The following is a 41,808-nucleotide window of genomic DNA, read 5'->3' on the forward strand; positions in this document are numbered from 1 at the left end:
CACGACCGAGCACGTCGGCGGGGATGCCATCGAGCTTGGTGTCCAGCTGGATCGCGGTGACGAACTCCCGCGTGCCGGCGACCTTGAAGTCCATGTCGCCGAAGGCGTCCTCGGCTCCCAGGATGTCGGTCAGCGCGGCGTACTGGGTCTGTCCGTCGACCTCGGCGGAGACCAGGCCCATCGCGATGCCGGCGACCGGGGCGCGCAGCGGCACACCGGCGTTCAGCAGGGCGAGGGTGGACGCGCAGACCGACCCCATCGAGGTGGAGCCGTTGGAGCTCAGCGCCTCGGAGACCTGACGGATCGCGTACGGGAACTCCTCGCGGGTCGGCAGCACCGGCATCAGGGCGCGCTCGGCGAGCGCTCCGTGGCCGATCTCGCGGCGCTTCGGCGAACCGACGCGACCGGTCTCACCGGTGCTGTACGGCGGGAAGTTGTAGTTGTGCATGTAGCGCTTGCGCGACACCGGGCCGAGCGTGTCGAGCTGCTGCTCCATGCGCAGCATGTTGAGGGTGGTGACGCCCATGATCTGGGTCTCGCCACGCTCGAAGATCGCCGAGCCGTGCACCCGCGGGAGCACCTCGACCTCAGCGGACAGCGCACGGATGTCGGCCAGACCGCGGCCGTCGATGCGCACCTTGTCGCGCAGGATCCGCTGCCGGACCTGAGCCTTCTGCAAGGCGCGGTACGCGGCGGACACCTCCTTCTCGCGACCCTCGAAGCGCTTGCCCTCGCCGGCCAGTTCGGCCTTCAGGGCGCCCTTCAGCTCCTCGATCTTGTCCTCGCGGTCCTGCTTGTCCACGATCGTGAACGCGGCGGCGACCTGCTCGGAGGCGTCCTTCTCGACGGCCTCATAGACGTCGTCCTGGTAGTCCAGGAAGATCGGGAAGTCCTGCACGGGCTTCGCGGCCTGCGAGGCGAGCTCGGACTGCGCGTCGCACAGGACGCGGATGAACTTCTTGGCCGCTTCCAGACCCTCGGCGACGATCTCCTCGGTCGGAGCGGTCTTGCCCTGGTTCTTCACCAGGTCCCAGGTCGCTTCGGTGGACTCGGCCTCGACCATCATGATCGCGACGTCGTCACCGGCGACGCGGCCGGCGACGACCATGTCGAAGGTCGAGCGCTGCGCGTCGGAGAAGTTGGGGAAGGCGACCCACTGGCCGTCGATGAGGGAGACGCGGGTGGCGCCGACCGGGCCGGAGAACGGCAGGCCGGAGATCTGCGTGGAGGCGGACGCACCGTTGATGGCGAGCACGTCGTACTGGTGGTCGGGGTTGAGCGACAGCACCGTGATGACGACCTGAACCTCGTTGCGCAGACCCTTCTTGAAGGTCGGGCGCAGCGGGCGGTCGATGAGGCGACAGGTCAAAATGGCATCCGTCGAGGGCCGTCCCTCGCGGCGGAAGAAGCTGCCGGGGATCTTGCCCGCGGCGTACATCCGCTCCTCAACGTCGACCGTCAGGGGGAAGAAGTCGAACTGGTCCTTCGGTTGCTTGCCTGCGGCCGTGGTGGACAGCAGGGTGGTCTCGTCGTCGAGGTAGCACAGCACGGAGCCGCCTGCCTGCTTGGCGAGGCGTCCGGTCTCGAACCGGACGGTGCGGGTGCCGAAGCTGCCGTTGTCGATCATGGCTTCGGCAAAAGTGATCTCTGGACCCTCCATTGGGTCTCCTCTTCTGTTCTCTTCTGACCGGCCGGCGGATCGTCGTTGCCCGCGGCCGTTTTCTTCATCTCGGGGCGTAAGGCGATGTTGCCCGCGGGCGGCAGCGCAGCGGCTGCGGCCGGCGGGGTCGACATACCCCCGAACACGCCAGAAGGCGGCCACCGCGAAGGTGACCGCCTGCTGGCGTGAAGTGGGTGATCAGCGACGTAGACCCAGTCGCTTGATGAGCGAGCGGTAACGCTCGACGTCGATGTCCTCGAGGTAGCGCAGCAGACGCTTGCGCTGGCCGACCAGGAGAAGCAGCCCGCGACGGCTGTGGTGGTCGTGCGGGTGCTGACGCGAGTGCTCGGTGAGGTCCTTGATGCGCTGGGTCAGCATAGCGACCTGCACCTCGGGGGACCCGGTGTCACCCTCGGACGTTGCGTACTCGGACATGATCTGTGCCTTGACGGCGGTTTCCAGGGGCATCGTGAAGATGACTCCATTTCTGTGACTCGTTGCGCGGTGCTCCTGGGCATGTCCACCAGGGCGCTGTCGATCCGCGGCCGGTATACGGCGGTGCCCAGAATAGCAGCGCGACAGGAGGCGCCCTAATCGGCCGAGGCCGCCACGACGCCTCCGCCGGGCCGCGTGCGAGCCGCGTCTCTCAGGTGATCGCGGCGGTGATGACGGCGGCGATGGCCAGGTGGCTGGCCGCAGTGACCCACACCGCGGGGTGCCGCTCGGTGGCGACCATCATCGCGCCGAGCTTTCCGGGCGTCAGGATGTCGAGGATGACGAAGAACACCGCCATGATCAGCATCCCGAGGATGCTGAAGACCGCGGTGCGGATGAGGCCGTCCGTGAGGTCGCCGTGGGCGCTGCGGATCGCCGCCACGATGATCGCGGCGACCGAGACCACGTTGACCGACACCAGGATGCAGGCGTTGGTGTTGCGCTGCTCCCAGATGAGCTCGTGCAGCTTGCCCGGGGTGAGCATGTCGATCATGGCGTAGCCGACGAGCATCATCCCGACGCCCACCCCGGCGTACGCGGCGATCGCACCGACGTCGTTCCACAGATCCGAACTGGTCATCGCATCTCTCTCACTGGTCTGACGGCGGGCGACTCCTGCTGGGCGGCTCCTGCTGAGGGTAGACGTGTCGGGCGTTCCCCTGCCCCGCCCACCGCGCGGCCGCTCAGCCGAGTCCCAGGTCACAGGTGAGCTGCCGCCACGCCGCGACCATGAGCGGTCCGCCGTGGCCCTCGGTGCTCTCGATGACCAACCGCGACCTCGGGAGCACGCGGTGCAGCTCGTACGCCGTCACCGCCGGCCCGCTGATGTCCCTGCGTCCGTGGACCAGCCCGACCGGTATCTCGCGCAGGGCGCCGGGGTCGGTGAGCAGCGGCGGGTCGAGGAATCCGTCGTGACTCCAGTAGTGGGCGGTCAGCCGGGTGAACGCCACCTGGTAGTCGATCGGCCGCTCGCTGTGGCTGGTGGTCGGCTGCAGCAGCCCGACGTGCGCGTCCTCCCAGCGCATCCACACCTCAGCCGCCGGGCGGTGTACGAGCGGGTCGGGGTCGGCCAGCAGACCTGCGTACGCCGTGACGAGTCGTCCCTGCCCGCGGCGGTAGCCGACGCCCGCGCGCTCGGCGTACCCGGCGTATTCATCCCACGCCTCGGGGAAGATCCGCCCGACGTGCTCGGTGATCCAGTCCACCTCCGCTCGGCCGGTGGTGGTGACCGCCATGACGCTGACCGCGAGGGTGCGTTCGGGGTGGTCGCGGCCGTAGGCGAGCCCCAGGGTCGAGCCCGACGACACCCCGGTCACGACCCAGCGCTCGATGCCGAGGTGGGTGCGCAGCGCTTCCAGGTCGGCGATCAGGTGCGCCGTCGTGTTGGCGCCCAGGTCGTACGTCGGGTCGGACGCGTGCGGCGTCGACCGGCCGCAGCCGCGCTGGTCCAGGCCGATGACCCGGAAGCGGTCGTTGTCGAACCAGCCCCGGTAGCTGCCCTTGTTGAGACCGCCGCCCGGGCCGCCGTGCAGATAGACCAGAGGTACGCCGTCGGGGGCGCCGGAGTCCTCCCAGTAGACGCGGTGTCCGTCGCCGACCTCGAGCAGGCCGGTGGCTATGGGGTCCGTGTGCATGCGGTCATCGTGGCAGGCCGGCAGTGGCAGACTTGTCGCTCATGAGCCGATCCGTGCCGACTGATCGACCCAGTGAACGCGCCCGCTACGAGGCGGAGGTCGCGGCGTACGTCGCGGCCGGGGGGAACGAACAGGTCCAGCGGGTCATCACCGCGGTGCACGGGATGTCCCGTCGCCTCGCCCAGTGGTACACCCGCCAGCTGCAGGATGTCGGCCTCTCCTCCGGCGAGTGGTCGGTCATCTCCATCCTCGCCACGGCGCCCGACGGTCAGCTGACGACGCCGTCGTACCTGGCGCACGCGACCGCCATCGCGCCATCGTCGATGACCCATCGGCTGGACCGGATGAGCGAGCGGGGGTTGCTCGAGCGCACCCCCGACAAGGAGAACCGGACCAGGATCCTCGTCGCGCTGACCGAGACGGGCTGGGAGCTGTTCAAACAGGTCATCCAGGAGTCGGACGTGATGGAGTCGGACGTGCTGGACCGGCTCGACACCGCCGAGCGCGCCGGGTTGGCGACGCTGCTGGAGCAGGCGATCACCGGACTGGACGAGGCTCTCGGCGCCCGCTGACGGGGGCACGATCACCCTCACTCTGTTTCGGCCCGCTCGGCCCCTAACGCACGCCACCGACCCGCGCACACCCCGCGTTTCGGCCCGCTCGGCCCCTAACGCACGCCACCGACCCGCGCGCACCCCGCGTTTCGGCCCGCTCGGCCCCGAACGTCCGACGGAGAACTTCGTGGGGTGGTCTAGAACCAGATGGAGATCTCGCGGGCGGCGGACTCCGGTGAGTCCGAGCCGTGCACGATGTTGGCCTGCACCTTCTCGCCCCAGTCACGCCCGAGGTCGCCGCGGATGGTGCCGGGCAGCGCCTTGGTCGGGTCGGTGGCGCCGGCCAGGGCGCGGAAGCCCTCGATGCAGCTGTGGCCCTCAACGACGACGAACGTGGCCGGCCCTGAGGACATGAAGTCCACGAGCGGCTCGTAGAACGGCTTGCCCTGATGCTCCTCGTAGTGCCGGGCGAGGCGTTCGCGATCGGGGGTCGTGATGTGCAGGTCGGCCAGGACGTAGCCCTTGGACTCGATCCGGCGCAGCACCTCCCCTGTCAGGCCGCGACGGAAGCCGTCGGGTTTGACGATCACCAGGGTGCGTTCGATCTGCTCGGTCACGGGCGAAACCCTAACGGGTGGGCGTCAGGTGGCCTGCAGGGCGCCGACCGACAGCAGCACGATGACGCGACGTCCGGCTCGATGCGTCGGGTAGAACTCGAACGGTGTGGGAACGCACCCGAGCGTGCAGAAGACCGTTCATGGCTTCGTGAGCTTGCACCGGTAGACCCTCCGCCACTCCCCTGGGGCATATTCGTGGGGAGCTCCGTCCCATACGTCGACCTCGTGGTGGTAGACGAAATACATCCGAAAGAGATCACCACTGCGCGCACGAGGCAGCCGATCGCGACCGCGAAGAACATGAAACCTAGAGCGATAACAGGCGCCTTGAGCGGATGAATCGAGGACAGCACCACGATGATCAAGCCCGACCCGCCAAGAAGTGGTGCGAACTTCTGCAACTTCAGACGAGTGCGTTCGTGCCGGATCCCGAGTTGCGCAGGGACGAATCCTTCCGGGAACGGACGTCGAAGGTTCTTGAACACGCGGTTGCGGCGTCAGGTGGCCTGCAGCGCGCCGACCGACAGCAGCACGAAGAGCAGCACGGCCAGTCCGAGCCGGTAGAAGACGAACGGCCGCAGCGTGTGCGTGGTGAGGTAGCGCATCAGCCACGCGATGACGGCGTACCCGATGACGAACGCGAGCACCGTCGCGACGGCCACCTGGCCCCAGCCGTCCGGGTTGGGTTTGGACACCTCGCCGGCGAGCTCGAACAGGCCGGAGGACCACACCGCGGGGATCGCGAGCAGGAAGGAGTAGCGAGCGGCCGACTCCCGGCGGTAGCCCATCAGCATCCCGCCGCTCATCGTGCCGCCGGACCGGGAGACACCAGGGATCAGGGCCAGCGCCTGCCAGAGGCCGAAGACGATGCCGTCGCGGGTGGTGAGGTCCTGCACCTGCTTGGTCTGCCGCGCGGTGCTGTCGGCATAGGCGATGACCAGCGCGAAGAGCAGCAGCATGCTGGCGGTGATCCAGAGGTTGCGCGCCGGGCCTTCGATGGCGTTCTTGAAGATCAGCCCGAGGATGCCGATCGGCAGCGTGCCGATGATGACCAGCAGGAACTCCCGGGCGTCCGGGTCCGACCACGGCAGCCTGCGCCGCAGCGCAAGGACGCCGGCGCGGATGAGCCGCACGATGTCCCGCCAGAAGTAGACGAGCACCGCCGTCTCGGTGCCGAGCTGGTTGATGGCGGTGAACGCCGATCCGCCGCCGTCGTTGTCGAAGAAGAGCCGACCCACGATCAGCTGGTGCGCCGAGGACGAGACGGGGATGAACTCGGTCAGGCCCTGCACGATGCCGAGCAGGACCGCTTCGAGCCAACTCATGCGGTTACCGCGACCCGGACGGTCTGGACCATTGGGGTCGGGACGATCACGGTTGTCGCTCCACGTAGTCGGCGGTCAGCTGGTCCATCTTGCGGCCCTGCACCAGTGCCGTGATCCACAGCGCGAGGAAGATCACCCCTACCACGAACATCAGCGGCACCACGAAAACCGCGGCCAGCGTAGCGATCTGGACCACCCAACCCAGCGCGACACCCCAGGGGCGACGCATCGTTCCCGCCGTGACGATGCACAGCACCGCCAGCACGCCACCCACCCAGAGGTACGCCGGGTGGCCGACGCCGTCACGCGATCTGGCGATCGCGTACGCCACCAGCCCACCGAGCAGGACCACTACGACCTGGAAGGCGACCACGACGGCGGCCAGCCGACGGGTCATCCGGTCGCCCACGCCGTACAGCAGCACGCCGCCGGGTGCGACCCGGTGGCCGGACGTGTCCGTGCCGCTCACGTGTCGGTCGACCCGAGCAGCGCGCGGACCTCGGCCGCCGTGACCACGGATCCGGTCGCGAGCACCCCGCCCGCGACGCCGCCCTCGTCGGCGAGCTCGGCGGCCCGGTCCAGGGCCTCGGGAAGGCTCGGCACGACGAAGACCCGGTCCTCGCCGAAGATCTCGGTGGCCAGCTCCCCCAGCCGGTCGGGGTTCGTCGCCCGCTCGGACCGCGTACGGGTCACGACGATCTCGTCGAGCACCGGTTCGAGCGTCTGGAGGATGGCGTCGGCGTCCTTGTCCTGCAGGATCGCGATGACGCCGACGAGCTTGGCGAAGTTGAACGAGTCCTCCAGCGCGTCGCGCAGCGCCCGAGCGCCGGCGGGGTTGTGCGCGGCGTCGACGAGCACGGTCGGTGAGCGCCGCACGATCTCCAGGCGCCCCGGCGAGGTGACCCGCTCGAGCGCCTCGCGCAGCACGTCGATGTCGAGCGGCTGCTCCCCGCCGCCGACGAACGCCTCGACCGCCGCGATCGCGGTGACGACGTTGTGCGCCTGATGGTCGCCGAAGAGCGGCAGGAACAGGTCGTTGTAGTCGCCGGCGAGACCGCGGACCGACACCTGCTGACCGCCGACCGCCTGGTCCCTGGCCAGCACGGAGAACTGCTCGTCCTCGCTGACGACGGTGGCGCCGACCTCCTGGGCGCGCTCGGCGATCAGCCCGTGCACGTCGGGCTCCTGGCGACCGACGACGGCGATAGCGCCCGCCTTGACGATGTCGCGCTTCTCGAGGGTGATCTCCTCGATGGTGTTGCCGAGCAGCCGCTGGTGGTCGATGTCGATCGGGGTGATGACCGCGACCTGGCCGTCGGCGACGTTCGTGGCGTCCCACCGGCCGCCGAGCCCGACCTCGACGATGGCGACGTCGACGGGCGCGTCGGCGAACGCGGCGTACGCCATCACCACCAGCAGCTCGAAGTACGTCGTGCGCGGCTCGCCGGCCTCGGCCGCCCGCTGGTCGACGAGCTGCACGTACGGCAGCACGTCGTCGTACGTCGCGACGAAGCGTTCGGGGTCGATCGGTTTGCCGTTCAACGCGATCCGCTCGCGGATGTCATGCAGGTGCGGTGAGGTGAACCGCCCCGTCGACAGGCCCATCTCGCGCAGGATGCGCTCGATGAAGCGCGTCGTGCTCGTCTTGCCGTTGGTGCCGGTCAGGTGGATCACCGGGAAGGTGCGCTGCGGCTCGCCGAGCAGCTCCATGACCTGCACGACGCGTTGCAGCGACGGCTCCGGCGTGCTCTCAGGGGTGCGGGCCAGGATCTCCCTCTCGACCTCGTGCAGCCGCTTGCGCAACTCCAGCTGGGCCTCGGCCTCGCGCGCCGCTGCGTCGGGACGCCCGCTGCTCATGCGTCCTCCCTCAGCACGCGGCGCACCCAGATGCTGTCCGGCACACCGGATCCTGCGGTCTCCCGCTCGTAGAACTCGAAACCGAAGTGCGCGTAGAAGCCCGCGGCGTTCTCGTTGCCGTCCAGGTAGGACAGGACCATGCTCTTCCATCCGTCGTCGGTCGCACGGCTGATCGCCGTGCGCAGCAGCCGCGAACCCACGCCGCTGCCCTGGTGCTCGGGGAGCACGTAGAGCTTCCAGAGGGCGATCTCGTCGCCGAGGGGCCCGACCACGGACACCCCGATGATCTGATCCCCGACCGCGGCGACCGTCGCCCGACCGGACCGGATGGCCGGGATGGTGGCGTCCGCGGTCCACCACTTCGCCAGGCCCATCGCCACGTAGTCGTCGCCCGCGATGGGGCCGTACGTGCTGGGCCAGGTCTGCCGTCCCACCTCGATGACCCCGAGAAGGTCGTCGCCGACCGCCTCGCGGATCTGGACGCGCTGCGACACCTCCGCCGCGGTCATCGCGGACCTCCCGGTCGGCTCGGCACACTGACGGCGATGGTGACCTTCTTGCCGTCCCCGAGCTGTACGACGGTGCCGCCGGGCAGCTCGTGCCCCGCACCGGCGGCCCCGAACTGCACGGCCAGGGTCTCGCCCATGATCAGCGACTGGTGGGCGACCACGGCCTGCCACACGTCGTCGTCACCGGCGACCGACAGGCTGATCCGGTCGCTCACGTCCAGGCCCGCCTCACGGCGCTCCTGCTGCACCGCGCGGATGACGTCGCGGGCCAGCCCTTCCGCGCGCAGCTCGTCGGTCACCGCGGTGTCGAGCACGATGAAGCCACTACCTGGTAGCCCGGAGAGCATGGCCGGCACCTGGGTCGAAGCCGCGTCGCCGGACACGACCGTCTCCAGGGTGTACTCGCCCTCGAGCAGGGCGAGGCCGCCACTGGTCACGGAGCCGTCCTCGGCCACCGACCAGTCGTCGGACTTACTGCCCTTGATGGCCTGCTGCACGGCCCGGCCGAGACGCGGACCGGCGGCTCGGGCGTTCACCGAGAGTCGCTGCGTGACGCCGTACTCCTCCTGGGTGGCGTCCGCCAGGTCGGCGAGGCGCACCTCGCGCACGTTGACCTCGTCGGCGATGACGCCGGTGAAGTCGGCCAGCGCCTCCGGGTTGGGCACGACGACAGTGACGCTCGGCAGCGGCAGCCGTACGCGCAACTGGTGGGCCTTGCGCAGGCTGGAGGTGGTCGAGCAGATCGCTCGCGCCCGGTCCATCGCCTCGACGAGCGCTTCGTCGCGGGGCAGGTCGTCCGCAGTCGGCCAGTCGGTCAGGTGCACCGACCGGCCACCGGTGAGCCCGCGCCAGATCTGCTCGGCCTCGAAGGGCAGCAGTGGCGCCGCGACCCGGGTCAGCACCTCCAGCGCGGTGTAGAGCGTGTCGAACGCCGCGTGCGTGGCGTCCGAGCCGCGGGATTCGCTGTTTCGGGGTCCCTGCGAAGTATCGGAGGGAGCCTGCGACCGGTGAACTTCGTGGGGTGAGGTGGCCCAGAACCGCTCTCGGGACCGGCGGATGTACCAGTTGGTGAGGACGTCGAGGAATCCGCCGACGCTCTCGCAGGCTCCCGCGATGTCGTAGACGTCGAGCTGGGCCTGGGTCGTGTCGACCAGGTCGCGCAGCTTGGCCAGCAGGTAGCGGTCCAGCACGTCGGTGCTGGCGGTCGACCACTTCGCCTCGTAGCCGGCCGCGTTCGCATAGAGGCTGAAGAAGTACCAGCTGCTCCACAGCGGCATCATCACCTGGCGCACACCGTCGCGGATGCCCTGCTCGGTCACCACCAGGTTGCCGCCGCGCAGGATCGGGCTGGCCATGAGGAACCAGCGCATCGCGTCGGCGCCGTCGCGGTCGAAGACCTCGGACACGTCGGGGTAGTTGCCCAGCGACTTGGACATCTTGGCGCCGTCGGAGCCGAGGACGATGCCGTGGCAGATGACCGACTTGAACGCCGGCCGGTCGAAGAGCCCGGTCGCCAGCACGTGCAGCGTGTAGAACCAGCCGCGGGTCTGGCCGATGTACTCCACGATGAAGTCGCCGGGGAAGTGGTGCTCGAACCACTCGGCGTTCTCGAACGGGTAATGCACCTGGCCGTAGGGCATCGACCCGGAGTCGAACCACACGTCCAGCACGTCGCTCACCCGGCGCATCGTCGAATTCCCACTGGGGTCATCGGGATTGGGCCTGGTCAGCTCGTCGATGTAGGGGCGGTGCAGGTCCGGCACGCGCTCGCCGGTGGCCGGGTCGATCCGCCCCGGCAGCACGCCGAAGTCGCGCTCGAGCTCCTCGAACGATCCGTAGACGTCGATGCGCGGGTGCGCCGGGTCGTCGGACTTCCACACCGGCACCGGACTGCCCCAGAAGCGGTTGCGGGTGATCGACCAGTCGCGCGCGCCCTCCAGCCACTTGCCGAACTGGCCGTCCCGCACGCCGCCGGGCACCCAGGTGATCTCCTGGTTGTGCGCGAGCATCCGCTCCTTGATCGCGGTGACCTGCACGAACCAGGACGACACCGCCATGTAGATGAGCGGGTTGCGGCAGCGCCAGCAGTGCGGGTAGCTGTGGTCGTAGGTCTCACGGCGCAGCAGCACCGTGCCGGGGGTGACCCGGCCGTGCTCGTCCGCCCCACGGGTCGCGGCCTTGAGGTCGTCGATGATGTGGGAGTTGGCGTCGAAGACCTGCATGCCCTCGTATTCGTCGACCGGCGCGGTGAAGCGACCGTCGGGGCCGACCGGGATCACCGGCTGCATGCCCTCGCGGTCGGTGACGATCATGTCCTCCTCACCGAACGCGCCCGCGCTGTGCACGAGCCCGGTGCCGTCCTCGGTGGTGACGAAGTCGGCCTCGACGACCCGGAAGGCGTTCTCGTGGCCCAGGTAGTAGCCGAAGGGCGGGGTGTAGGTGCGCCCGAGCAGGTCGGCGCCGGTCAGACGCTGCACGACGTGGGACTCCCAGTCGGCGTCCGCGGCGCCGAACAGATCCTTGGCGTACGACGCCGCGCGCGCCGCCGCGAGGATGTAGCGCTCGGTGGTGCCGGTGACATCGGACTCCAGCACGACGTAGTCGATGTCGGGGCGCACCATGATCGCCAGGTTGGACGGCAGCGTCCACGGCGTCGTGGTCCAGATGAGGGCCAACTCCCCTGTCTCCAGACGCAACCCGACGGTGACGGCCGGGTCCTGGCGCATCTGGTAGACGTCGTCGTCCATCCGCAGCTCGTGGTTGGACAGCGGCGTCTCGTCGTTCCAGCAGTAGGGCAGCACGCGGAAGCCCTCGTAGATGAGGCCCTTGTCGTAGAGCGTCTTGAACGCCCAGGTGACCGACTCCATGTACTGCGGGTTGAGGGTCTTGTAATCGTTCTCGAAGTCCACCCACCGGCCCATCCGGTGCACGTAGGACTCCCACTCCCCCGTGTAGCGCAGCACCGAGGCGCGCGCCGCGTCGTTGAACTTCTCGACGCCCATGTCGAGGATCTCGTCCTTGGTCTTCAGGCCGAGCTGCTTCATCGCCTCCAGCTCCGCCGGAAGCCCGTGGGTGTCCCAGCCGAAGCGTCGTTCGACCCGCTTCCCGCGCATCGTCTGGTAGCGCGGGATGAGGTCCTTGACGTAGCCGGTCAGCAGGTGGCCGTAGTGCGGCAGACCGTTGGCGAAGGGCGGGCCGTCGTAGAAGACGAACTCGTTGCTGCCGTCCTGGCCGGCGTCGCGCTGCTGCACGGAGGCCTGGAAGGTGTCGTCCTTGGCCCAGTAGTCCAGCACCGCGCCCTCGATGGCCGGGAAGTCCGGGCTGGGTGCGACGCCTGAGCCGGTCGTCGCGGGGGAGCCGTCGGCGGTGAGATCGACCTTCGGGTAGGTCATGCGGGTGCGTCCTTCGGTCTGCGAATCGTCCTCTGCGCTGCCCGAGGACGACGTACGCCGGTCTGTCACCGGCGACACCGCGGTACCACCCCGCTTGCCGTACATCCCGCGTGGCGCGAGCGTACGACCGCTTGTTCCTGAGCTGTGACGGGCTCGTCCCGTCCGGGTCTACTGGGCGCCGTCGACGCTGTTCTTCCGGAAGCTCGCCGCTGATGACGGCTCGAACGCTGTGTGACCCAGTGTACGGCGTCCGCGCGGGGTCGCCCTCGCGCGGCGCACGGGCGATCCGAGGGACGGTTCTCGACGCGGTGGGGGTTCTGCGTTCTCGGCCAGTGCTGCAGTCCTGGCCGAGAACGCATACCGCACACTTCGTCGACAGCCCGGGACGGGTCTGCTCAGTCCGGCACGACCGCGACGGCGCACCGCGCGACCGCGTCCAGGCTGAAGCCGGCGGTCGGCGAGCCCAACTCGCGGAACAGCTGCGCGCGCACCGCGGCGCGGTCCTGTTCGGACAGGCCGAGGCAGTACGCGCCGGCAGGCCCGACACCCGCGAGGAAGCCCGACCACAGATCCTCGAAATCGGCGTACTCCGCGCTCACGGGGAGCGTGGTCTCGGGCTGCACCCGCCAGCCGGCCGCGGCGAAGAGATCGCTGATCTCGCCCGCCGTCCCGAAGCGCAGCCGGCGCGACTCGTCGGGGGCGGTGGGATCGACCGCGAGCGCGGCATCCCAGAACGACCGCAGCATCTGCATGCCGCCCGCGGAGTCCCAGACGCAGACCGCCGCGCGCCCTCCCGGCGCGAGCACCCGCCGGAACTGAGTCAGCGCGCGCTCCGGGTCACCCACGAAGTGCAGCACCAGCTGGGCGAGGACGACGTCGAAGGACCCGTCGTCGAAGGGGATCTCCTCAGCGGCACCCCGGCGTACGTCGACGCCGGGATGCCGCGCCGAGCACTCCTGCACGAACGGCTCCGAGGGGTCGCACGCCATCACCGAGCGGATCCCGAGACGGGTGACGAGCTCCCCTGTCAATGCGCCCGTTCCGCACCCGACGTCGAGCACCGTCACTCCCGCGCTCACGTCCGCGGCGTCGGCGAACCGTGTCGCGAGCGGCCGTGCGTAGCGACCCATGAAGGAGTCGTAGTCCTTGCCGGGGACCCCGAACCCCCAGCCGCCGTCGACGGGCCCTTCGGGCAAACCAGGGTTCTGCATGCCGCTGTCCTCACGGGGCGCTCGCAGCTGATGTCCGAGCGAGTCGACCCATGATGCACCCGGACGCCGTCGCCACGTGGTCATACTTCGTGCATGGGGCGCGGGACGTGTGCGGCGGCGATCGTCACCGTCGCACTCACCGGGTGCAGCGTGAGCTTCCACACCGGTCGTACGACATCGTCGTCGCGTCCGGACCCGGACCCGCCGACGATCGTGCACCACGGTCAGGTGTCGATGGACTTGCGGCAGACCCCCACCCGTGCCGCCTTCGGACTGCCCACCGGTCAGAACTGGCGCGGATACGAGGCCGGGTACCGGCACTACTACCGGCTCACGGTCACCCTGCCCGGCGGCGTGCTGGAACTGCCCGCCCACTCGATCGACGGTGACACCGACGACGCGGGCGGTGCCGTCGACACCGACCACAGCCACCGGCCGAAGTACTTCACGGTCGACGTGCTCTACCCCTCCGAGGACGCGGCGGACACGGCCCTGGCCCAGCAGTCGGCGCTCCTCGGCATCTCCCACCGCCCGTCCGCCTCGGACGCGCTGGTCGACGGATCGCCGTCGCGCGACCTCTTCGTCGAGGTGCAGCGCCAGTCGAACCTGTCCGCCACGCTGTCGGCTCCCGGAGAGCGCTACTACTACTTCAGCTTCGACCGGTACCACAACGCTGCCGTCGCCGCCGTCCTGCACGACGGTCGGATGGACCTCGACGCGCGCACGCGACCCAGCCGGGCGCAGCTGGGCTTCCTCGACGACTACGCCCGGGCGGACATCCAGACGACTCCCCCGTCCAAGGCCCCGGTGGCGCTGACCCTGCGTACGCCGCACGGCACGGTGACGCTCGCCGTCGATTCGCTGACCTCGACCTCGGGGCGCGACGCCGACCCGCAGCTCGTCCGCCAGCGCGCGGCCCCCTCCCGCACGAGCACCACGTGGGTTGGGACCGTGGCCGAAGCACGCGCCCAACTGGTGCGGGCCGCACCGGCGCTGGGCCTGGCACCGTCCGCGATCTCTGCTCTGTTCGCCGGTCCCGCCGACACCGCGCGCACGATCCGGACGACGACGTCGGCGTACGACCTGGAGGTCAGCGTGCAGGCCGATCCGTCCGAGCCCGGCCCGTACGCGGCGAGCATCGGCTACCGCTTCACCTGGCGGGATCCTGCAGGCTGAGCCCGCAGGTCAGCGGCGCTGTTGGCCGACCCGCTCGTGGATCAGGTCGAGGTGGCGTACGCCGTCGCCGCGGTCGAGGTTGTCCGGGTGCACCTTGCCGCCGAGCGCCAGGATCGGGGTGAAGAAGTAGATCTCCCCCTCACGCAGCTCGTCCTTGCGCTGCCGGGCGCCCTTGTGCGGCCCGGCGAGGTCGCGCGGGTGCGAGGTCGGGCCGGGCAGGTGCTCGCCCAGGAACGCGGCCATGTCGCCGTCGATGACCGTATTGGTCTGGAAGTGCGGGTCGAGGCAGGAGATCACGTCGCGCCCGTCGACCCGCTCGTAGTGGTAGACGTGCCCGAAGCTGGTGACGGCGAACGGGACGCTGGCGACCTGATCGCCGAGCCACACCTGCAGCGTCGACACCCAGTGGCCCGGATCGACGATCGCGAGCGCCTGGTCGCCGTAGAAACCCAGTCCATACGCGCGCCACAGCTCCACGAGCGCGTCCGGCAGGCGCCCATCGGCGTACTCCAGGAACTGCGGACTAGGGACCCGCACGTCCGCACCCGGAGGGAAGGCCTGCACGAAACGGCGTACGGCGGCGCCGATGTCGCTCGCGCGCTGGTCGGACGTCTGGGTCATGGCGCGGTGTCTCCTTCGGGGGTCGGGCGGGTACGTCGACCGACGGTAGTCGATCCGGGCGAGAGCGGGCGGCGCCACCGCGAGGCTCGGCCCGGCCGGTTGTCAGCCGATTCCCGGTGCCGGCGTCACTCCTGCGCTGACAACCACGCTCGGCGGCCCGCGGAAAACCCCGGTGAGGGCATCGGCGCACGTCTGGGATCATTACGGCCATGACCGAACGCCCCGCCGCAGCCCACTCCTCCGTCCCCGACCGGCCCACGGTCGACGGCCTCGAGGAGCGGTGGGGCGCGGTATGGGCGCGTGAGCAGACCTACGCGTTCGACCGCGAGCGCGCGCTGAGCCTGCCGCGCGAGCAGGTCTACTCCATCGACACCCCGCCGCCGACGGCCAGCGGCAGCCTGCACGTCGGGCACGTCTTCGGCTACACCCACACCGACTGCATGGCGCGCTACCAGCGGATGCGCGGCCGCGAGGTGTTCTACCCGATCGGGTGGGACGACAACGGCCTTCCGACCGAGCGCCGCGTGCAGAACTACTACGGCGTGCGCGGGGATCACGCCGCGGCATACGACGCCGACTTCGTGCCGCCGTTGCAGGGCGCCGAGGGCAGGTCCGTCAAGGCGGCCGACCAGGTGCCGATCAGCCGCGCGAACTTCATCCCGCTGTGCGAGGAGCTGACCGCGCGCGACGAGGAGTCGTTCGAGCAGCTCTTCCGCACGCTCGGAGTCTCCATCGACTGGCAGCACTCCTACCGCACCATCGACGACCGCTCCCGCGCCGTGGCCCAGCAGGCGTTCCTGCGCAACCTCGCCCGCGGCGAGGCCTACCAGGCCGAGGCGCCGGGACTGTGGGACGTCACCTTCCAGTCCGCAGTCGCGCAGGCCGAGGTCGAGGCGCGCGACTACCCCGGCGCGTACCACCGGATCGCCTTCCACCGCACCGACGCCGACCCGGTCCACGTCGAGACCACCCGCCCGGAGCTGCTGCCCGCCGTGGTCGCGCTCATCGCCCACCCGGACGACGAGCGGTACGCCGACCTGTTCGGTACGACGGTCACCTCGCCCCTCTTCGGGGTCGAGATCCCCGTGCTGGCCCACCCGGCCGCCGAGCCGGACAAGGGCGCCGGCATCGCGATGTGCTGCACCTTCGGCGATCTCACCGACGTGCAGTGGTGGCGCGAGCTGCAGCTGCCGATCCGCTCGGTCATCACCCGTAACGGCCGCATCCAGGGCGAGACGCCGGAGTGGATCGCGGGCGGCCCCGGGGAGGCCCTCTACGTCGACGAGCTGGCCACCAAGACGGTCTTCTCCGCCCGCAAGGCCGTGGTCGACGCGCTGATCGCGAGCGGCGACCTCGACGGCGAGCCGAAGAACACCCAGCGCAAGGCGAACTTCTTCGAGAAGGGCGACAAGCCGCTGGAGATCGTGACCAGCCGCCAGTGGTACATCCGCAACGGCGGCCGCAGCGAGGAGCTGCGCAAGGAGCTGGTGGCCCGCGGGGGCGAGATCGACTTCCACCCGGGCTTCATGCGCAGCCGCTACACCAACTGGGTGGAGGGGCTGAACGGCGACTGGCTGATCAGCCGGCAGCGGTTCTTCGGCGTTCCGTTCCCCATCTGGTACCCCATCGACGCCGATGGCGAGATCGACCACACGCGACCGATCGCGGCCGACGAGAGCCAGCTGCCGCTGGACCCGCAGGTCGACGTGCCGTCGGGCTACACCGCCGAACAGCGCGGCGTGCCCGGTGGTTTCGCCGCCGACCCCGACATCATGGACACCTGGGCGACGTCGTCGCTCACCCCGCAGATCGCTGCAGGGTGGCCTGTCACCAGCGACCCGGAGTCCCGTAACGACCCGGCGCTCTTCGACGCGATCTTCCCGATGGACCTGCGTCCGCAGGGTCACGACATCATCCGCACCTGGCTCTTCTCCTCGGTGGTGCGCAGCCACTACGAGCATGGTGAGGCGCCCTGGCGCGGCGCGGCGATCAACGGCTGGATCCTCGACCCGGACCGCAAGAAGATGTCCAAGTCCAAGGGCAACGCCGAGACCCCCCTCGACGTCGTGCTGCAGTTCGGCGCGGACGCGGTGCGCTACTGGGCGGCGTCCGCGCGGATGGGCGCCGACTCGGCGTACGACACCGGGCAGATGAAGGTCGGCCGGCGCCTGGCGATGAAACTGCTCAACGCCAGCAAGCTCGCGCTGACCATCGGCGAGTCCGACGGCGACCCGGCCGCGGTGACGCACCCCCTGGACCGCGCGATGCTCGCCGGGCTGCGCGACGTCGTCGAGGTCGCGACCCGTGGGTGGGAGAACTTCGACTACACCCGGTCGCTGGAGGTCACCGAGAGCTTCTTCTGGACCTTCTGCGACGACTACATCGAGCTGATCAAGGACCGCGCGTACGGCGCGCAGGGCGACGAGGGTGCCGCGAGCGCCCGGGCGGCCCTGCGGGTCGCGCTGTCGGTGCTGCTGCGGCTCTTCGCCCCGTTCCTGCCCTACGCCACAGAAGAGGTGTGGTCGTGGTGGCAGGAGGATTCGGTGCACCGCGCGTCCTGGCCGACGGTCGCCGAATGCGGTGCCGCCGAGGGAGATTCACGTGCACTGCGGGTGGTCGGAGACGCCCTGGCCGGGATCCGCAAGGCCAAGTCGGACGCGAAGCTCGGCATGCGCGCGCAGGTCACCTCGATGACGCTGACCGCGCCCGCGGATGTGCAGGAGCTCATCCGGGCGGGTGAGGACGACCTGCGCGCCGCCGGCAAGGTGACCGGCATGACGTACGCCGACGGGCCGGCCCTCGCCGTACAGGACGTCGAACTGGTGCCACCGCCCCCGCGAGGCGCCTGACCTCGCTCCGCCTGCCGGTTGTCAGCGGTTTGGTGACGTATTCGCCACAGATCCGCTGACAACCGCGGGGGCAGATTACAGTCACGGCATGGTCAGCGGGGGACGCGCGACGCACCTGCAGCGACGGGTCACCCTGATCGCTGTCGGCGTCGCCGTGCTGGTCCTGGCCCTGCTGGCCGCGACGACCCGTCGTCCCGCGATCGTGCACAGCTCCACGAGGACGACGTCCTCGACGCCCCTCCCCACACCCACCACAACACCGGCGTCATCGTCCCCGGCCGCGACGGGCCACCGGACCTCGGGGGGCTCCGGGCTGACCGTGCTCGCGGTGCTGGTCGTGCTGCTCGCCGTGCTGCTCCTGGTCCTGGTGATCGCGGTTCTGGCGCTGGGGGCCGGCCCGCTGTCGGAGGCGCTGCGCCGTCGCTGGGACCAGCGCCGATCCTCGTCGGCGAGGCGACAGCACGTCGGGTCCGCCCGGTCGGAGGTCCTGACGGAGTCCCTTCCGGATCTGCTGCGGGCTGTCGAGCAGGGGTCACCGCGGGCCGGAATCATCGCGGCCTGGGTGCGGCTGGAGGGCATCGCCGCCGACGCCGGGGTGCCGCCGCATCGCAGTGAGACGCCCGCGGAGCTGACGATCCGGGTCCTCGACGGCATGGACGTCCCCGGGCGGTGGATCCTGCGCCTCGCCGACCTCTACCGCGAAGCCCGCTTCAGCGACCATCCGATGAGCGAGGACGACCGCGCCGAGGCCGTGCACTGCCTCAACGCGCTGACCGCCGGCGAGACGGTCCGAAGCACGGACGGGAGCCCCAGTGGCCGTCAGTAGAGGTCGGTGGGCGACCCGCGTGCTGCTCGCCGTGGCTGCCGTGGCGGTCGTGGTCATCGGGGTCAGGTTGAGCAATGAAGACATCGCCGTTCTGCCGCTCGGCGCCGGGGTCTTCGCCGCATGCGCGGTGTGCTGGTTCGCGGTGGACGCGGGCGCAGCGGCATCCACCGTTCGGTGGACCGAGCCGGCGGAGTACCCCGCGCACTACACCCGGGGCGACCCCGCCGCGAGCTATCTGCGCCGGCTGTGTGAGGAGGCCACGTCGAACGGCCGCCGCACCTCGCCCACGGCCGCCGCGGCGTTGCAGGACGCCGTCCGCCAACTCGTGCAGGACCGCCTGGAGCAGCGCCCGCTGCGGGGCCTCCCGGCACTCGAGTCGTTGCCCCCGCCGCTGGAGCGCTATCTGCGGACCGATCCCGCGCCGCGACTCCGCCCCGAGGACCTGGACCACGTCGTCACATCGATCGAGGAGCTATGACCGCACCGATGACCCCCTCCGATGCCACCCGCAGGGCCGGGGAGGTGCTGGATCAGGTCGAACTCGCCGTGATCGGCAAGCGCAAGCAGCTGGAGGTCGTCCTGGCGACGATCCTGGCCGGCGGCCACGTGCTGATCGAGGACAACCCCGGTCTCGGCAAGACCCTCGCCGCACGGTCCTTCGCGCAGTCCCTGGGGCTGTCGTTCGCGCGCGCCCAGTTCACCCCCGACCTGCTCCCGTCGGACCTGACCGGGTCGTTCGTCTACGACCAGGGACGCGCGGAGTTCGTCTTCCGGGAGGGACCCGTCTTCACCGGGCTGCTCCTCGCCGACGAGATCAACCGGACGCCGCCGAAGACCCAGGCCGCGCTGCTGGAGTCGATGCAGGAGCGGCAGGTGACCATCGAGGGGCAGACCTTCGCGCTCCCCCGACCGTTCCACGTCGTCGCGACGGCCAACCCGGTCGAGTACGAAGGCACCTACCCGCTTCCTGAGGCCCAGCTCGACCGCTTCCTCAGCCGCATCGCGTTCGGCTACCCGGAAGAGGCCGAGGAGATCGACGTCCTCGAACGCCGGATGGCGCGCCGCGAGGAGGCCGTCACCCTCTCCCCGGTGATCGACGCGAGCGAGCTCATCGCGATGCAGGATGCCGTGGAACAGGTGCGGGTCGACCCGTCGGTGACCCAGTACTGCGTACGCCTCGCCGCAGCCACCCGGTCCCACGGCCAGCTGGCGATGGGCTCGTCGCCGCGAGGCTCGCTCGCCCTGGTCCTCCTGGCACGCTCGGTGGCCGTCGTCCGCGGTCGCGATTTCGTCACGCCGGAGGACGTCAAGAGCGTGGCGACCGCAGTGCTCGCCCACCGGGTGAGCGTCCTGCCGGAGCTGTGGATGACCTCGGTGTCCGGAGTCGACGTCGTCCGGGAACTGCTGCAGACGGTGGCCGCCCCCTCGTCCAGGGTGCGGTCGTGACGGTCCCGTGAACGGCTGGCGTCCCACCCCGGCTCTGCTCACCGCGGCCGGGGCCACAGCAGGTCTGCTCGTCATCGCCGTCCTGTCGCAGAACTCCGGTCTGGTCGTGGTGGCCGCTCCCCTGCTGATCATCTCCGTCTGGTCGCTCCTGGACCGCCCGGAAGGACGACCGCGGGTGATCGACGCGACGACGGTGCCGCGTACCCATGAGGGGGCGACCCAGACATGGTCCCTGCAGGTCACCGATCTGGCGGGCGCCGAGATCGTCGACGCCACCACCTCCTGCACCGCGCACGTCGATACCGACCCGGCGTCCGGCCTGCTGCGCGCCATACCGTCCGGTGAATCCGCCGAGTTGTCGATGCGGTGGGCCGCCCGGCGATGGGGACCCGCAGAGGTCGGCAGCGGCAGCTGCGTCGCGTTCAGCACCTGGTCCGGTTTCCGGGCCGGTCCGCTGCCGTTCCGTCCGAGCCGCGTCCAGGTCAGCCCCGCCATTCCCGCCTTCACCGCAACGGGCGGTGCGCCCCGGCCCGCCGGTCTGGTCGGCCAGAACCGCAGCCAGCGTCGCGGTGACGGTTCGGAGTTCGCGGACATCCGGGGCTTTCAGAGCGGCGATCGACTGCGCCGCATCCACTGGCCGATCTCCGCGCGGACCGGACAGTTGCACGTCCGCACGACCTACGCGGAGTTGGACAGCGAGATCCTGCTCGTGCTGGACGCCGAGGAGGAGTACGGCGATTCGAGTACGCACGCCGAGACCTCGCTCGACATCGGGGTCCGATCCTGCGCGGCCATGGCGGCGCATCTGCTGCAGCGTGGGGAACGCGTGGGGCTGCAGGTCCTCAGCAGCGTCCGCCCGGAACGCGTGCGCAGCAGGGGTGGGTCGGGACAGCTGCGACGGATCCTGCACGAGCTGTCGGGGGTGCGGCCCGGAGCGCTCGGCGCCGGCATGGGCGCCCGCAACCGGATCCGTGCATCGCGCGGCACGCTCGTCGTCGTGGTCACCCCGTTGGTCGGCACCGCCGCCACCACCCTCGCCGCCGAAGCGGCCCAGCGCGGCCTTCCGACCGTGCTGGTCGACTCGTTGCCGGCGGTCGCCGCATCCGGGGACCCCGCGCAGCGGCTGAGCATGCTGCAGCGACAGGTACGCATCCAACGGCTGCAGGCCCACGGTCTCGCCGTGGTGCCGTGGCGGGGGCCCGGCTCGCTGGATCCGGTGCTGCGCCGGATGGGCGCGGCCGGGGTGGGGGGACGTGTCCGATGACCGTCGCACGACGCGTTGACTCCGCGACCGTCCTCGACCTGCATCCGCATCGGCTGCTGCTGCTGCTCGCGGCGGTGCTGAGCGCGGTCCTGGTGCAGGTGATGATCCCGGTCGCGGCTCACGCAAACGCGTTGGAGATCGTGCTCTTCGCCCTGGCCATGGCCCTCGTCCTGCTCGACTCGACCGGGGTCGGAGCGAACCTGCTGACGGTGGTCACCGCCTTGGGGTGGGTCTGGGCGGGCTCCCGCGGCGTGGACGGCTACACGCTCATCGTCGCCGCAGCGTTGCTGGTGAACCACAGTTGTCTGACCCTGGTGGCGCACGGCCATCCGGGATCGCCGGTCGGGCGCGCAGTGACCGCCCTCTGGGGTACGCGGATCGCCGTCGTCGGCGTCCTGACGGCACTGACGTGGTGCGCCGCTCTGGCCTGGAGCACCCGACGCCTCCCGGCCACCGACGTCTTCACCGTGATGGCGCTGCTGCTGCTCGCCGGCGTGCTCCTGTGGGTGCGCCGAGAGCTCACTCGCACCGACGGCGACGGCGATGGGTGAGCCGGCCGCCGTACCGGCTCAGGCGGGTACGACGAGGGCCCCGCCGCACCATCGGTGCTGCGGGGCCCTCGCGACGTCGATCCGAGTCAGGCGGATTCCTTGCGCGGCGCACGCTTTCGCGCCGGCGGGGTGGCCTCGCGGCGCACGATCGTCGGGTTGACGTTGTCGAGAACGACCTCGCGGGTGATCACGACGCGAGCGATGTCGTCCTCGCTCGGCACGTCGAACATCACCGGCAGCAGCACCTCTTCGAGGATCGCACGCAGTCCGCGGGCACCGGTGCCGCGCAGCATCGCCTGCTCGGCGACGGCCTCGATGGCATCCTCGCTGAATTCCAGCTCCACGCCGTCGATCTCGAACATCTTCTCGTACTGGCGCACGAGCGCGTTGCGCGGCTCGGTGAGGATCGAGACCAGGCCCGCACGGTCCAGGGGCTCGACCGTGGTGATGACCGGGAGCCGGCCGATGAACTCCGGGATCAGCCCGAACTTCATCAGGTCCTCCGGCAGCACGTCGGAGAAGCTCTCCAGCGCACCGGTGTTCAGCTTCAGCTCGGAGCCGAAGCCCAGGCCCTGCTTGCCCGCACGGGACTCGATGATCTTCTCCAGTCCGGCGAACGCCCCGCCGACGATGAAGAGCACGTTGGTGGTGTCGATCTGGATGAACTCCTGGTGCGGGTGCTTGCGCCCGCCCTGCGGCGGCACGCTGGCCGTCGTACCCTCCAGGATCTTCAGCAGCGCCTGCTGCACACCCTCGCCGGAGACGTCACGGGTGATCGAGGGGTTCTCGCTCTTGCGGGCGACCTTGTCGATCTCGTCGATGTAGATGATGCCGGTCTCGGCCTTCTTCACGTCGAAGTCGGCGGCCTGGATCAGCTTCAGCAGGATGTTCTCGACGTCCTCGCCGACGTAGCCCGCCTCGGTGAGCGCGGTGGCGTCGGCGATCGCGAAGGGCACGTTGAGCATCCGCGCGAGCGTCTGCGCCAGATAGGTCTTGCCGCAGCCGGTCGGGCCGATCAGCAGGATGTTGGACTTGGCGATCTCGACGGCCGTCGCGTCCTTCTTGGTGATCTGCTCGGCGGCCTGGATGCGCTTGTAGTGGTTGTAGACGGCGACGGCCAGCGCACGCTTGGCGGCGTCCTGACCGACGACGTACTGCTGCAGGAACTCAAAGATCTCACGCGGTTTGGGCAGCTTGTCCAGGCCCACCTCGGAGGTCTCGGCGAGCTCCTCCTCGATGATCTCGTTGCACAGGTCGATGCACTCGTCGCAGATGTAGACCCCGGGCCCGGCGATCAGTTTCTTGACCTGCTTCTGGCTCTTCCCGCAGAAGGAGCACTTGAGCAGGTCACCGCCCTCTCCGATGCGTGCCACGTGGCGATCCTTTCCGGCGGTCCTACGAGAACTTTGTGCGACGGGTGTCGAGGTGCCGACGCTACCCGTCGGCGACTTGCGCCCACGTCATTGAAACCCGGTGTCGCGGCACAAGTCACGCCTGTCCGCTGTCGGCGCAACGCCCCTCGTACGCCCGGTTGACGGCCTCGCCGCGCGCGTGGAGCCACGGCGCGCCGTACAGGGCGCGCGGCGACCCTGCGCGGTGGCCGTCAGGCCTGTTCGACCTCGCTGCGCAGCTTCAGCACCTTCGTCCCGTCGTCCTGCTCGATCTCGTATGCCGGGTCGTCGTCACTGCCGTTGCGAGTGATCTCGCTCCCCTTGACGGTGCGGGTGACCTTGTCGTGGTGCACAGCGGTAACCGTCCCGTCAGCTGTGCCCCGACCCCACTTCCACGTGACCGTGCTGCCCTTGCGGATGCTCATCGCCCCACCGTACGCGCTGCGAAATCCGTTGGCAGTCAAACCTGGTCACCCGCCACACTCACAGCCGTGAACCAGATGCAGACCACGTTGCGCCACCACTTCAGGTGGCACTCCGACCCACCGCGGTGGCCCGCGCACCGCGTGAGTTACGCCGATGTGAGCGGGTGGTGGCGCGATCCCGATCTGCTCGCGCGGCTCGGTCCGATGCTGGGTGGCCTGTTCCCGAAGGGCGATCCGACGGTGGTCATGGGCGTCCAGTCCCGCGGCCTGCTGCTTGGTCCTCTGGTCGCATCCATCTCGGCGTGGGCTTCGTCGAGGTGCGCAAGGGGGCGGAACGGGCGCGCACACCGACCAGTGGTTCGTGCGCACCACGGCGCCGGACTACTGCGATGAGCAACAGGAGCTCGCGGTGCGGCGTGCAGTCCTCCGCAGCACCGATCGCGCGCTCTTCGTGGATGAGTGGATCGCCACCGGCGCCCAGGTGACCGCCTGCCGGCGCTACTTCGGGGCGGCCGCGGTCAGGTCCCGATTTCGCACGGTATGGCGCGGTCGACACCCTCCCGAATCCGGATGTCAGCGTGCACGACCGGACCCGGAACACACGGACGCCGCCCACCCTGGTCGGGTGAGCGGCGTACGCCGTGCTGCGCGGTCAGGCTTGTTCAGTCCTGACCGGAGGCCTTGCGGCTTGTCAGAACCTGGTCGATCAGGCCGTACTCCTTGGCCTGGGCCGACGTGAGGATCTTGTCGCGCTCGATGTCCTTGCGGATCTGCTCGGCGGTCGCGCCGGTGTGGAACGCCAGTGTGTCCTCGAGCCACTCGCGCATCCGGAAGATCTCGTTGGCGGTGACCTCGAGGTCGGACGCCGTGCCACCGGTGCCCTCCATCGCGGGCTGGTGGATCAGGATCCGCGCGTTCGGCAGGGCGTAGCGCTTGCCAGCGGCACCCGCACCGAGCAGGACGGCGGCGGCCGAGGCGGCCTGACCGACCACGAACGTCTGCACGTCGGGGCGGATGTACTGCATCGTGTCGTAGATCGCGGTCAGCGCGGTGAAGGAGCCGCCGGGAGAGTTGATGTACATCAGGATGTCCCGGTCGGGGTCCTGGCTCTCCAGCACGATCAGCTGGGCGATGATGTCGTCCGCCGACGCGTCGTCGACCTGCACGCCGAGGAAGATGATGCGGTCCTCGAAGAGCTTGTTGTAGGGGTCCGAGCGCTTCATCCCGTAGGAGGTGCGCTCCTCGAACTGCGGCAGGATGTAGCGGCTCGATGGCGCTGGCACAGAGAGACCAGCGTGACCGACGTACGGCGAATTCATCTGTGCTCCACTCGAATCGGTCCAGTTGCTCATGCCTTCACCTGCCCGGGGGCGTCCTCGGCACGCTCGAAGACGTGGTCGACGAAGCCGTACTCCTTGGCCTCCTGCGCGGAGAACCAACGGTCCCGGTCGGAGTCGGCGGTGATCTGCTCGACGGTCTGCCCCGTGTGCTGGGCGATCAGCTCGGCCATCTTGTTCTTGATGAAGATCATCTGCTCGGCCTGGATCTTGATGTCGGAGGCCGTGCCGCCGAGACCGCCCGACGGCTGGTGCATCATCACGCGGGCGTTGGGCGTCGCGTAGCGCTTGCCGGGGGTGCCGGCCGAGAGCAGGAACTGCCCCATGCTGGCCGCCATCCCCATCGCGACCGTGGCCACGTCGTTGGGGATCCAGTTCATCGTATCGAAGATGGCCATGCCCGCGGAGATCGAGCCGCCCGGGCTGTTGATGTAGAGCCAGATGTCGGCGTTCGGGTCCTCGGCCGTCAGAAGCAGCAGCTGCGCGGCGATCACGTTGGCGTTGTCGTCGCGGACGTCGGAGCCGAGGAAGATGATGCGTTCCTTCAGCAGCCGGTTATAGATCTGGTCGTCGAGTCCCCCGGTCGGTGCCTGGGTCGCCATCGAGACCTTCTGGATGTCACTCAAGGTCGTCTCTTCTCTCATCGCGTCGGACTGCTCCGGACGGCCCCGCCTGCGCGAGGTCACGGAGCGGTCGAATCAGCTTCTACTGGACCCTAACGCCCGGCCTGCGCCGTTCCGTCCCCGATGTCGGCCGTGTTCGCCGTGAGCGCAAGCGCCCGAGCTGCGCCCGGTATGCCAACGGGGTCCGCGCATCGAATCGATGCGCGGACCCCGTTGAGTCACAAACTGATTCAGGCCTTCGGCGCCTCTACAGAGGAGTCCTCGGAGTCGACGGCGTCCGTGCTGTCGGTGCCGTCGGTGGCCTCGTCGTCGCCCGTGACCTCGATGGCCTCGGTGCCGTCGGCCGCCTCGGCGTCGTCGTCCTCCCCGGCGTCGTTGAGCGCGTTCAGGTCGACGGTCTCACCGTTGGTGTCCACGACCGTGACGCGCTCCAGCACCGTGCTGAGCGCCTTGCGGCGGGCGACCTCACCCATCACCGCAGGCACCTGGCCCTGCTGGTCCAGCGCCTGCGCGAACTGGTTCGGGTCCATGCCGTACTGCTGCGCGGACATGATCAGGTACTCGATCAGCTCTTCCTGGGAGACCTGCACCTCGTTCTCCTCGACGATCTTGTCGAGCAGGAACTGGCTCTGCAGTGCCTTCGTGGTGCTCTCGGTGACCTCGGCGCGGTGCTCGTCGTCGTCGACGCGGTCCTCACCCTCGAGGTGCTGCTGCACCTCGGCCTCCACGATGCTCTGCGGCACCGCGAGGTCCAGGTCCTCCAGCAGCTGGTCCAGGACCTTGTCGCGCGCCTGGATGCCCTGCTGGAAACGCTTGCCCCGCTCGGCCTGCGCGGTCATGTCGGTGCGCAGCTCCTCGACCGTGTCGTGCTCGGAGGCCAACTGGGCGAAGTCGTCGTCGACGTCGGGCAGCTGACGCTCCTTGACCGACTGGACGGTGACGGAGCACTGGGCGGCCTGGCCCTCGTGCTCGCCGCCGGCCAGGGCGGCCTCGAAGGTGGCGGTGTCGCCGGCGGACAGACCGGTGACCGCGTCGTCCAGGCCCTCGAGCATGTTGCCGCTGCCGACGACGTACGAGACGCCGGAGACGTCATCGATCTTCTCGTCGCCGATGGTGGCGGACAGGTCGATGGTGAGCGAGTCGCCTTCAGCGGCGGCGCGTTCGACCGGGGCCAGCGTGCCGAACCGCTCGCGAAGGGTCTCGATCTCGGCGTCGACGTCCTCGTCGGTGACCTCGACAGGGTCGACGGTCACGCTGATCGCGGAGAAGTCGGGCAGATCGAACTGCGGGCGCACGTCGACCTCGACGGTGAACTTCAGGTCCTCACCCTCGCTCGCCGGCACGTCGGTGACCTCGACCTCGGGCTGGCCGAGTGGCTGCACGTCGTTGCTCTCCAGCGCCTGGCCGTAGAACTCCGGCAGGGCCTCGTTGACGGCCTCCTGCAGCACGGCGCCACGGCCGACCCGCTGGTCGATGATCCGTGCCGGCACCTTGCCCTGGCGGAAGCCCGGCACCTGGATCTGGTTGCCGATGGTCTTGTAGGCCGCGCTGACGCTCGGCTCCAGCTCGGCGTAGGGGACCTCGATGGTCATCTTGACCCGCGTCGGGCTCAGGGTGTCGACGGCGCTCTTCACTGCACAGACTCCATAGATCGAAAGGGGCTCTCTGCCGGCGTACGTCGCAAGGCGGGCGTCGGCGACCCGGACGACCGGGCGGCGAAAGCGGGAACCGTCTGCCATGTTCCCTGACGAAGCGGGGCGCGAGCAAACCGGTGGGGTACGAGGTGCCCCGGCCGGGCGTCTCCAGATGTCGGTTCGGGAGGGTTCGCACACCGCGCGACCGTCCCGGATCGACATCTCGATCGCAGAAACAAGCGTCGGGTGACAGGAACCACGGGCTCACTTCGTTCCGCCCGCTCCCGGCATCCCGTTGCCCCTCCTTCGTCGGGGTAACAGGATTTGAACCTGCGGCCTTCCGCTCCCAAAGCGGACGCGCTACCAAGCTGCGCCATACCCCGTGCTGCGCGGCTGGTGCGAACCACACCACGCGAGCCAGTACGCTATCGCCTCGGCGCAGCACACCGGACCACACACCATCGGGTGGGACGAGGTTGCGCCACGCGGGTGTAGCTCAATGGTAGAGCCCCAGTCTTCCAAACTGGCTACGCGAGTTCGATTCTCGTCACCCGCTCACAGTGCCGCACCGCAGGCTCCGACAGCGTTGGCCCGCAATGGTTCTGGTCGTCGTCAGGCAGCCAACGCACAGGGCAGCGATGCCCATGGGTGCCGGCACGGACGCGACGAGGCCATGCACGCCTCCACCGTCGCCAGCGCATGCTTCAGCGGTGAGAAGTGCCGCAGGGGTCGCATCGCAGCAGGGCAGTACGCGGATCTCGCGATCCTCGACGAGGACTACATGACCGCGCCGACGGACGCGCTCCCCGCTATCGAGCCGGTGTACGGCGGGGTCGCCGGCACCCTGCCCTGCACGCCCGGAGAACCTCTCGACGGCCGACCCCCGCCTGTGCTTACGTGGAACGTAAGGCCACGGCATCTGGTCGCGGCCCTCTCTTGAAGGAGATCTGATGGGACTGTTCGACAGCGCCAAAGACAAGGCGAGCGACTTCGCGAGCGACAACCCGGACAAGCTCAAGGAGGGTGTCGAGAAGGGCGGGGACTTCGTCGACGACAAGACCGGCGGCAAGTACTCCGACCAGGTCGACAAGGGTCAGGACGCCGTCAGTGAGCGCTTCGGTGGCGGTCAGGGCGGCGACGACGCGGGCGACGGAGACCAGAACCAGAACTGAGGCCGATCACCGACCAGACAGGTCACGAGGGGTGCCGGGCCCCGACGGGTTCGGCACCCCTCGCGTGCATGGTGCGCACCCGTCGAGCGTGCGGGGGGTCGTGCAGGACGCGGGAGACGACGTTCAGTCGCGGCAGAGCATGACGGCGGTGCGGTCGTCGCCCTGACCGGACCGTGCTGCTTCGCACACCCGGCCGGCGGACCCCACGGACGTCGGGAGCGCGCGGATGGTGTCCAGCACCTGGGCCAGCCCCTCCGACAGGTCCAGGTCGCGGGTCTCCACGATCCCATCGGTGTAGAGCAACAGGGCGTCGCCGTGCTCCAGGACACCCTCCACCCGGGGGTAGTCGCGTGCGTTCTGGCCCTCGAGCACCCCGAGGCAGGTGCCGGTGGCCCCGTCGACCGTGGTCCAGAGGTTGGTGGCGGCATGGAACTGCACGGCGGCGGGGTGGCCGGCGGATCCCACCGAGAAGCTGCCGTCGGCCAGATCCACACATACGTGGATCGCGGTGGCGAAGCCCTCGGACCAGTTCTGGCGCACCAGATAGTCGTTGGCGGCGGGCAGGAAGTCCTGCGGCGCGACGGGGCCGAGCAGCCCGCTCACCGCTCCGCCCATGAGCATCGAACGTGAGCCTGCTTCGTGCCCGCTGCCCGAGACGTCGACCAGAGCCACCTCGAAACGGTGCTGATCGGTGCGGTTGCCGATCACGAAGTCGCCCGAGAAACGATCGCCGTCGGCTGCCCGGGTCACCGACTCGACCCTCCACCCGGCGGGGAGTTCGGGCATCCGGCCCTGCACACGCACCCGTTCGTGCAGTTCGTGGAGCAGGGTCGAGGAGACTGCGTGGGACAGCCAGGGGGATTCCCGCACGGAGGAGACCCCCAGCCCGAGAGCCCCCCCTCCAGCCGCCAGCACGAGCACTGCGGCGAGCAGACCGTCGAACCTCGCCGACAGCACGGTGAGGACGACGATGATGCACAACGCCGCGATGATCGCGGCTCTCACGCGGGGCCGGCGTACCCCGTCTTCACGCGTCGCATCGCGAGGCGTGAAGTGGACGTGTACAGCCATACGCGCAACGTAACCCGGCCGTCAGCGGATCACAGCACGCCCATACGCAGGCTTTACACAACAATTACGCGGCGCAGACCCACCGCCGTACCGCGTCATTCCTGCGGTAGCGAGCCGTCCTTCTCGAACCGGGTCAGCATGTCCAGGCGGCGCTGGTGGCGCTCCTCGCCCGAGAACGGCGTCTCGAGGAAGACGGACACCATCGCCTTGGCCTGCTCGACCGTGTTGAAACGTCCCCCGAGGGAGATCACCTGGGCGTTGTTGTGCTGCCGGGCGATCTGCGCCAGTTCGGTCGTGTAGCAGAGCGCGGCCCGAATGCCCGGCACCTTGTTGGCCGCCATCTGCTCGCCGTTGCCGGAGCCGCCGAGGACGATGCCCAGCGAGCCCTCGTCCTGCGCAACACCCTCCGCCGCACGCAGCACGAAGACCGGATAGTCGTCCTGCGCGTCGTACTCCTTCGCGCCGTGGTCGACCACCTCGTGGCCTTGCTCGCCCAGCCAACGGACCAGCTCGCGGTGCATGTCGTACGCCGCGTGGTCCCCTCCGATGTGCACCCGCATCCGCTCGCCTCTCAGCTGAAGTCCGGCGACGCTTCGCGTGACCGCTTGAGTTCGTAGAAACCGGGGGTGGCGGCGACGAGGAGGCAGCCGTCCCAGAGCTTGCCCGCGGCGTCGCCCTTGGGTGCAGGAGTGACGACGGGTCCGAAGAAGGCGGTGCCCTCGACGCTCACGACCGGGGTGCCGACATCGTCGCCGACCATGTCGATCGCCCGCTGGTGGGACGCCCGCAGATCCTTGTCGGTCTCGTCGCCGGGGGTGTTCTGCGCCTGCTCGAGCAGGTCCTGCGGCAGACCCACCTCGTCCAGTGCCTCGCTCAGCACCACGCGCAGGTCGTCCTCGTCCTTGCCGCGGCCGCCCGGGTGCAAACGGGTGCCGATGGCGTCGTACAGCTGTTTGCGGGTCTCGGGTCCGTGCTCGCGCTCCGCGGCGATGACCACCCGGACCGGCAACCAGGCCCGGGTCATCATGGCGCGGTACTCCTCAGGCAGGTCGCGGTCCTCGTTGAGGACGGACAGGCTCATCACGGACCAGGTGATCTCGATGTCGCGGACCTTCTCCACCTCCAGCAACCATCGGGAGGTCATCCATGCCCACGGGCACATCGGATCGAAGAACATTTCGGCTCGGCTGGTGGTCACACTCGTCATCTTGCCACTGCGACCGGATGACAGGATGGCGGAGCCCGGGAGTCGCCCGGGAGACACGACGCAAGGGGACCGAACGTGGCACTGCAGGAGCTCACCCGGGACGAGGCCGGCGCCCGCGCCGAGTTGATCGAAGTGCAGGCGCACGCCGTCGATCTGGACCTCACGACCGGTCCGCAGACGTTCGGTACGACCTCGCGCATCGAGTTCAGCGCGACTGCCGGCGCCTCGACGTTCGTGGACTTCCTGGGCGAGTCGGTACGCGCGATCGAGCTGAACGGCGTCTCCCTGGATCCGGCGACCCACTACGACGGTGCCCGCGTGACGCTTCCGGGCCTGGCGGCCGAGAACGTCGTACGCATCGAGGCCGTCGGCCGCTACATGAACACCGGCGAGGGCGTGCACCGCTTCGTGGACCCCACCGACGGCGAGGTCTACCTCTACACCCAGTTCGAGGTCGCGGACAGCCGACGCGCGTTCCCGGTCTTCGAGCAGCCCGACCTCAAGACCCGCTTCGCCTTCACCATCACCGCCCCGGCGACCTGGCAGGTCCTGTCCAACGAACCCGCCTCCGAACCGACCCCCGGCGAGAACGGTTCGGCCACCTGGGTCTTCCCACCCACTCCCCCGATCAGCTCCTACGTCACCGCGTTCGCGGCCGGCCCGTACGACGTCGTCCGCGACTCGGTCACCACGCGCGCCGGCGAGATCCCGCTGGGCGTGCTGTGCCGCCGTTCGCTGCGCGAGCACCTCGACGCCGACAACATCTTCGACCTCACCAAGCGCGGGTTCGCGTTCTTCGAGGAGATGTTCGACCGGGAGTTCCCCTTCACCAAGTACGACCAGCTCTTCGCCCCCGAATACAACATGGGTGCGATGGAGAACGTCGGCCTGGTCACCATCGCGGAGATCTACGTCTTCCGCTCGGCCGTGCCCGAGTCGTTGGTCGAACGCCGCGCGCTCACCGTGCTTCACGAGCTCGCGCACATGTGGTTCGGCGACCTGGTGACGATGCGCTGGTGGGACGACCTGTGGTTGAACGAGTCGTTCGCCGAATGGGCCTCCACCACCGCCCAGGCGGAGGCGACCCGCTGGTCCAGCGCCTGGACCACCTTCAGCCTGGCCGAGAAGTCCTCCGCCTACATCGCCGACCAGCTGAGCTCCACCCACCCGATCGCCGCCGACGCGCGCAACTGGTCGGACGTGGAGAACAACTTCGACAACATCACCTACGCCAAGGGCGCCTCGGTGCTGAAGCAGCTCGTGGCGTACGTCGGGCGCGAGCCGTTCGTGGCGGGCCTGCGTTCCTATTTCCAGAAGTACGCGTGGGGCAACACCGACCTGCGTCACCTGCTCGCCGAGCTGGAGCAGACCTCCGGGCGCGACCTCATCGCGTGGGCTCGGACGTGGCTGCAGACGGCCGGAGTCGCGACGATGCGCCCCGCCATCGAGACCGCCGACGGGCGCCTCGCGTCCGTGACCATCGAGCAGACCGCCCCGGACAGCCACCCCACAATGCGCCCGCACCGGATGGGCGTCGGCTGCTACGCCCTGCGAGACGGGCGGCTGGAGCGCACGTCGTACCTGGAGCTGGACGTCGACGGGGCCCGCACGACGGTGCCCGAGCTGGCCGGCGCGGCGCGCCCGGACCTGTTGCTGCTCAACGACGACGACCTGGCCTACACGAAGATCCGGCTCGACGACGTGTCGCTGGCGACCGTGCTCGCCAACCCCACGGCGCTGCAGGATTCCCTGGCACGCTCACTGGTGACCGCGGCCGTGTGGGACATGACCCGCGAGGCCGAGACGGCGGCGACAGACTTCATCGCGTTCATGCTCGATGTGCTTGCGACGGAGCATGATTCGACGGCCATCAAGGTGGCGCTGGAGCAGATCGCGGTCAGTCGCCGGATGTACGTCGCTCCCGACCACCGTGAGGCGGCGCGCCATCAGGTGGCCGACGGTCTCGGGCGTCTCCTGCGGAACGCTGCAGCCGGCAGCGACGCCCAGCTGCAGTTCGCCCGTGCGTTCGCGCAGGTCGCGGTCCGCGACGAGGACATCGCCGTGGTGCGGGGCCTGCTCGACGGCACTGCGCCGCTGGCCGGGCTGGCGATCGACACCGACATGCGGTGGTCCCTGCTCACGTCGCTCGCGGCGTCCGGCGCCATCGGCGACGACGTCATCGAGCAGGAGCTCGCGCGCGACCGCACCTCGACCGGTGCGGAGCGAGCGGCCGGCGCGCGGGCGGCGTACCCGACGGCCGAGGCGAAGGAGGCCGCCTGGGCGGCTGCCTTCGTAGGATCGGACCTGCCGAACCAGACACTGGTCGCGGTGGCCGCAGGGTTCGCCACGGCGCACGACCCGCAGCTGCTGGAGCCGTACGTCGAGCGCTTCCACGCCGGCATCCGCACCATGTGGGAGGGCCGCACCTTCGCCATCGCCTCCGGGGTGGCGAAGCGGATGTACCCCATCACGCTCGCCGACCAGCCGTTGCTCGACGCCACCGAGGCGTGGCTGCGCGACAACGGTGACGCGCCCGATGCGCTGCGCCGGATCATGAGCGAGCATCGCGACGCGGTCGCCCGGGCCCTGCGGGCGCAGGTCCGCGACGCCTAGCGCTGACCACTGCCCGTTGTGGCCGGCTCGGCCCCGAACAGCGCTTGAAGGGCCGGCCCGCTGCTCGTTGTGGCCCGCTCGGGCCCGAACGACGGTTGAGGGGCCGGCCCGCTGTTCGTTAGGGCCCGCTCGGCCCGGACGGCGACGGGTCGGGTCAGCGCTCGCGCTGGGTGACGCAGCGGATCAGCCGCTTGGCCCGCCGCGACACCATCAGCTGGTCCAGGCTCACCGCATTGCCGTTAGCGTCCGCAAGGGGCAGTCGCCAGTTGGGGTACTCGTCGTGGGTGCCCGGCTGATTGATCGTGCGCACGTCGCCGACCAGGTCGTTGACCGAGACGCCGAGCATCTTGCTGGGCGACCAGGTCAGGAAGCGGTGCAGCGCGTCGACCTGGTCCTCGATCGATGCGCGTTCGCCGAGTAGGCCGCGAGTGCGCAGCACCGACAGGACGGCCTCGCGCTGTGCGTCGTCCTGGGCTATCTCCTCCTCCAGCGGCTGGGTCAGCAGGTTGAGGCTGTGTCGGACGCTGATGTGCTCGCCTTGCAGATACCCGGCCGTCGGCGGCAGGTCGTGGGTCGTGACACTGGCGAGGCACAGCTGACGGTAGGTCTCCGGTGGCAACGGCGCGCCGTCCTTGTCGCGCTCGAACCACAGGATCGAGGTGCCGAGGATGCCGCGTTCGGCCAGGTACTCACGCACCCAGCCCTCGACGGTGCCGAGGTCCTCGCCTATCACGACAGCGCCGGCGCGGTGCGCCTCCAGCGCCAGGATGCCGACCATCGCCTCGTGGTCGTAGCGCACGTAGGTGCCCTCGGTGGGCGACTCGCCGCGGGGCACCCACCAGAGCCGGAAGAGGCCGAGGATGTGGTCGACCCGCAGCCCACCGGACATCGACAGGGCCGTACGGATCATCTCCCGGTAGGGCAGGTACGCCTGCTCGGCGAGGCGGTTCGGACGCCAGGGCGGCTGGCTCCAGTCCTGCCCGAGCTGGTTGTAGTCGTCCGGGGGCGCTCCGACGCTGATGTCCCGCGCCAACACATCGCCGAGCGCCCAGGCGTCGGCTCCCGACGGGTGGACCCCCACCGCGAGGTCAGCGACCACGCCGACACCCATGCCCGCGCTGCGCAGCTCGGCCTGCGCGTCGGCGAGCTGCCGCTGCGCGATCCACTGCAGCCAGCACTGGAACTCCACCTCGGTCGCGAGGCGCTCACGCTCACCGCGTACGGCATCGGACCGGGGGTCGTGCAGCTCTTCCGGCCACTCCTGCCAGGGCAGACCGCGATCGAGCACCAGCGCGCACCAGGTCGCGTAGTCGAGCAGCCCGTCACCCTCCTCGGCGCAGAACTGCTCGAACTCCCGCACCCGGCGGTGGGTGCGCGGCACCCGGAAGAGCATCCGCAGCGCAGCTTCCTTTGCGGTCCAGCATCCGTCGCGGTCCAGCTGCTCCAGATTGTTCAGCCGCCGCGCGTCGTCGCCGTGCCACTCGACCAACTGGTGCTCCGCGGCCGACAGGTAGCCGATCTCGAGGACCTCCTCCACCCGGATGTACATCGGGTTGACGAACCGCCGCGTCGTCGGGAGATACGGCGACGGCTCCATCGGAGCGATCGGCTCGGCCGCGTGCACCGGATTGACGAGCACGAAATCGGCGCCGTTGCGAGCAGCCCAGGTGCCGAGCTCGGCCAGGTCGGCAGCGTCGCCGATACCCCAACTGCGAGCGCTGCGAACGCCGTACAGCTGCGCCTGCAGTCCCCAGGCCCGGTCGGTGCGCAGCGCCGCGGGCAGCGCGAGCCGTGCGGGGGTGACGATGACCGTCGTACGGTGCTCGTCCTCGCCGGTGCGCACGACGAGGCGGTGGTAGCCCAGGGGCAGTGACGCCGGCATCACCACGGTCGCCTCGCCCGTCAGGAGACCGTCGACCTCGCGGGGGTCGACCCAATGGTCGGCCTGCGCGATGTCCTGCTCGGCACCGTCTTCAAGTTCGATGCGGGCGGAAAGGCTTTGGCCATCCGGTAGATGCACCGGCACCCACGACTCGGTGCCCTTGCGCACCATGACGACCGTGGGGAGCACCTGGCGCCAGGTGCCGTCGGCGGCCACCCGCAGCGCCTCGGTGACCGCCGCGTCGTCGGAGACGTCGACGCCGAGCGCCGTCAGTACCGCGGCGATGGTGGCGTCGGAGACGGTGACGTGGTTGTCCTTCCAGTCCCGATACTCGGTGGCAACACCATGCGCGCGGGCGAGTTGCGCCAGCGGAGACCCCTCGGACATGGCGGCAGTCTTGCAGAGCGGCCGACGGGGTCCGCGGACTTGGGTCGGGCGACCCTGGCAGTCACACTGACGGCCATGGCATTCGTGCACCTCGTGACCGACGCCGACCACAGCGGCTGGGGCCTGCTGCTCGGCACACCCATCACCATCGCGGGCATCGTCATCGGTGCGATGGTCCTGCGCTGGTTGGTGCACCGGGCGATCCGGCGTGCTGTCGAGGTGATGGAGGCCCGATCCGACGAGCGCACCGTGGCCACCCGCCGACCCGGCCGGGTCATCCGTCAGGCCGCGGGCCTGGACAGCGAACGACGCAAGCAACGAGCGGCGACCACCGGATCGCTGCTGAGGTCGGTGTCCACCCTGGTCATCTACGGCATCGCCGCGATGATGGTGATGGCCGAGCTGGGCGTGCCGCTCGCTCCCCTCCTCGCCTCCGCCGGGGTCGGCGGCGTCGCGCTCGGTTTCGGTGCGCAGAGTCTGGTGCGTGACTTCCTGTCCGGGATCTTCATGATCATGGAGGACCAGTACGGCGTCGGCGACGTCATCGACACCGGTCAGGCCATCGGAACCGTCGAGGAGGTCACGCTGCGCATCACGCGGGTGCGGGACGCCGACGGGGTGGTCTGGTACGTGCGCAACGGAGAGATCCTGCGGATCGGCAACAAGTCGCAGGGCTGGGCGACGACGACGGTCGACCTGCCCATCGCCTACGACCAGAGCGTCGAGAAGGCGCTGCGCACCCTGCGGGAGGTGACCGAGCGTATCGACGATGAATCTCCCTGGAAGGAGAAGCTGTTGGAGACTCCACTGGTGGCCGGGGTGGAGTCGGTGACCGGCGGGAGCGTCACCCTGCGCATCATCGCCAAGTGCGTGCCGGGCGAGCAGTACGCCGTGTCGCGTGAGATCCGCGAGCGGGCCAAGGTAGGGCTGGACGCCGCGGGCATCGCCGCGCCCCAGCTGCCGCCGTACACCGCCGTCCCCCCGCGCTGATGTCGGCTGACAGACTGCAGGACATGCCCGAGCCCGATCTTCAGACCTTCTACGCGCAGGTGGGAGGGCATGAGACCTTCGCCAAACTCGTGCACGAGTTCTATCGCGGCGTCGCCTCCGACCCGCCCTTGCGTGCGCTCTACCCCGAGGAGGATCTGGGGCGTGCGGAGGACCGACTGCGCGGTTTCCTCGAGCAGTACTGGGGCGGACCGACGACCTACAGCGAGGAACGCGGCCACCCTCGGCTGCGGATGCGGCACATGCCCTTCAGCGTCACTCCGGCGCAGCGCGACCGCTGGATCCTGCACATGATGGCCGCCGTCGACACCCTCGACCTCGACCAGACCCACGACCTGCTGCTGCGTGACTACCTCACGCGGGCGGCCTACTCCCTGGTGAATTCCCTTGACGCTGAATAAGACTCAACCCTGGTGGCGGACGGCCGTCATCTACCAGATCTACCCGCGATCCTGGGCCGACGCGGACGGTAACGGCGTCGGCGACCTGCCCGGCATCGTGCGTCGACTCCCCTACCTGCGCGACCTGGGGATCGACGCCGTGTGGCTCTCGCCGTTCTACACCTCGCCGCAGGCGGACGCCGGCTACGACGTGGCGGACTACTACGACGTCGATCCGCTCTTCGGTGACCTGTCGGACGCGGACCGGCTCGTCACCACGGCGCACGAGCTGGGCCTGAAGCTGGTCGTGGATCTGGTGCCGAACCACACCTCCGACGAACACGCATGGTTCAAGGCCGCGTTGACGGCGGCACCCGGTTCACCCGAGCGTGGCCGCTACATGTTCCGTGACGGTCGCGGCGCGGACGGCGCGCAACCACCGAACAACTGGCAGAGCATGTTCGGGGGTCCGGCGTGGCAGCGCGTCGTCGAGGCCGACGGCGCGCCCGGCCAGTGGTACCTGCACCTCTTCGATCGAAAACAGCCCGATCTGAACTGGGACAACCCACAGGTGCGCGAGGAGTTCGAGCACGTCCTGCGCTTCTGGCTCGACCGCGGTGTGGACGGCTTCCGGGTCGACGTAGCGCACGGTCTGGCCAAGGCGGACGGCCTGCCGGACTGGAGCGGGGCCATGCACATGGCGGACGGCCGTCAGCAGCAGCGCGCCCCGATGTGGGACCAGCCCGGCGTGCACGAGATCTACCGCTCGTGGCGCGCCGTCCTGGACACCTACGACGTCGCCGACGCGGACACCCGCCAGGGCGACGGCCGGATGATGTGCGCGGAGGCGTGGGTCGTGCCGGCGGAGAACCTGGCCAAATACGTCCGACCCGACGAGTTCCACCAGGCGTTCAACTTCGAATTCCTCGAAAGCCCCTGGGGCGCAATGGCGTTGAGGGATGTCATCGACCGCACGTCGGACGCGAACGCCGCGGTCGGCGCACCGACCACCTGGGTGCTGTCCAATCACGACGTGGTCCGTCACGCGACCCGGCTGGGTCTGCCCGAGGGTGCGGAGAAGCTCAACGGAATCGGCGCCGACGACCCCCAGCCCGACGCCGAACTCGGCCTGCGACGTGCGCGGGCGGCCACCGCGCTGATGCTCGCCCTGCCCGGAGGTGCCTACCTCTACCAGGGCGAGGAGCTGGGGCTGCCCGACCACACGACGATGCCCGACGAGGCCCGGCAGGACCCCACCTACGCGCGCACCCGGCACAAGGACAAGGGTCGCGACGGGTGCCGGGTGCCGATGCCGTGGGAGAAGGACGCCCCCGCCGACGGCTTCAACGACACCGGCGAGCTGTGGCTGCCGCAGCCCGCGGTGTACGCCGAGCTGGCCGTGGACCAGCAGGTCGGGGTGGCCGGTTCCACCCTCGAGATCTACCGCACCTTGCTGCGGCTGCGTCGCGAACACGACCTCGCCACAGGGGAGCTGCATTGGGTGACGGTCGAGCCCGACGTGCTGATCTTCGACAACGGCGCGGTGCGGTCGATCACCAACTTCGGGTCGACGCCGTGTCCGGTGCCGACCGGATGGTCGGTCGCCGTCGCGAGCGGTCCGCTGCAGGACGGCGCGGTGCCGGTGGACACGACCGTCTGGACGACGCGCGACGCCTAGCGGCAGAGCACGTGGCCGGTGGGAGTGGTCACTCGGTGCCAGCGTCCGGCGGTGAAGACCTGAGCACTGTCACCGACCAGGAAGCCCAGCGCGTACGCCGCGAACGCCACCGACCCGGGCAGCGTGTCGGCGCTCTCGCCCGGCAGGGGCCGGCCCCATACGCGTCGCCGCAGGTCCTCCACGGCGGCAGCTCCGGACCCGGACGGCACGCCCTGGGCGATCTCCGCGATCCCCTGCTGCGCGATCTCCCTCAGCTCACTGGTGGCGATCGAGCCGGCCGGTGACCAGCCCCCGCGCGGCGGACTGACCGACGCCCACGAGGCGCGTACCTCCTGGGGAGGGATGTCCAGCAGCGAGCCGGCGGATTGCCGCGCCAACCGGTCACCGACCGCGGCGACCGGCACGACGGTGTCGACCTCGGCGGGCTCGGACAGGGCGAGCACCCGCAGTCCGAGCGTGGTGCCCTGACCGGACAGTTCGCGGGAGGACTGCACGCCGACCCACACCGCGAGCGACCGCCCGCCGGCCTGCAGGCGCACGGCGCCGTCCGCGTCCAGCGCCTTGGCCCGCGCGCAGTAGGTGGCCAGATCCGAGCGGGTCTGCTCGTCCGCTAGGTGCACAACGGGCATGGTGCCCACGCTCAGGTGTGGTCGACGGGACGGCGCTTCAGCGCGACCGGCGGGCCGGCGTACTGCTGCAGGATCGTGCGGGCGCTCTCGCTCAGCCGTGTCGGGCGCTGGGTGTCCATGTCGAACGCGACCTGGGTCGTCTCGGCGGACGCGAAAACCTCTGTGCTGTCCGGGGTTTCACGCACCTCGTAGCCCAGATCGAACGACGCGCCCGCGATCCGGGTGACCCACGTCGTGATGCAGATCGGCTCGTGGCGGTAGTGGAGCTGTCGCAGGTAGTCGATCTCGGCGCGCGCGATCAGCAGCCGGGGCCGCTCGTGCGCCTCGTCCGAACCGTCGAACCACTCGTTGAAGGCCAGGATCCGCGCCTCCTCCAGCAGGCGCAGGAACTGCACGTTGTTCACGTGACGCAGGGCGTCCATGTCGGACCAGCGCAGGGGCACGCTGACGTGGAAGAGGGGGTTCGGCATAGGTCGATTATCCGTATGCCGGGCGGGTGCGACCCGCTGGGTAGAGTCACCCGGGTGACCGACGCCGACGAGATGAGTGCCATCAGTGCGGAGCAGGCCGAGCAGGACCCCGTCGGGTCGTTGCTCGAAGTGCTCGATCTGAAGCCGGTGGGCACAGCAAGTTTCCGGCCCGAGACGGCGCCCGGCGCGGGAGACGAGGCGGATCTGTCGGAGCGGACCCTGGACGTCTACGTCGGGCGCAGCCAGGTCACCCCGCACGGCCGCGCGTTCGGTGGTCAGGTGCTCGCGCAGAGCGTCATCGCCGCCGGTCGCAGCACCCCGCAGGACCGCCAGATCCACTCGCTGCACGCGTACTTCGTGCGCCCGGGCGACTCGGCGCACCCGATCCGCTTCGCCGTCGAGAACCTGCGCGACGGCAACTCGTTCTCGGTACGCCGAGTGCACGCGATGCAGTACGGCAACACGATCCTGTCGGCCACGCTGTCCTTCCAGCGGCCGGCCGACGGCCTGGACCACCAGGCCGAGATGCCCTCGGCGCCCGACCCCGAGCGGGCCTGGACCACCGAGCAGGAACTGCAGGGCATCGATCACCCGTCGGCACACCACTGGCGCCGGCGGGCGCTGGACGTCCGCAACGTCGAGGGCGCGCTCTATGTGCACCCCAGCAGGCAGCGGTCGGCTCACCAGATGGTGTGGATGAAATCGCTGCGTGAGCTGCCGGACGACCCACTGCTGCACGCCGCGGTCTTCGCCTACGCCTCGGACTACTCGCTGCTGGAGTCGGTGCTGCGCCGACACGGGCTCGTGTGGTCCTCCCCCGGGTTGCGCCCGGCGTCACTGGACCACGCCATGTGGTTCCACCGCCCCGGCCGCATCGACGACTGGGTGCTCTATCAGCAGGAGTCGCCGTCGGCCTCGGGCGGACGCGGCCTCGGGCTGGGCAAGCTCTTCGGCGTCGACGGCACCCTGATCTGCTCGGTCGCCCAGGAGGGCATGGTCCGGGTCAAACCGCGTCCCGAATAGCACCACAGCGACCCCTGCGACCGCTTCGAAGCATCGTTCTGCCAGGGTGATCGGCATGGCTGCCGGACGACTGGACCCCATCACGCTGACCGGGCGCCTCGTGCGACTCGAGCCGCTGTCCCCCGACCACCTCGACGGGCTGGTCGAGGCGTCCGAGGACGGGCAGATGTACGACCGCTGGTACACCAGCATCGCGAGTCCGGACGACATGGCCGGCGATGTGCAGCACCGCCTCGACCTGCAGGCCAGCGGTTTCATGCTGCCGTTCACCACCATCCGGCAGTCCGACGGAGCGGTGCTCGGCGGCACGACGTTCTACGACATCCAGCTCGACGTGCCGCGGGTGTCGATCGGCTACACCTGGAACCGCGCGTCCGCGCACGGCACGGGCAGCAACCCCGAGAGCAAGCTGCTGCTGATGATGTTCGCATTCGAGACGCTGGGCGTGGAGTGCGTGCGGTACGAGACCAGTTGGATGAACACCCAGTCACAGGCCGCCATCGAGCGCCTCGGTGCGCGGCGGGACGGCGTACTGCGCGCCGACAAGCGCGAGCGCACCGGCGCCCTGCGCGACACGGTCGTCTACTCGGTCCTCGCGCACGAGTGGCCGTCGGTGAAGAACGGCCTGGAGCACCGCCTCCGCCACCGCTGACCCCGTCGGGGGTGCAGACATGGTCGAGGGGTGGGGCTGCAGCCCCACCCCTCGACCACGTTCCTACCCCTCGATGGGGAGGTCCGCGTCCGGTGCCCGCTCAGTCGCGGGTGAGGCGACGGTGGGTGACCCGGTGCGGGCGGGCCGCCTCGACACCGAGCCGCTCGACCTTGTTCTCCTCGTACGCGTCGAAGTTGCCCTCGAACCAGTACCAGTTGGCCGGGTTCTCCTCGGTGCCC

The 41,808-nt window shown here is 69.7% G+C and carries 38 protein-coding genes and 2 tRNA genes (1 of these 40 running past the window's edge); 16 read left to right on the forward strand and 24 right to left on the reverse strand.

Annotated features, from left to right (window positions below; translation table 11 throughout):
• The 4 genes from JOB34_RS14470 to JOB34_RS14485 form a co-directional block, all read right to left on the reverse strand.
• Positions 1–1,660, reverse strand: the 5' portion of a protein-coding gene (locus JOB34_RS14470) for a polyribonucleotide nucleotidyltransferase (protein WP_208053351.1). It extends 830 nt beyond the left edge of the window; 1,660 of the gene's 2,490 nt are visible here — the first part of the coding sequence; the start codon lies at positions 1,658–1,660; its stop codon lies beyond the left edge, outside the window.
• A 198-nt stretch (positions 1,661–1,858) separates the two neighbouring features.
• On the reverse strand, positions 1,859–2,128 hold the full coding sequence (gene rpsO, locus JOB34_RS14475) for a 30S ribosomal protein S15 (RefSeq protein ID WP_179481766.1): 270 nt from the start codon (positions 2,126–2,128) through the stop codon (positions 1,859–1,861).
• 178 nt (positions 2,129–2,306) lie between these two features.
• Positions 2,307–2,735 (reverse strand): DUF350 domain-containing protein, encoded by a 429-nt coding sequence (locus JOB34_RS14480; RefSeq protein WP_208053352.1) that lies wholly within the window; start codon positions 2,733–2,735, stop codon positions 2,307–2,309.
• Positions 2,736–2,838: 103 nt separating this feature from the next.
• Positions 2,839–3,789, reverse strand: coding sequence for an alpha/beta fold hydrolase (locus tag JOB34_RS14485; protein WP_208053353.1), 951 nt, complete (start codon positions 3,787–3,789; stop codon positions 2,839–2,841).
• A gap of 41 nt (positions 3,790–3,830) precedes the next feature.
• On the opposite strand from JOB34_RS14485, the gene JOB34_RS14490 reads away from it, so the two are divergent.
• Complete coding sequence (locus tag JOB34_RS14490; RefSeq protein ID WP_208053354.1) at positions 3,831–4,361, forward strand: MarR family transcriptional regulator; 531 nt, start codon at positions 3,831–3,833, stop codon at positions 4,359–4,361.
• Positions 4,362–4,540: 179 nt separating this feature from the next.
• Here the strand turns inward: JOB34_RS14490 and ndk are convergent, their stop codons facing one another.
• The 7 genes from ndk to JOB34_RS14525 form a co-directional block, all read right to left on the reverse strand.
• Positions 4,541–4,960, reverse strand: coding sequence for a nucleoside-diphosphate kinase (ndk, locus tag JOB34_RS14495; RefSeq protein WP_208053355.1), 420 nt, complete (start codon positions 4,958–4,960; stop codon positions 4,541–4,543).
• Positions 4,961–5,457: 497 nt separating this feature from the next.
• Positions 5,458–6,285, reverse strand: coding sequence for an undecaprenyl-diphosphate phosphatase (locus JOB34_RS14500; protein ID WP_208053356.1), 828 nt, complete (start codon positions 6,283–6,285; stop codon positions 5,458–5,460).
• Positions 6,286–6,331: 46 nt separating this feature from the next.
• A complete protein-coding gene (locus JOB34_RS14505) occupies positions 6,332–6,754 on the reverse strand; it encodes a DUF4233 domain-containing protein (protein WP_347813880.1) in 423 nt (140 codons plus the stop codon).
• A complete protein-coding gene (locus JOB34_RS14510) occupies positions 6,751–8,142 on the reverse strand; it encodes a folylpolyglutamate synthase/dihydrofolate synthase family protein (protein ID WP_208053357.1) in 1,392 nt (463 codons plus the stop codon). Before JOB34_RS14510 ends, JOB34_RS14505 begins: the two co-directional genes overlap by 4 nt.
• The gene (locus JOB34_RS14515; RefSeq protein WP_208053358.1) at positions 8,139–8,651 is read right to left on the reverse strand and encodes a GNAT family N-acetyltransferase; all 513 of its coding nucleotides are present in this window, start codon (positions 8,649–8,651) and stop codon (positions 8,139–8,141) included. The genes JOB34_RS14510 and JOB34_RS14515 overlap by 4 nt, the downstream gene beginning before the upstream one ends.
• A complete protein-coding gene (gene ileS, locus JOB34_RS14520) occupies positions 8,648–12,043 on the reverse strand; it encodes an isoleucine--tRNA ligase (RefSeq protein WP_208053359.1) in 3,396 nt (1,131 codons plus the stop codon). Before ileS ends, JOB34_RS14515 begins: the two co-directional genes overlap by 4 nt.
• Before the next feature lie 395 nt (positions 12,044–12,438).
• Positions 12,439–13,254, reverse strand: a complete 816-nt coding sequence (locus tag JOB34_RS14525) for a class I SAM-dependent methyltransferase (protein ID WP_208053360.1) — start codon at positions 13,252–13,254, stop codon at positions 12,439–12,441.
• Between the two features lie 93 nt (positions 13,255–13,347).
• Here JOB34_RS14525 and JOB34_RS14530 point away from each other — a divergent pair, with 93 nt between their 5' ends.
• Positions 13,348–14,430 carry a hypothetical protein gene (locus JOB34_RS14530; RefSeq protein WP_208053361.1) on the forward strand — a complete coding sequence of 361 codons (1,083 nt, stop codon included), beginning with the start codon at positions 13,348–13,350 and terminating at the stop codon, positions 14,428–14,430.
• 9 nt (positions 14,431–14,439) lie between these two features.
• Here JOB34_RS14530 and JOB34_RS14535 read toward each other — a convergent pair whose 3' ends face one another.
• The gene (locus tag JOB34_RS14535) at positions 14,440–15,051 is read right to left on the reverse strand and encodes a GAD-like domain-containing protein (protein WP_208053362.1); all 612 of its coding nucleotides are present in this window, start codon (positions 15,049–15,051) and stop codon (positions 14,440–14,442) included.
• 209 nt (positions 15,052–15,260) lie between these two features.
• Between JOB34_RS14535 and valS the strand changes: the two genes are divergently transcribed.
• The 6 genes from valS (at position 15,261) to JOB34_RS14565 (ending at position 21,987) form a co-directional block, all read left to right on the forward strand.
• Entirely contained in the window at positions 15,261–17,900 is a 2,640-nt protein-coding gene (gene valS, locus JOB34_RS14540) for a valine--tRNA ligase (RefSeq protein ID WP_208053363.1), read from the forward strand.
• A gap of 88 nt (positions 17,901–17,988) precedes the next feature.
• Positions 17,989–18,726 carry a DUF4129 domain-containing protein gene (locus JOB34_RS14545; RefSeq protein ID WP_208053364.1) on the forward strand — a complete coding sequence of 246 codons (738 nt, stop codon included), beginning with the start codon at positions 17,989–17,991 and terminating at the stop codon, positions 18,724–18,726.
• The gene (locus tag JOB34_RS14550; RefSeq protein ID WP_208053365.1) at positions 18,713–19,204 is read left to right on the forward strand and encodes a hypothetical protein; all 492 of its coding nucleotides are present in this window, start codon (positions 18,713–18,715) and stop codon (positions 19,202–19,204) included. Before JOB34_RS14545 ends, JOB34_RS14550 begins: the two co-directional genes overlap by 14 nt.
• A gap of 8 nt (positions 19,205–19,212) precedes the next feature.
• A complete protein-coding gene (locus JOB34_RS14555) occupies positions 19,213–20,172 on the forward strand; it encodes a MoxR family ATPase (protein WP_243758160.1) in 960 nt (319 codons plus the stop codon).
• 7 nt (positions 20,173–20,179) lie between these two features.
• Complete coding sequence (locus tag JOB34_RS14560) at positions 20,180–21,436, forward strand: DUF58 domain-containing protein (protein WP_208053367.1); 1,257 nt, start codon at positions 20,180–20,182, stop codon at positions 21,434–21,436.
• On the forward strand, positions 21,433–21,987 hold the full coding sequence (locus JOB34_RS14565; RefSeq protein ID WP_208053368.1) for a hypothetical protein: 555 nt from the start codon (positions 21,433–21,435) through the stop codon (positions 21,985–21,987). Before JOB34_RS14560 ends, JOB34_RS14565 begins: the two co-directional genes overlap by 4 nt.
• Before the next feature lie 86 nt (positions 21,988–22,073).
• Here JOB34_RS14565 and clpX read toward each other — a convergent pair whose 3' ends face one another.
• The 6 genes from clpX to JOB34_RS14595 form a co-directional block, all read right to left on the reverse strand.
• Positions 22,074–23,360, reverse strand: a complete 1,287-nt coding sequence (gene clpX / locus JOB34_RS14570; protein WP_208053369.1) for an ATP-dependent Clp protease ATP-binding subunit ClpX — start codon at positions 23,358–23,360, stop codon at positions 22,074–22,076.
• Between the two features lie 230 nt (positions 23,361–23,590).
• Positions 23,591–23,803, reverse strand: coding sequence for a DUF2945 domain-containing protein (locus JOB34_RS14575; protein ID WP_208053370.1), 213 nt, complete (start codon positions 23,801–23,803; stop codon positions 23,591–23,593).
• A 662-nt stretch (positions 23,804–24,465) separates the two neighbouring features.
• Entirely contained in the window at positions 24,466–25,122 is a 657-nt protein-coding gene (locus JOB34_RS14580; RefSeq protein WP_208053393.1) for an ATP-dependent Clp protease proteolytic subunit, read from the reverse strand.
• A 29-nt stretch (positions 25,123–25,151) separates the two neighbouring features.
• Entirely contained in the window at positions 25,152–25,742 is a 591-nt protein-coding gene (locus JOB34_RS14585) for an ATP-dependent Clp protease proteolytic subunit (RefSeq protein WP_179483731.1), read from the reverse strand.
• 251 nt (positions 25,743–25,993) lie between these two features.
• Positions 25,994–27,397: a trigger factor gene (gene tig / locus JOB34_RS14590; protein ID WP_208053371.1), complete on the reverse strand. Its 1,404-nt coding sequence runs from the start codon at positions 27,395–27,397 to the stop codon at positions 25,994–25,996.
• A gap of 309 nt (positions 27,398–27,706) precedes the next feature.
• A tRNA-Pro gene (locus JOB34_RS14595) sits at positions 27,707–27,780 on the reverse strand.
• A gap of 102 nt (positions 27,781–27,882) precedes the next feature.
• Here JOB34_RS14595 and JOB34_RS14600 point away from each other — a divergent pair.
• Positions 27,883–27,953: transfer RNA gene (locus JOB34_RS14600), tRNA-Gly, on the forward strand.
• 394 nt (positions 27,954–28,347) lie between these two features.
• Positions 28,348–28,569, forward strand: a complete 222-nt coding sequence (locus JOB34_RS14610; protein WP_208053373.1) for an antitoxin — start codon at positions 28,348–28,350, stop codon at positions 28,567–28,569.
• 123 nt (positions 28,570–28,692) lie between these two features.
• Here the strand turns inward: JOB34_RS14610 and JOB34_RS14615 are convergent, their stop codons facing one another.
• The 3 genes from JOB34_RS14615 to JOB34_RS14625 form a co-directional block, all read right to left on the reverse strand.
• On the reverse strand, positions 28,693–29,640 hold the full coding sequence (locus JOB34_RS14615; protein WP_208053374.1) for a PP2C family protein-serine/threonine phosphatase: 948 nt from the start codon (positions 29,638–29,640) through the stop codon (positions 28,693–28,695).
• Positions 29,641–29,735: 95 nt separating this feature from the next.
• Complete coding sequence (locus JOB34_RS14620; RefSeq protein ID WP_208053375.1) at positions 29,736–30,200, reverse strand: ribose-5-phosphate isomerase; 465 nt, start codon at positions 30,198–30,200, stop codon at positions 29,736–29,738.
• An 11-nt stretch (positions 30,201–30,211) separates the two neighbouring features.
• A complete protein-coding gene (locus JOB34_RS14625; RefSeq protein WP_208053376.1) occupies positions 30,212–30,847 on the reverse strand; it encodes a DsbA family protein in 636 nt (211 codons plus the stop codon).
• Positions 30,848–30,922: 75 nt separating this feature from the next.
• Here JOB34_RS14625 and pepN point away from each other — a divergent pair, with 75 nt between their 5' ends.
• Positions 30,923–33,460, forward strand: a complete 2,538-nt coding sequence (gene pepN, locus JOB34_RS14630) for an aminopeptidase N (protein ID WP_208053377.1) — start codon at positions 30,923–30,925, stop codon at positions 33,458–33,460.
• Between the two features lie 154 nt (positions 33,461–33,614).
• Here the strand turns inward: pepN and malQ are convergent, their stop codons facing one another.
• The gene (gene malQ / locus JOB34_RS14635; RefSeq protein WP_208053378.1) at positions 33,615–35,729 is read right to left on the reverse strand and encodes a 4-alpha-glucanotransferase; all 2,115 of its coding nucleotides are present in this window, start codon (positions 35,727–35,729) and stop codon (positions 33,615–33,617) included.
• A 75-nt stretch (positions 35,730–35,804) separates the two neighbouring features.
• Here malQ and JOB34_RS14640 point away from each other — a divergent pair, with 75 nt between their 5' ends.
• Genes JOB34_RS14640 through JOB34_RS14650 form a run of 3 tightly spaced genes read left to right on the forward strand, consistent with a single transcriptional unit; the run spans position 35,805 to position 38,795 of the window.
• On the forward strand, positions 35,805–36,719 hold the full coding sequence (locus JOB34_RS14640) for a mechanosensitive ion channel family protein (RefSeq protein ID WP_208053379.1): 915 nt from the start codon (positions 35,805–35,807) through the stop codon (positions 36,717–36,719).
• Positions 36,720–36,742: 23 nt separating this feature from the next.
• Positions 36,743–37,138 carry a globin gene (locus JOB34_RS14645; protein ID WP_208053380.1) on the forward strand — a complete coding sequence of 132 codons (396 nt, stop codon included), beginning with the start codon at positions 36,743–36,745 and terminating at the stop codon, positions 37,136–37,138.
• On the forward strand, positions 37,125–38,795 hold the full coding sequence (locus JOB34_RS14650; RefSeq protein ID WP_243758161.1) for a glycoside hydrolase family 13 protein: 1,671 nt from the start codon (positions 37,125–37,127) through the stop codon (positions 38,793–38,795). Before JOB34_RS14645 ends, JOB34_RS14650 begins: the two co-directional genes overlap by 14 nt.
• Here the strand turns inward: JOB34_RS14650 and JOB34_RS14655 are convergent.
• The gene (locus tag JOB34_RS14655; RefSeq protein WP_208053381.1) at positions 38,792–39,424 is read right to left on the reverse strand and encodes a hypothetical protein; all 633 of its coding nucleotides are present in this window, start codon (positions 39,422–39,424) and stop codon (positions 38,792–38,794) included. The two genes, JOB34_RS14650 and JOB34_RS14655, sit on opposite strands and share 4 nt — an antisense overlap.
• Before the next feature lie 11 nt (positions 39,425–39,435).
• Positions 39,436–39,894, reverse strand: a complete 459-nt coding sequence (locus JOB34_RS14660; RefSeq protein ID WP_208053382.1) for a thioesterase family protein — start codon at positions 39,892–39,894, stop codon at positions 39,436–39,438.
• 54 nt (positions 39,895–39,948) lie between these two features.
• Between JOB34_RS14660 and JOB34_RS14665 the strand changes: the two genes are divergently transcribed.
• Together JOB34_RS14665 and JOB34_RS14670 are read left to right on the forward strand one after the other, a co-directional pair.
• Positions 39,949–40,917 carry an acyl-CoA thioesterase II gene (locus tag JOB34_RS14665; RefSeq protein WP_347813881.1) on the forward strand — a complete coding sequence of 323 codons (969 nt, stop codon included), beginning with the start codon at positions 39,949–39,951 and terminating at the stop codon, positions 40,915–40,917.
• 55 nt (positions 40,918–40,972) lie between these two features.
• Positions 40,973–41,569 (forward strand): GNAT family protein, encoded by a 597-nt coding sequence (locus JOB34_RS14670; protein WP_208053383.1) that lies wholly within the window; start codon positions 40,973–40,975, stop codon positions 41,567–41,569.
• Positions 41,570–41,808: the final 239 nt, after the last annotated feature.

It is taken from the genome of Allobranchiibius sp. GilTou38 (genome assembly GCF_017565325.1).
GTDB lineage: Bacteria > Actinomycetota > Actinomycetes > Actinomycetales > Dermatophilaceae > Allobranchiibius > Allobranchiibius huperziae.

Bases quoted from the DNA above. Each gene is read 5' to 3' on its own strand.
- rpsO (WP_179481766.1), bottom strand. From the start codon at position 2,128: ATGCCCCTGGAAACCGCCGTCAAGGCACAGATCATGTCCGAGTACGCA.
- JOB34_RS14480 (WP_208053352.1), bottom strand. From the start codon at position 2,735: ATGACCAGTTCGGATCTGTGGAACGACGTCGGTGCGATCGCCGCGTAC.
- JOB34_RS14485 (WP_208053353.1), bottom strand. From the start codon at position 3,789: ATGCACACGGACCCCATAGCCACCGGCCTGCTCGAGGTCGGCGACGGA.
- JOB34_RS14490 (WP_208053354.1), top strand. From the start codon at position 3,831: ATGAGCCGATCCGTGCCGACTGATCGACCCAGTGAACGCGCCCGCTAC.
- JOB34_RS14500 (WP_208053356.1), bottom strand. From the start codon at position 6,285: ATGAGTTGGCTCGAAGCGGTCCTGCTCGGCATCGTGCAGGGCCTGACC.
- JOB34_RS14510 (WP_208053357.1), bottom strand. From the start codon at position 8,142: ATGAGCAGCGGGCGTCCCGACGCAGCGGCGCGCGAGGCCGAGGCCCAG.
- JOB34_RS14515 (WP_208053358.1), bottom strand. From the start codon at position 8,651: ATGACCGCGGCGGAGGTGTCGCAGCGCGTCCAGATCCGCGAGGCGGTC.
- ileS (WP_208053359.1), bottom strand. From the start codon at position 12,043: ATGACCTACCCGAAGGTCGATCTCACCGCCGACGGCTCCCCCGCGACG.
- JOB34_RS14525 (WP_208053360.1), bottom strand. From the start codon at position 13,254: ATGCAGAACCCTGGTTTGCCCGAAGGGCCCGTCGACGGCGGCTGGGGG.
- JOB34_RS14530 (WP_208053361.1), top strand. From the start codon at position 13,348: ATGGGGCGCGGGACGTGTGCGGCGGCGATCGTCACCGTCGCACTCACC.
- JOB34_RS14535 (WP_208053362.1), bottom strand. From the start codon at position 15,051: ATGACCCAGACGTCCGACCAGCGCGCGAGCGACATCGGCGCCGCCGTA.
- valS (WP_208053363.1), top strand. From the start codon at position 15,261: ATGACCGAACGCCCCGCCGCAGCCCACTCCTCCGTCCCCGACCGGCCC.
- JOB34_RS14545 (WP_208053364.1), top strand. From the start codon at position 17,989: ATGGTCAGCGGGGGACGCGCGACGCACCTGCAGCGACGGGTCACCCTG.
- JOB34_RS14555 (WP_243758160.1), top strand. From the start codon at position 19,213: ATGACCCCCTCCGATGCCACCCGCAGGGCCGGGGAGGTGCTGGATCAG.
- JOB34_RS14565 (WP_208053368.1), top strand. From the start codon at position 21,433: ATGACCGTCGCACGACGCGTTGACTCCGCGACCGTCCTCGACCTGCAT.
- JOB34_RS14575 (WP_208053370.1), bottom strand. From the start codon at position 23,803: ATGAGCATCCGCAAGGGCAGCACGGTCACGTGGAAGTGGGGTCGGGGC.
- JOB34_RS14580 (WP_208053393.1), bottom strand. From the start codon at position 25,122: ATGAATTCGCCGTACGTCGGTCACGCTGGTCTCTCTGTGCCAGCGCCA.
- JOB34_RS14585 (WP_179483731.1), bottom strand. From the start codon at position 25,742: ATGGCGACCCAGGCACCGACCGGGGGACTCGACGACCAGATCTATAAC.
- JOB34_RS14610 (WP_208053373.1), top strand. From the start codon at position 28,348: ATGGGACTGTTCGACAGCGCCAAAGACAAGGCGAGCGACTTCGCGAGC.
- JOB34_RS14615 (WP_208053374.1), bottom strand. From the start codon at position 29,640: ATGGCTGTACACGTCCACTTCACGCCTCGCGATGCGACGCGTGAAGAC.
- JOB34_RS14620 (WP_208053375.1), bottom strand. From the start codon at position 30,200: ATGCGGGTGCACATCGGAGGGGACCACGCGGCGTACGACATGCACCGC.
- JOB34_RS14625 (WP_208053376.1), bottom strand. From the start codon at position 30,847: ATGACGAGTGTGACCACCAGCCGAGCCGAAATGTTCTTCGATCCGATG.
- malQ (WP_208053378.1), bottom strand. From the start codon at position 35,729: ATGTCCGAGGGGTCTCCGCTGGCGCAACTCGCCCGCGCGCATGGTGTT.
- JOB34_RS14640 (WP_208053379.1), top strand. From the start codon at position 35,805: ATGGCATTCGTGCACCTCGTGACCGACGCCGACCACAGCGGCTGGGGC.
- JOB34_RS14645 (WP_208053380.1), top strand. From the start codon at position 36,743: ATGCCCGAGCCCGATCTTCAGACCTTCTACGCGCAGGTGGGAGGGCAT.
- JOB34_RS14655 (WP_208053381.1), bottom strand. From the start codon at position 39,424: ATGCCCGTTGTGCACCTAGCGGACGAGCAGACCCGCTCGGATCTGGCC.
- JOB34_RS14660 (WP_208053382.1), bottom strand. From the start codon at position 39,894: ATGCCGAACCCCCTCTTCCACGTCAGCGTGCCCCTGCGCTGGTCCGAC.
- JOB34_RS14670 (WP_208053383.1), top strand. From the start codon at position 40,973: ATGGCTGCCGGACGACTGGACCCCATCACGCTGACCGGGCGCCTCGTG.